This is a genomic window from Kocuria sp. CPCC 205258, assembly GCF_040981005.1.
GTDB classification, from domain to species: domain Bacteria; phylum Actinomycetota; class Actinomycetes; order Actinomycetales; family Micrococcaceae; genus Kocuria; species Kocuria rosea.
Map to the genome: position 1 here is coordinate 57,672 of NZ_JAVKPS010000005.1, position 55,860 is coordinate 113,531.

Annotated in this window: 54 protein-coding genes (2 of these 54 running past the window's edge); 29 read left to right on the forward strand and 25 right to left on the reverse strand. The window is 74.0% G+C overall.

The genetic code is table 11. The features are described 5' to 3' along the window. Positions 1-104: the final stretch of an ABC-F family ATP-binding cassette domain-containing protein gene (locus tag RF644_RS10285; RefSeq protein ID WP_368796445.1), read on the forward strand. Its footprint begins 1,741 nt before the window's first position; only the last 104 of its 1,845 coding nucleotides appear in the window; the start codon falls outside the window, past its left edge; it ends in the stop codon at positions 102-104. A 4-nt stretch (positions 105-108) separates the two neighbouring features. After that, on the forward strand, positions 109-1,317 hold the full coding sequence (locus RF644_RS10290; RefSeq protein ID WP_368796446.1) for a phosphotransferase: 1,209 nt from the start codon (positions 109-111) through the stop codon (positions 1,315-1,317). 71 nt (positions 1,318-1,388) lie between these two features. Here the strand turns inward: RF644_RS10290 and RF644_RS10295 are convergent, their stop codons facing one another. Together RF644_RS10295 and RF644_RS10300 are read right to left on the reverse strand one after the other, a co-directional pair. Then, complete coding sequence (locus RF644_RS10295) at positions 1,389-1,949, reverse strand: hypothetical protein (RefSeq protein ID WP_368796447.1); 561 nt, start codon at positions 1,947-1,949, stop codon at positions 1,389-1,391. Between the two features lie 78 nt (positions 1,950-2,027). Next, positions 2,028-3,296 (reverse strand): ScyD/ScyE family protein, encoded by a 1,269-nt coding sequence (locus tag RF644_RS10300; RefSeq protein ID WP_368796448.1) that lies wholly within the window; start codon positions 3,294-3,296, stop codon positions 2,028-2,030. Positions 3,297-3,488: 192 nt separating this feature from the next. Between RF644_RS10300 and RF644_RS10305 the strand changes: the two genes are divergently transcribed. After that, on the forward strand, positions 3,489-5,039 hold the full coding sequence (locus RF644_RS10305; RefSeq protein ID WP_368796449.1) for a polymer-forming cytoskeletal protein: 1,551 nt from the start codon (positions 3,489-3,491) through the stop codon (positions 5,037-5,039). A 3-nt stretch (positions 5,040-5,042) separates the two neighbouring features. Here RF644_RS10305 and RF644_RS10310 read toward each other — a convergent pair whose 3' ends face one another. Beyond that, the gene (locus RF644_RS10310) at positions 5,043-5,528 is read right to left on the reverse strand and encodes an adenylyltransferase/cytidyltransferase family protein (protein WP_368796450.1); all 486 of its coding nucleotides are present in this window, start codon (positions 5,526-5,528) and stop codon (positions 5,043-5,045) included. Between the two features lie 381 nt (positions 5,529-5,909). On the opposite strand from RF644_RS10310, the gene RF644_RS10315 reads away from it, so the two are divergent. The 9 genes from RF644_RS10315 to RF644_RS10355 all read left to right on the forward strand — a co-directional run bounded on the left by RF644_RS10315 (position 5,910) and on the right by RF644_RS10355 (position 17,854). Next, a complete protein-coding gene (locus tag RF644_RS10315; RefSeq protein ID WP_368796451.1) occupies positions 5,910-6,602 on the forward strand; it encodes a hypothetical protein in 693 nt (230 codons plus the stop codon). 33 nt (positions 6,603-6,635) lie between these two features. Then, positions 6,636-10,679, forward strand: coding sequence for a fibrinogen-like YCDxxxxGGGW domain-containing protein (locus RF644_RS10320; RefSeq protein ID WP_368796452.1), 4,044 nt, complete (start codon positions 6,636-6,638; stop codon positions 10,677-10,679). Beyond that, positions 10,676-11,461: a CDP-alcohol phosphatidyltransferase family protein gene (locus RF644_RS10325; protein ID WP_368796453.1), complete on the forward strand. Its 786-nt coding sequence runs from the start codon at positions 10,676-10,678 to the stop codon at positions 11,459-11,461. Before RF644_RS10320 ends, RF644_RS10325 begins: the two co-directional genes overlap by 4 nt. Next, positions 11,451-12,413 carry a glycosyltransferase family 2 protein gene (locus RF644_RS10330; protein ID WP_368796454.1) on the forward strand — a complete coding sequence of 321 codons (963 nt, stop codon included), beginning with the start codon at positions 11,451-11,453 and terminating at the stop codon, positions 12,411-12,413. The genes RF644_RS10325 and RF644_RS10330 overlap by 11 nt, the downstream gene beginning before the upstream one ends. 6 nt (positions 12,414-12,419) lie before the next feature. After that, on the forward strand, positions 12,420-13,688 hold the full coding sequence (locus tag RF644_RS10335; protein ID WP_368796455.1) for an O-antigen ligase family protein: 1,269 nt from the start codon (positions 12,420-12,422) through the stop codon (positions 13,686-13,688). Beyond that, positions 13,685-15,244, forward strand: a complete 1,560-nt coding sequence (locus RF644_RS10340) for a polysaccharide biosynthesis C-terminal domain-containing protein (protein ID WP_368796456.1) — start codon at positions 13,685-13,687, stop codon at positions 15,242-15,244. Before RF644_RS10335 ends, RF644_RS10340 begins: the two co-directional genes overlap by 4 nt. A gap of 271 nt (positions 15,245-15,515) precedes the next feature. Further along, positions 15,516-16,727: a hypothetical protein gene (locus tag RF644_RS10345; protein WP_368796457.1), complete on the forward strand. Its 1,212-nt coding sequence runs from the start codon at positions 15,516-15,518 to the stop codon at positions 16,725-16,727. Between the two features lie 2 nt (positions 16,728-16,729). After that, a complete protein-coding gene (pssD, locus tag RF644_RS10350) occupies positions 16,730-17,179 on the forward strand; it encodes a PssD/Cps14F family polysaccharide biosynthesis glycosyltransferase (RefSeq protein ID WP_368796458.1) in 450 nt (149 codons plus the stop codon). A gap of 45 nt (positions 17,180-17,224) precedes the next feature. Beyond that, the gene (locus tag RF644_RS10355) at positions 17,225-17,854 is read left to right on the forward strand and encodes a glycosyltransferase (RefSeq protein WP_368796459.1); all 630 of its coding nucleotides are present in this window, start codon (positions 17,225-17,227) and stop codon (positions 17,852-17,854) included. A gap of 49 nt (positions 17,855-17,903) precedes the next feature. Here RF644_RS10355 and RF644_RS10360 read toward each other — a convergent pair whose 3' ends face one another. The 4 genes from RF644_RS10360 to RF644_RS10375 form a co-directional block, all read right to left on the reverse strand. After that, complete coding sequence (locus RF644_RS10360) at positions 17,904-18,851, reverse strand: 4-(cytidine 5'-diphospho)-2-C-methyl-D-erythritol kinase (protein WP_368796460.1); 948 nt, start codon at positions 18,849-18,851, stop codon at positions 17,904-17,906. After that, positions 18,848-19,750: a 16S rRNA (adenine(1518)-N(6)/adenine(1519)-N(6))-dimethyltransferase RsmA gene (rsmA, locus tag RF644_RS10365; RefSeq protein WP_368796461.1), complete on the reverse strand. Its 903-nt coding sequence runs from the start codon at positions 19,748-19,750 to the stop codon at positions 18,848-18,850. Before rsmA ends, RF644_RS10360 begins: the two co-directional genes overlap by 4 nt. 144 nt (positions 19,751-19,894) lie before the next feature. Then, on the reverse strand, positions 19,895-20,797 hold the full coding sequence (locus tag RF644_RS10370; RefSeq protein ID WP_368796462.1) for a DUF559 domain-containing protein: 903 nt from the start codon (positions 20,795-20,797) through the stop codon (positions 19,895-19,897). Positions 20,798-21,013: 216 nt separating this feature from the next. Further along, positions 21,014-22,027, reverse strand: a complete 1,014-nt coding sequence (locus tag RF644_RS10375) for a TatD family hydrolase (protein ID WP_368796463.1) — start codon at positions 22,025-22,027, stop codon at positions 21,014-21,016. A gap of 159 nt (positions 22,028-22,186) precedes the next feature. Between RF644_RS10375 and RF644_RS10380 the strand changes: the two genes are divergently transcribed. From RF644_RS10380 to RF644_RS10390, 3 genes are read left to right on the forward strand one after another with little or no spacing between them, the layout of a single operon-like run. Continuing rightward, complete coding sequence (locus RF644_RS10380) at positions 22,187-23,137, forward strand: MoxR family ATPase (RefSeq protein WP_133411494.1); 951 nt, start codon at positions 22,187-22,189, stop codon at positions 23,135-23,137. After that, the gene (locus RF644_RS10385) at positions 23,134-24,504 is read left to right on the forward strand and encodes a DUF58 domain-containing protein (RefSeq protein ID WP_368796464.1); all 1,371 of its coding nucleotides are present in this window, start codon (positions 23,134-23,136) and stop codon (positions 24,502-24,504) included. The genes RF644_RS10380 and RF644_RS10385 overlap by 4 nt, the downstream gene beginning before the upstream one ends. Then, positions 24,501-26,918, forward strand: a complete 2,418-nt coding sequence (locus tag RF644_RS10390; RefSeq protein WP_368796465.1) for a transglutaminaseTgpA domain-containing protein — start codon at positions 24,501-24,503, stop codon at positions 26,916-26,918. Before RF644_RS10385 ends, RF644_RS10390 begins: the two co-directional genes overlap by 4 nt. 172 nt (positions 26,919-27,090) lie before the next feature. On the opposite strand, the gene cynS is transcribed toward RF644_RS10390, so the two are convergent. The 3 genes from cynS to rsmI form a co-directional block, all read right to left on the reverse strand. After that, on the reverse strand, positions 27,091-27,540 hold the full coding sequence (gene cynS / locus RF644_RS10395; protein WP_272027282.1) for a cyanase: 450 nt from the start codon (positions 27,538-27,540) through the stop codon (positions 27,091-27,093). A 55-nt stretch (positions 27,541-27,595) separates the two neighbouring features. Further along, on the reverse strand, positions 27,596-28,438 hold the full coding sequence (locus RF644_RS10400) for a formate/nitrite transporter family protein (RefSeq protein WP_017832389.1): 843 nt from the start codon (positions 28,436-28,438) through the stop codon (positions 27,596-27,598). A 185-nt stretch (positions 28,439-28,623) separates the two neighbouring features. Then, complete coding sequence (gene rsmI, locus RF644_RS10405) at positions 28,624-29,520, reverse strand: 16S rRNA (cytidine(1402)-2'-O)-methyltransferase (RefSeq protein WP_368796466.1); 897 nt, start codon at positions 29,518-29,520, stop codon at positions 28,624-28,626. Between the two features lie 78 nt (positions 29,521-29,598). Here rsmI and RF644_RS10410 point away from each other — a divergent pair, with 78 nt between their 5' ends. Then, positions 29,599-31,242, forward strand: coding sequence for a dolichyl-phosphate-mannose--protein mannosyltransferase (locus tag RF644_RS10410; RefSeq protein ID WP_368796467.1), 1,644 nt, complete (start codon positions 29,599-29,601; stop codon positions 31,240-31,242). 9 nt (positions 31,243-31,251) lie between these two features. On the opposite strand, the gene RF644_RS10415 is transcribed toward RF644_RS10410, so the two are convergent. The 5 genes from RF644_RS10415 to RF644_RS10435 form a co-directional block, all read right to left on the reverse strand. Next, the gene (locus tag RF644_RS10415; RefSeq protein WP_368796468.1) at positions 31,252-32,274 is read right to left on the reverse strand and encodes a TIGR01906 family membrane protein; all 1,023 of its coding nucleotides are present in this window, start codon (positions 32,272-32,274) and stop codon (positions 31,252-31,254) included. 120 nt (positions 32,275-32,394) lie between these two features. After that, positions 32,395-33,672, reverse strand: a complete 1,278-nt coding sequence (locus tag RF644_RS10420) for an Ig-like domain-containing protein (protein WP_368796469.1) — start codon at positions 33,670-33,672, stop codon at positions 32,395-32,397. A 152-nt stretch (positions 33,673-33,824) separates the two neighbouring features. Continuing rightward, entirely contained in the window at positions 33,825-34,169 is a 345-nt protein-coding gene (locus tag RF644_RS10425; RefSeq protein WP_368796470.1) for a hypothetical protein, read from the reverse strand. A gap of 116 nt (positions 34,170-34,285) precedes the next feature. Then, a complete protein-coding gene (locus tag RF644_RS10430; RefSeq protein WP_368796471.1) occupies positions 34,286-34,888 on the reverse strand; it encodes a DUF3499 family protein in 603 nt (200 codons plus the stop codon). A gap of 14 nt (positions 34,889-34,902) precedes the next feature. Next, a complete protein-coding gene (locus tag RF644_RS10435) occupies positions 34,903-35,433 on the reverse strand; it encodes a WhiB family transcriptional regulator (protein WP_368796472.1) in 531 nt (176 codons plus the stop codon). Positions 35,434-35,744: 311 nt separating this feature from the next. Here RF644_RS10435 and RF644_RS10440 point away from each other — a divergent pair, with 311 nt between their 5' ends. Next, positions 35,745-36,536 carry a TIGR03089 family protein gene (locus RF644_RS10440; RefSeq protein ID WP_368796473.1) on the forward strand — a complete coding sequence of 264 codons (792 nt, stop codon included), beginning with the start codon at positions 35,745-35,747 and terminating at the stop codon, positions 36,534-36,536. A 10-nt stretch (positions 36,537-36,546) separates the two neighbouring features. Here RF644_RS10440 and RF644_RS10445 read toward each other — a convergent pair whose 3' ends face one another. Further along, positions 36,547-37,194, reverse strand: coding sequence for a GtrA family protein (locus RF644_RS10445; RefSeq protein ID WP_052132946.1), 648 nt, complete (start codon positions 37,192-37,194; stop codon positions 36,547-36,549). A gap of 296 nt (positions 37,195-37,490) precedes the next feature. Here RF644_RS10445 and RF644_RS10450 point away from each other — a divergent pair, with 296 nt between their 5' ends. From RF644_RS10450 to RF644_RS10465, 4 genes are all read left to right on the forward strand, one after another. After that, a complete protein-coding gene (locus tag RF644_RS10450) occupies positions 37,491-38,654 on the forward strand; it encodes a 5-(carboxyamino)imidazole ribonucleotide synthase (RefSeq protein ID WP_368796474.1) in 1,164 nt (387 codons plus the stop codon). Between the two features lie 136 nt (positions 38,655-38,790). Further along, positions 38,791-39,276: a 5-(carboxyamino)imidazole ribonucleotide mutase gene (gene purE / locus RF644_RS10455; protein WP_052132949.1), complete on the forward strand. Its 486-nt coding sequence runs from the start codon at positions 38,791-38,793 to the stop codon at positions 39,274-39,276. 68 nt (positions 39,277-39,344) lie between these two features. Further along, a complete protein-coding gene (locus RF644_RS10460; protein WP_368796475.1) occupies positions 39,345-40,961 on the forward strand; it encodes an LCP family protein in 1,617 nt (538 codons plus the stop codon). A gap of 55 nt (positions 40,962-41,016) precedes the next feature. Beyond that, complete coding sequence (locus RF644_RS10465; protein WP_035927139.1) at positions 41,017-42,036, forward strand: peptidoglycan bridge formation glycyltransferase FemA/FemB family protein; 1,020 nt, start codon at positions 41,017-41,019, stop codon at positions 42,034-42,036. Positions 42,037-42,046: 10 nt separating this feature from the next. On the opposite strand, the gene RF644_RS10470 is transcribed toward RF644_RS10465, so the two are convergent. After that, positions 42,047-43,222, reverse strand: coding sequence for a hypothetical protein (locus RF644_RS10470; RefSeq protein ID WP_368796476.1), 1,176 nt, complete (start codon positions 43,220-43,222; stop codon positions 42,047-42,049). Positions 43,223-43,433: 211 nt separating this feature from the next. Beyond that, positions 43,434-44,381, reverse strand: coding sequence for a class II fructose-bisphosphatase (gene glpX / locus RF644_RS10475; RefSeq protein ID WP_109222828.1), 948 nt, complete (start codon positions 44,379-44,381; stop codon positions 43,434-43,436). A 293-nt stretch (positions 44,382-44,674) separates the two neighbouring features. Here glpX and RF644_RS10480 point away from each other — a divergent pair, with 293 nt between their 5' ends. The 3 genes from RF644_RS10480 to RF644_RS10490 all read left to right on the forward strand — a co-directional run bounded on the left by RF644_RS10480 (position 44,675) and on the right by RF644_RS10490 (position 47,531). Next, on the forward strand, positions 44,675-45,385 hold the full coding sequence (locus tag RF644_RS10480) for a DUF4245 domain-containing protein (RefSeq protein WP_368796477.1): 711 nt from the start codon (positions 44,675-44,677) through the stop codon (positions 45,383-45,385). Further along, positions 45,382-46,032, forward strand: a complete 651-nt coding sequence (locus RF644_RS10485) for a carbonic anhydrase (RefSeq protein WP_017832405.1) — start codon at positions 45,382-45,384, stop codon at positions 46,030-46,032. Before RF644_RS10480 ends, RF644_RS10485 begins: the two co-directional genes overlap by 4 nt. A gap of 77 nt (positions 46,033-46,109) precedes the next feature. Beyond that, positions 46,110-47,531 (forward strand): class II fumarate hydratase, encoded by a 1,422-nt coding sequence (locus RF644_RS10490; protein ID WP_368796478.1) that lies wholly within the window; start codon positions 46,110-46,112, stop codon positions 47,529-47,531. 105 nt (positions 47,532-47,636) lie between these two features. Here the strand turns inward: RF644_RS10490 and RF644_RS10495 are convergent, their stop codons facing one another. The 3 genes from RF644_RS10495 to RF644_RS10505 form a co-directional block, all read right to left on the reverse strand. Continuing rightward, entirely contained in the window at positions 47,637-47,882 is a 246-nt protein-coding gene (locus RF644_RS10495; protein WP_368796479.1) for an acyl carrier protein, read from the reverse strand. A gap of 115 nt (positions 47,883-47,997) precedes the next feature. Beyond that, positions 47,998-48,468 (reverse strand): NUDIX domain-containing protein, encoded by a 471-nt coding sequence (locus RF644_RS10500; protein ID WP_368796480.1) that lies wholly within the window; start codon positions 48,466-48,468, stop codon positions 47,998-48,000. Between the two features lie 61 nt (positions 48,469-48,529). Then, on the reverse strand, positions 48,530-49,045 hold the full coding sequence (locus tag RF644_RS10505) for a prepilin peptidase (RefSeq protein WP_126349929.1): 516 nt from the start codon (positions 49,043-49,045) through the stop codon (positions 48,530-48,532). A gap of 75 nt (positions 49,046-49,120) precedes the next feature. On the opposite strand from RF644_RS10505, the gene RF644_RS10510 reads away from it, so the two are divergent. Next, positions 49,121-49,876: a hypothetical protein gene (locus RF644_RS10510; RefSeq protein WP_368796481.1), complete on the forward strand. Its 756-nt coding sequence runs from the start codon at positions 49,121-49,123 to the stop codon at positions 49,874-49,876. Between the two features lie 10 nt (positions 49,877-49,886). On the opposite strand, the gene RF644_RS10515 is transcribed toward RF644_RS10510, so the two are convergent. Further along, positions 49,887-51,236, reverse strand: coding sequence for a PhoH family protein (locus tag RF644_RS10515; RefSeq protein WP_017832410.1), 1,350 nt, complete (start codon positions 51,234-51,236; stop codon positions 49,887-49,889). Positions 51,237-51,426: 190 nt separating this feature from the next. Next, complete coding sequence (locus tag RF644_RS10520; RefSeq protein WP_095650453.1) at positions 51,427-52,188, reverse strand: isoprenyl transferase; 762 nt, start codon at positions 52,186-52,188, stop codon at positions 51,427-51,429. 174 nt (positions 52,189-52,362) lie between these two features. Between RF644_RS10520 and RF644_RS10525 the strand changes: the two genes are divergently transcribed. Then, on the forward strand, positions 52,363-53,070 hold the full coding sequence (locus RF644_RS10525; protein WP_035927115.1) for a hemolysin III family protein: 708 nt from the start codon (positions 52,363-52,365) through the stop codon (positions 53,068-53,070). A gap of 61 nt (positions 53,071-53,131) precedes the next feature. On the opposite strand, the gene RF644_RS10530 is transcribed toward RF644_RS10525, so the two are convergent. Together RF644_RS10530 and mca are read right to left on the reverse strand one after the other, a co-directional pair. Next, on the reverse strand, positions 53,132-53,503 hold the full coding sequence (locus tag RF644_RS10530; RefSeq protein ID WP_368796482.1) for a hypothetical protein: 372 nt from the start codon (positions 53,501-53,503) through the stop codon (positions 53,132-53,134). Between the two features lie 8 nt (positions 53,504-53,511). Continuing rightward, positions 53,512-54,390, reverse strand: coding sequence for a mycothiol conjugate amidase Mca (gene mca / locus RF644_RS10535; RefSeq protein ID WP_031282471.1), 879 nt, complete (start codon positions 54,388-54,390; stop codon positions 53,512-53,514). A gap of 206 nt (positions 54,391-54,596) precedes the next feature. Between mca and RF644_RS10540 the strand changes: the two genes are divergently transcribed. The 3 genes from RF644_RS10540 to RF644_RS10550 form a co-directional block, all read left to right on the forward strand. Beyond that, positions 54,597-55,022 (forward strand): DUF4307 domain-containing protein, encoded by a 426-nt coding sequence (locus RF644_RS10540; protein ID WP_368796483.1) that lies wholly within the window; start codon positions 54,597-54,599, stop codon positions 55,020-55,022. A 269-nt stretch (positions 55,023-55,291) separates the two neighbouring features. Next, complete coding sequence (greA, locus tag RF644_RS10545) at positions 55,292-55,795, forward strand: transcription elongation factor GreA (protein ID WP_017832416.1); 504 nt, start codon at positions 55,292-55,294, stop codon at positions 55,793-55,795. Positions 55,796-55,802: 7 nt separating this feature from the next. Continuing rightward, positions 55,803-55,860: the 5' end (the start) of a hypothetical protein gene (locus RF644_RS10550; protein ID WP_017832417.1), read on the forward strand. The gene runs 152 nt beyond the window's last position; 58 of the gene's 210 nt are visible here — the first part of the coding sequence; the start codon lies at positions 55,803-55,805; its stop codon lies off the right edge, out of view.

Genomic DNA, 55,860 nt, shown 5'->3' on the forward strand with positions numbered 1-55,860 from the left:
ACTACACCGGCCTGGGCGAGATCACCGCCCGGCTGACCGCGGTCCAGGACGAGATCGAGGAGCTCGAGCTGCGCTGGCTCGAGCTGTCCGAGGACCTGGTCTAGCCCCGTGGCGGGCCCGGAGCAGGAGGCCGTGGCCCTGCTCTCGGGCACCGGGATGGGCCCGGTCCTGGCGGCCGCGCTCGCCCCGGCCGGGCTGTCCGTGCAGCGCTGGACCCGGCGGCGCGTCCACCACCGGCCGGGCGCCGGGGTCACCGGGGTCTTCGACGTCGTGGCCCTGGCCGGGGCGCGGCGGACCGCCGAGGTGGTGTGCGTGAGCACCGCCTCCCCGCCCGCCGGCACGTCCACGGCGGCGGTGCGGACCCGGCACGAGGGCGTGGACCTCGTGGCGTGGCGGCACCCGCACGACCCGTGGCTGCCCGGGCTGGCTTGGGCGTCCTCGCCCGAGGCGGTGGGCCGGGAGGTCTTCTGCTCCGCCGAGCCCGCGGAGCTCACCGAGGTCTCCTACCGGCCCACCCGGCGGGCGGTGCTGCGCGCGGCCCACGGGTCCCGGGTGCGCTACCTCAAGGTGCTGCGGCGGGACCGGGCCGCGGCGCTGCACGCCCGGCACCGGATGCTGCTCGCGGCCGGGCTGCCCGTGCCGGCGCCCGTGGAGGACCCGGTGCGGGACGTGGTGGTGCTCCGGCAGCTGCCCGGCACCCCGCTGGCCGCGTCCGTGCGCCAGGACGGCGCCGCCGCGCTGCACCCCGAGCACGTGCTGGCGCTGCTCGACGCCCTGCCCGCCGCCGCGCTGGAGCTCCCCGCCCGCGCCTCCTGGACTGACCGGGTCCTGGACTACGGGCACGCGGCCGCGGTGGCCCTGCCGGAGGAGCGCGGACGGATCGAACGGCTCGCCGCGGCGATCGACGAGGCCCGCCGGGCCACGGACCCCGGCCCGGTCCTGCCCGTGCACGGGGACCTCTACGAGGCGAACCTGCTCGTCGGCCCGGCCGCAGGCGGGACGTTCGGCCCGGTGACCGGGGTGCTCGACGTCGACGCCGTGGGCCCCGGCCACCGGGTGGACGACCTCGCCTGCCTGGTGGCCCACCTGGCGGTCCTGCCCACGGTCCACGACAGCTACGGGCACGCGCCGGCCGCCGCGCGGCGCCTGCTCGCCGGCTTCGACGCGGCCGTGGACCCGGCCGCGCTGCGGGTGCGCTGCGCCGGGGTGGCCCTGTCCCTGGTGGCCGGCGCCCGCCGCTCGGGCGGGCCGCCGGACCGGGCCCGGCGCCGGCTGGAGATCGCCGAACGGCTCCGCATTCGCGCAGTTCGTTGGTGATCGATCCCTGTCGAGCACTTTGTTCCCTGGGCTGGCGGGGCGCCCCGACCGCAAGTCCAGCTCGGAGGGGGTCAACGGGCTGAACTGTTTCCGGCAGCGCCGACCGCCCGCAGGGCTTCAGCCATCTGCCGGGGCAGCTCGGTGTAGGTCTCCGAGATCACCGGATCGAACTCGCCGAGCTTCTTGAGCGCGGACGCGCTCGTACGATCGTCACGCAGACCGACCATCGCCAGGGAGACGCCGACATCAAGTTCGTAGATCCTGGACTCCAGAGGTTGGAGCAAGTCGTAGAGTTTCTCGTCCAGCGCACAGACCACGGCCATGGAACCAAGCAGAGCGGGATATCCTGCATGCATTTGCTGGTGATAGCTGTCGACCATCTCTGCGTCAACTGCTTCCGGGTCACGCACCGCGTGCCATGCCACCCAGGCGATCTCGTGCTGCATGACAAAGATCGCGGTGAAGACGTCCGCCGCTCGTCTCCGGATCTCGATCCAGTGCGCAGCATCCCGTTCCGCTCGTCGGCGGTCTTTCTCGTTGCGGATAGCTACCGCCCCGGCAATGGTAGCTGCGACGAGGGCCGCGAACGCCGCAAGCAGGGCCCCAAGAAGCGTGGCATCCGTGGCACTCATGGCAACTACCTCCGCTGACGGCGGTGGCGGGCCGGCGCCGCGCCACCGCCGTGGTCGTTCCTCCGGCGCCGGGGCCTGTTACCCGGTGCCCTCCAGGCGATAGGCGTCGGAGAAGTCCAGCTCCCAGACCGCTCCGCCGCCGACGGCGCCGAACGGGTTCTGCGGGCCCTCCGCGATCCCCTCGGCCGGAGCAACGCTGTTGACCGAGGCGTAGACCTGTCCGTGCCGCCCGGTCGCCAGCCCGGCCGGCAGCGGCACGTCGATCGCGTACCGCGCCGCGTCCTCGTGGTGCCGGTGCAGGACCACCACCTGACCGGGGACCTGCCCGGGTGTCGGCGGCGCCTCCGCCGCCGGGGTCTCCCCCGGAGGCATGGGCGGCGTGGGCCCGAACAGCTGCGAGACGTACAGGTGGCCGCGGTCCACGGCCACGCCGGTCACCGCGGTGAAGCCGTCCCACCGGCCGAGCTCGGTGCCGTCCGCGGAGAACTGGACGACCGCGCCCTCCCCCGGACGGACCGATCCCAGCCCGCCCACGTAGACGTTGCCGTGCTCGTCGGCGGTGAGGGAGGTGGGCACGAACTCGGCCGGGCCCTCCGGGTCGTCCGTGCCGTCGGGCAGGACGGTGGTCGGCCAGGTGGCCCACGCCGTGATCTCGTACTCCGGCGGCGCGTCCTCCGTGGCGGTGGAGAAGTCCGGCTCCACCTTCCACACGGTGTTCGCGCCGGCGTCGGCCACGAGCGCGTACCCGTCCGGCGAGACCTCGTCGTCCTCGTCCACGTACAGGACCGCGTACGGGTTGGAGTCGATCTGCGCGCCGTCCGGGTTGAGCTCCTCCTCGGCCGCCTGCAGATCGGCGTACGCGAGCAGGTACTCCTCCCCGTTCTCCTCGGTGCCCGCGACGAGCATCGACGCGCCGCGCGCCTCGAACACCGACAGGTCGAGCCACGCGGGGTCGTAGCCCGCGACGATGTACTGACCGTCCACGTCCGTGGCGTCCGCGCCGCCGGGCCCCTCCGCGAAGGACGCGTCCGGCGCCGCCACGGACAGCAGGCCCTCGACCACGGTCGACACCGCGGGCCCGTCCCGGTGCGGATCCTCGATCAGGGTGACGGCGCCGGTCGGCCCCGCGCACCGCTCGCCGACGCAGTCCGGACCGCCGCGGCCGGCCTCGACCACCACCAGGTTCCCGTCCTGGTCCCGATTGAGCTGCCGCGGGTTGTCCAGGCCCTCCGCGACCACGCGCGGCCCGTCCGGCCGGTCGTCCCCGTGCGCGAACGCCGCCGGCACCGGCCCCGCCAGCACCACCACCGCCGTGACCACGCCTGCTCCGAGTCCCTGTCCTGTCATGACCCACCCCCGGTCGGAATCCCTCCGCGCGCCCGCCACGCGACAGCCCCAGGCTAGGACCGCGATCCCGCTCCCACGGTGAACGGTCCGCAACCGTGACCACCTCTTCACCTACGCGCGGGTACATGGCGGACCGCCGTCACACTGGGCCGCGCCTTGACTCCGTCCCGGCCCGGGCGTGGACTCGGGATCATGGAGACCCTGCCGGTGCCCCGCACCTCGCCCGTCCCGTTCCTCCGCCGCCTGCCGATCCTGCTGACCCTCCTGACCCTGCTGGCCACCGCGCTCGCAGGCCTCCTGCTCACCGCCCCCGCCGCCGGGGCCGCCGAGATCCGCGGCGAGGAGAACGTGGTGGTGGCGGCCGACGAGGTCGTGGACGACGACCTCTACGTGACCGGCGGGGACGTGGTGGTCGACGGCACCGTGCGCGGCGATCTGCTGGTGGCCGCCGGGACGGTGACGATCAACGGCACGGTGGAGGGGGACCTGATGGCCGCGGCCCAGACCGTGGTGATCGAGGGCACCGTGGGCGACGACGCCCGCGTGGCCGGCCAGGTGCTCCTCCTCGGCGAGCAGGCCCGGGTGGCCGACGACCTGGTCACGGCCGGCTACAGCCTGGAGGCCCGCCCCGGCGCCGAGATCGGCGGGGACGTCCTGCTCGGCGCGTACCAGGCCCTGCTGGCCGGCACGGTCGAGGGCGAGGTGACCGCAGGGGCCGCCGCGCTCGCCCTGGCCGGGGCGATCGGCGGGGACGTGCAGGCGGACGTGGGCTCCGCGGACGAGGTGGGTGCCGCCTGGGCGCCCACCACCGGGGTGGCCGTGCCGCGGGTGGAGCCCGGGCTGACCCTGACCGACGAGGCCCGCCTGGACGGGAGCCTGTCCTACCGGTCCGGGACGGAGGCCGCGATCGCCCCGGGCGCCGAGATCGCCGGGGAGGTGGTCTACGAGCAGACCGTGGTCGAGGAGGAGCCGGCCGGGCCCGCCGGGCCGCTCGCGCTGCTGCTCGCCGGGCTGCGCCTGTTCGTCACCCTGTTCCTGGTCGGGCTGCTCGCGCTGTGGCTGCTGCCCCGGGCCGTGACCGGGGCGGCGCTCACGCTCCGGTCACGGCCCTGGCTCAGCCTCGGCTGGGGCGCGCTGACGATCGCGGGGACGGCCGTGGCCGTGCTGGCCGTGCTCGTCGTGTCGATCCTGCTGGCCGTCGCGCTGGGCTGGATGACCCTCGCCGGGCTGGCCGCCGCGGTCGTGACCACGGCCGTGGTGCTGGACCTCGTGCTGATCCTGGGCCTGGTGCTCGCCGTGGCCCTGCTGGCCCCGGTCGTGGTCGGGTTCACCGCGGGCGGGCTCCTGCTGCGGGACCGGGCACCGGCGAGCTTCGGAAAGCGGGTGCTCGCCCTGGCCCTCGGCCTGCTGGTCTACGTGCTGCTCCGGGCCGTGCCCTTCCTGGGTCCCGTCGTCGGCCTGCTCGTGGCGCTGCTCGGCCTCGGCGCCCTCGTGGTGTGGGCCTGGGACGCCGCCCGCCGCTCCCGCGCGCGCCGGCGCTCGGACCGGGACCACGGACTCGACCGGGGCCGGAACGGCGACGGCGGGTCGTGGCCCGGCGGCCCCCAGCACGCCGATCCCCGGCAGGACGGCCCGGGCCGCAACGGTTCCGGGCCCTTCCGGCCGGGCCCGCCGGAGGAGCACCGGCCGCCGTGGGCCGGCGAGGGCTCCGGGCGGCAGCTCCCCCCGGAGCCGCCGCGCTGAGCCTCAGCCCACCGGGAGCGAGAGCACCTCGAGGGCGGCCCGCAGCTTCGTGGAGGACGTGTGGACCGTGTACGGGAAGTACACGACCTCCACGCCCACCGCCGCGAACTCACGCTCGAGGCGCTCGCCCTTCGGGGTGCCGCGCCAGTCGTCGCCCTTGAAGAACACGTCGAAGCGCAGCTCCTGCCAGGTGTCCAGCTTGTCCAGCAGCACCTCGGCGTGGACCTGGTCCACGTAGCGGATGTGCTCGACGATCTCCATCCGCTCGCGCAGGGAGACCACGGGCCGGTGGCCCTTGGTGATCTCGATCAGGTCGTCCGAGACGACCCCGGCGATCAGGTGGTCGCAGTGCATCTTGGCCTGGCGCAGGATGTTCAGGTGCCCCACGTGGAACAGGTCGAACGCCCCGGCCGCGTACCCCACGCGCAATCCCGGCCCGCGACCGTCGCTGAGACCGACCCCGACGGCCGTGCTGCTGTTGTTTCCCATTTTCCCATTCCCCCCTGGAACGATCACCGGGACTTATCGGCCGCCCGGTCTGGCACATCGGATGCGGGCCGGGCGCTCCCCCGAGCTATCCCTGTCCCCGCCTCGCCTTCAGGAAATCCTCTTCGCATGAGCGAATTTTCCGACGATCGCCTCACCTTATGTCGAGGCTGTATCGATTCGCATCGGGAATACGGGATCACAAATGGGGACAGGACACGACGTTCCCTATCGTGAACGCCCGGGGTTAGACTCCATGCGATCCAATGAATCCGGACGGGGGGTCGTCCGGGAGGCCGCGGGGGTCCCTCGACCCACAACCTGCGGCGGATCACCGCGGCGCCGGCCATCGGCGCCGGTAGTTCAGATCTGGGGGGAGCTGACATGATCCTTGACCTGTCGTGCACATCGAGCACTCGAGGTCCCACCGTCCGTGCCGGGCACCGGTTGCTGGGCGGGCTCCTGCTCGCCGGCCTGCTCACCGGCTGCGGCGCCGCCGGTGAGCAGGCCGGTCCAGCGGCCGAGGCCGTCGAGACCAACACCGTGGTGGAATTGGAGACGCCGCAGGAGGTCCGCGCCAAAGACCTGCCCTCGGCGGCGCCCGTCGCCGCCAACGCGCCCGAGGTCGAGCAGATCCAGGCGGCGCTCGAGGTCCATGAGACCTTCGTCCCGTCGGACCGGCCGGCCCCCGAGAACCCGAAAGACCCCCCAGGGGAAGAGGCCCCCGAGCTGGACCCGACCGCCGTCGCGGTGGCCGAGGAGTCCGCCGCCGGTGCCGCGCTCCAGGAGATCCTGGCGTCCCTGGCCGAGTTCGAGCACCAGGGCTGGGAGCAGCGCGGGGCACCCGTCGTCGTCGGCGAGCCCGTGTCCGCCCCGCTGCCCACGGACGAGGGCGAGGCCGTACGCGTGACGGTCTGCCTGGACACCTCCGAGGTCACGGTCGTGGACCGCGACGGCAAGGTCGTCAGAGGCAAGCAGAAGGACCGGAAGTCCCTGCACAACTACGACCTGTTCCGCCAACCAGGCGAGTCCTGGCAAGTCGTCCAGCACGGCTTCCCCGACGACCCCAACTGCTGATCCGTCCGCACGAACCTGTTGAGGAACCACACCATGGGAAACACGAACACCCCGCCCCGGGCGGATCAGGGCCGGAGCCGATCGCGCACGGCCCGCACCAAGGCGACCTTCGGCATCGGCACCGTGATGGCCATCGCCGCGACGCTGCTGACCTCCACTCCGGTGGGGGCCGCCGAGGCACCGCCGGTGGACGGCAAGTCCGCCGCCTCGGCCGCGGCCTCCTGCTGGGAGATCAAGCAGAAGGACCCGCAGTCCGCCTCCGGCGTCTACTGGCTGGTCACCCCGGCCATGACCGCACCCGAGCAGTTCTACTGCGACCAGGTGACCGACGGCGGCGGCTGGGTCATGGTGGGCCGCGGCCGCAACGACTGGAAGGAGTACTACCAGGGCGTGGGCACAGCGCGGGACGTCTCCTCCACGGTCACTGGCACCGCGGCCTTCGCACCCAAGCAGCTGTCCTCGGAAACGGTCGACGACCTGTTGAACGGACAGCGGCCCGACTCCCTCGACGACGGCATCCGACTGCGCCGTGCCCGGGACGCCGCAGGCACCACGTGGCAGGAGGGGCGCGTCAAGATCTCCGCCAAGCCGTACTGGAACTGGACCTTCGGGTCCGGCACCCCGGTGACCTCCTTCTCCCTCTCCTCCAGCACGGGCACCGCCTCGGGGACGAGCGGGCTCATCCACGACTTCGGCACGGACTCCGCCTACAGCCGCGTCCGGTTCCAGGACACTACGGAGACCAGCTGGCAGCGCGGCTTCCGCTACGGGGACGCCGTGACCGGCAGCCCCTCCAGCACGTCGTACCTGTGGACACGCACCGAGGGTGGCAGGGGCGCCATGCCCTTCACCCAGATGTACCTGCGGCCCAAGGTGACGCAGAACGCCTTCGCCGGCAAGGCGATCCCCGAGACCGGGACCGCCGCGGCGGCCCAGCGCGCCCTGCCCCAGAACGGTGCCGAGCCCACCCAGTGGGGCGCCGTGGAACGCGCCGACGGCCAGCAGGGAGAGCTCAACACCGAGGTCCAGGTCTTCGAGCAGATCGGGAACACGGTCTTCGCAGGCGGCAACTTCAAGGCGATGCAGCGCACGCAGGCCGGCGGCAGCCGGGTCGGGCAGTCCTACCTCGCGGCCTTCGACGTCAACACCGGTGAGCTGCGCACCGGCTTCCGGCCCGTCTTCGATGGCCAGGTCAAAGCCCTCGCGGAGCTGCCGAACAACCGGCTGGCCGTGGGCGGTCGGTTCTCCACGGTCAATGGGACTCGCTCGCCCGGTTTCGTGGTGCTCGACGCCACCACGGGCCAGATCGACGCCTCTTGGAAGTTGGAGATCGAGAACCGGCTCACGAGCGGCGTTCTGCAGATCCGCTCGATGGACGTTCAAGGCGACTGGCTCTACCTCGGCGGCGCCTTCACGCACCTGAGCGGAGGCGACGCCACGAGCACGATCTACGCCCGCAGCGGCGCCCGGATCAAGATCTCGACGCGTACCCCGGACGCCACCTGGAACCCCGGGTTCAACGGCACCGTCGTCAGCGTCGACGCCTCCGCGAAGGGCGACCGCTCCTACGCCGCGGGGTATTTCAGCCAGTCCAACGGATCCCCGGCGTTCCGCCTGGCCGCCGTGCAGACCTCTGCCGGCGCCGCGCTGGCCACGCCCGCGTGGGAGTGGGAGCCCTCCGTGCCGCCCAACGAGTTCAACCCCGACGACGCCAGTGCGGATGGGTACCAGCAGGCCGTCCGGGAGCAGGGCGGGACGGTCTGGGCCGGCGGCTCCCAGCACAACATGTTCGGCTTCGACCGCGCCACCTTCGAGCGCACGTCCTGGGGCGTCGGATCCAACGGAGGCGACGTCCAGACGATCACCTCCACCGAGGACACGGTCTTCGGCGGGTGCCACTGCTACGAGTGGTTCAACTCGGGCACCACCCACTGGGTACGGAAGAAGTACGCCACCCAGCCCGCTGTGGTCGCCGACCGGCTCAACAACATCGGCGCGTGGGACGCGAAGACCGGGAAGTACCTGCCTGGGTTCAATCCGGACATCATGGGCTTCAACGGCCTCGGCGTCTGGGGCTCCATGGTGGACAGCAAAGGCGTGCTGTGGGTCGGCGGTGACGTCAACCGGGCCGTCTCCACGAGCGGGGCGAACCAGTGGGCCGGCGGCTTCCTGCGCTTCGCCCCGCGGGACGCCCAGGCCCCGGCAGCGCCCACGGGCCTCAAGGTCGCGGCGGACGGGACCTCGGACGCTCTCACCTGGACCGCCGCACCGGAGTCCGGCGTGACCTACCAGGTGCTGCGCAACGACCGGCCGATCGGCACGGCCACGGGCACAAGCCTCAAGGTGCCGCACGTGGACGGCGCCCGCTACGCCGTGCGCGCCGCGGACGGCGCGGGCAACGTCTCCGCCTCCACCCCGGTGGTGCTCGCCGGGACGGCCCCCGCGCCGCAACCGGACCCCTCCGGGATGTCCGCGCTGATCGAAGCGGGCAGCTCGTGGAAGTACCTCCACCAGGACACGGCGGCGCCCGAGGACTGGGCCGGGACCGGCTTCGACGACGCCGCCTGGAAGCAGGGCTCGGCCGTGCTGGGCTGGGGCGACGCCTCGGTGAAGACACCACTCGTGGCCGAGGGCACCCGCCCGCTGACCACGTACTACCGCAAGTCCGTGGACGTGGCCGACGCCTCGAAGGCCGAGAAGCTGACCATCACCACCCGCGCCGACGACGGCATCGTCGTCTACGTCAACGGGGAGGAGGTCGTCCGCTCCAACCTCCCCGAGGGCACGGTGAACCACGGGACCTGGGCGACGGCCGCCCCGCGGACCTCCGCGGCTGTCGCGGCGCCCGTCACGGTGGAGGTGCCCGGATGGGCGCTGCACGACGGCAAGAACGTGATCTCCGCCGAGGTGCACTCCAATTGGCGCAGCACCACCGACGCCACCTTCGACCTCTCCGCGGTCGTCACCGCCGGCACGCAGCCGGCGCCGCCCGCCGAGGATGAGCCCCCGGCCGAGGAAGAGCCGGCCGACCCGGACGCCCTCGTCGCCGAGGGCGCCACCTGGAAGTACCACCACCACGATCCGGCCCCCGGCGAGGACTGGGCCGGGACCGGCTTCGACGACGCCGCCTGGAAGCAGGGCTCGGCCGTGCTGGGCTGGGGCGACGCCTCGGTGAAGACACCACTCGTGGCCGAGGGCACCCGCCCGCTGACCACGTACTACCGCAAGTCCGTGGACGTGGCCGACGCCTCGAAGGTGGAGAAGCTGACCATCACCACCCGCGCGGACGACGCCGTGGCCGTCTACGTCAACGGGGAGGAAGTCGTCCGCTCCAACCTCCCCGAGGGCACGCTCGGCCCCAACACCTACGCGACGGCCGCCCCGCGGACCGCCGCCGCGACGGCCGAACCGGTCGTCGTGGAGGTCCCCGGATGGGCGCTGCAGGACGGCAGGAACGTGATCGCCGCCGAGGTGCACTCCAACTGGCGCAGCACCACCGACGCCACGTTCGACCTCTCCGCGGTCGTCACCGCCGGGGTCTCTCCCGAGCAGCCGGTCGAGCAGCCGGCCGTCCTCGCGGCCGGGTCCGAGTGGTCCTACCGGCACCAGGACTCCGCACCGGAGGCGGACTGGGACCAGCCCGGCACTGTCCTGGACTGGGCCAAGGGCAAGGCACCCCTGGGCTGGGGTGGTGACGTGGCCACCGAGCTCGCCGCAGGCGAGCGCAGGCCGCTGGCCACCCAGTTCCGCAAGCAGTTCACGGTCGCGGACCCCGCCGCCCTGGGCGATCTGAGGCTCACCACCCGTGCCGACGACGGAATCGTGGTCAAGGTCAACGGCCAGGAGGTCGTGCGGTCCAACATGCCGGACGGCGACCTGGACTGGACGAAGTACGCGCTCAGCGCGCCGCGGACCAGCGCCGCCCTGGCCGCGCCGGTGACCACCGTCGTGCCGTCCGCGGCCCTGAAAGCGGGGGTGAACACGGTGACGGTCAGCATGCACGTCAACTACCGCGCCACCCCGGACGCCGGCTTCGACCTCGAGCTGGCGCCGCGGACGAACGAGGACCTTCGATGAGCACGACGGCTGCCGCGCCCCACCGCGGGCACGAATACCGTGAGGCCCTGGCCGGGCTGCGTGCCGCGCAGAAGCCCGGCCAGGGGGTGCCCGCCTACACCCGGTGGGTGAACCGGCCGCTCGCCCGCTACGCCGCGGCAGCCGCGGCGACGGTGGGGCTCACGGCCAACGGGGTCACCGCCGCCAGCGCGCTGTTCTCCGCCGGTGGCCTGCTGCTGCTGCTCGCGGGCCCGCCCACGCCGGTCACGGGCGCAGCGACGGCACTGCTGCTCGCCACCGGCTACGTCCTGGACTCGGCCGACGGCCAGGTCGCACGGCTCACCCGGACCGGTTCACCCGCCGGTGAGTGGCTCGACCACGTGGTCGACTCGGTGCGCACGCCGGCGGTGCACCTGTCCGTCCTCTCCGCCTTCCTGCTGCGGCCGGAGGCGGTGGGGGTGCCGGGTCTCTTCGGCGTCGTGCTCCCGCTGCTGTTCTGCCTCGTGGCCGTGGGCCAGTTCATGAGCCAGATCCTTGCGGAGCAGCTGCGGCGCGGCCGGCCCGCGGCCGCCGAGGCCCCCGTGGGCCCCGTGCGCTCGTTCCTGAACCTGCCCATGGACGCGGGCGTCACCTGCTGGATCTTCGTCCTCTGGGGGTGGCCCACCGTGTTCTTCTCCGCCTACGGCGCGCTGCTGGTGGTCACCGTGGTGATCACCGCCGCATCCATGCGCCGCAAATACCTGGGGCTGCGACCGCAGCCCTCCGTCCCCACCACCGATCGGAGCTCCTGCCATGACCACTGACACCAGCACCCGGACAGACCCCGACGTCCACGACCAGCAGATCCTGCCATCCGTCTCGGTGGTGATCGCCACGGCCGGCCGGCCGGCGATGCTGCGGGACGCCGTCCGCGGCGTCATCGCCCAGGACTACGCCGGTCCCGTGGAACTGATCGTCGTCTACGACAACATCGACATCGATCCCCTGGACGACCTCGACGTCCCGGAGACCCTGCCGCTGCGCACGCTGGCCAACACCCGTACGCGCGGGCTGGCAGGAGGCCGGAACACCGGCATCCTCGCCGCGGAGGGCGACCTGATCGCCTTCTGCGACGACGACGACGTGTGGAGTCCCGAGAAGCTGCGTCTCCAGACCGACCTCTGGCGGAAGCACCCGGAGGCCGTGGCGATCGCGGGCGGCATCCGCATCGTCTCCGACGCCCGCACGGTCGAGCGCGTTCCGCCGGCGGTGGCGGACTTCGACGACTTCCTCGTCTCCCGCATCACCGAGATCCACCCGTCCGCCCTGGTCTGCCGGCGCGCGGACCTCCTCGGACCCGTGGGCCTGGTGGACGAGGTCCTGCCGGCCTCCTACGGCGAGGACTACGACCTGCTCCTGAGGGCGGCCCGGCTCGGCCCCGTCCGTTCGGTGCCCGAGACCGTGTTGACGGTGCACTGGGACCGCCCCTCGTTCTTCGCCGACGAGTGGAACAACATCGCGGAAGGCCTGACGTACATCCTGCGCAAGTACCCGGAGTTCGAGGCCACGGCGCGGGGCACCGCCCGCATCACCGGCCAGGTGGCCTTCGCGCACGCCGCCGAGGGGCAGCGTCACGAGGCCGCGCGGTGGGCCCGCGCCACGCTGCGGCGGGACCCCCGGCAGCTGCGGGCGTGGGGGGCGCTGGCCGTTGCCACCGGCGGCGTCAGTCCTGACCGGCTGCTGCAGGCGGTCCACAACACGGGCCGGGGACTCTGAGCCGCCATGTCCGTGCTGACATCCCCGTCCGAGGCGCAGACCCCGACCCGGCTGGCGCCGCTGCCCGGCTGGCCGCTCCTGGTCCTGCTGTACGGCTTCCCCGTCATATGGGCCGCCGGCGCCCTGCAATTCGCGCCGTCGGTGCTGGCCGCCGTCATGGTGGTGCTGCTGCTGGTCAGGCGGAACGTGGTGGTCCCGGGTCCGCTGTGGGTCTTCGCCGCGTTCCTCCTGTGGGCGGCGGCCACCTCCGTCATGGTGCCGGACCTCGGCGCGGGGATCGGCTTCCTGCTGCGCTGGGCCAACCTCTTCTCGGCGTTCGTGTTCATGGTCTACTACTTCAACGCCAGGGAGGCCATCGGGCACCGGAGCGTGCTGCGCGGGGCCATCGTCGTCTGGGTCACGCTCGTGGTCCTCGGGCACCTGGCGCTGGTCCTGCCCGATGCCCGGCTCACCACACCCATCGGCCTCCTGCTGCCTGACGCCGTGACCTCGAACCAGCTCGTGCAGAACCTCGTGTTCCCACCGCTGGCCGAGGTGCAGCAGCCCTGGGGCGCGCCCGAACGCTACATCCGTCCCGCTGCTCCCTTCCCGTACACCAACGGCTGGGGGTCCGCGTTCGTCGTCCTGACCCCCTTGGTCCTGGCCTACTTGACGTCAACACGGTTCGGGTTCCGGTCGGTGCTACTGCTGGTCGGACTGGGGGCTTCGTTGGTGCCTGCCGTGGCCACGAGCAACCGGGGGATGTTCATCGGGATCACGGTCGCCGCGATGTACGTCATCGTCCGCTGGTTCCTGCAGGGCCGGCTGCTGCCCGGGGCCGCTGCCCTCGTGGTCGTGTCCGGCACCGCCGCCTACCTCGTGGCGAACGGATCGGTCGCTGCGATCCTCGGCCGCCAGGAGTACAGCGACAGCACCGGAGGTCGGGCGTCGCTGTACCAGGCGACCTTCGAGGCCGCTCTGAAGTCCCCGTTCCTGGGCTACGGGGCACCCCGGATGGAGGAGAGCGTCGGGGTGAGCATGGGCACCCAGGGATACCTGTGGACGCTGCTGTTCTGCTTCGGGTTCGTGGGTCTGGGCCTGTTCATGGCCTTCCTCCACGGCACCACCCTCCTCACGGCCCGTGTGCGCACCTCACCTGCCCTGTTCGTGCACTCCGTGCCGGTCGCCGCCTGCGTCTTCTTCGCCTACTACGGGATCGACGTGGTGCAGTTCATCGTCATCTGTCTCTGCCTGGCGATGATCATGCGGGCCCGGACCTACGGGGAGGACTGGTGAGCGGGAAGGGCCTCGCGCGGTCGGCAGTCCTGACGTCGCTGTTCGTGGGCGCGGGCGCCGCGCTGGCGTTCGCGGCCACGCTGGCGGTCTCCAACGCCTGGGGACCGAGCGCAGCAGGTCAGTTCTTCCAGGTCGTGGCGCTGTTCACCATTGCCACCACCCTGGCGACCTTCGGCGCGGACACGGGCCTCGTCCGGACCCTCCCGGCGCTGACAGCGCGGGGTGAGGTCTCGGGCATGGCATCCGTGCTCCGCATCGCGGTCCAGCCCGCCCTCGCGCTCGCCGCAGCGATCGCCGCCGTCGGCGTCCTGCTGGTCTGTCTGCCGGGGCTCCTCGAGCTCCCGGGGGACGTGCGCAGTGCCGTGCTTCTCGCCGCACCCCTGATGGTGCTCGGCACCGGCATGAATCTGGCTTTCGGGGCGTTGCGCGGTCTGCACCGCGTCCCGACCTTCTCCTTCCTGCAGAACGTCCTCCTGCCCAGCCTGCGGCTCGCCGGTGTGCTCCTGGTGGTGGTCGTGGGCGGAGGAGTACTCTCCCTCGCCGCGGCCTGGACGGTTCCCGTCGCGGTCGTGGTGGTGCTCGCCCTGCTGCTGGTCCGCCGCGCGCTGCCGGTGCCGGCTCCCGGTTTGGAGCTGTCGCCCCTCGCCGCGACAGGGCAGGCCGCCCCGGTGTCTCCACGGCAGTTCTGGTCCTTCGCCTCCGCACGCGGGGTCACCGCCGTGGTCGAGACCCTTCTGGAGTGGATCGACGTGCTGCTCGTGGCGCTGTTCCTCGGACCGGCCGCGGCGGGCGTCTACGGCGTGGTCAACCGGTGCATCCGCATGGGCGCCATGCTCGACCACACGGCGCGCATGGTCACGGGACCCTCGATCAGCGCCGCGCTCGCCGTGGGGAACGTCGAGGCCGCCCGCTCCGTGTTCACCCGGACGACCACTGTGCTCGTCGCGGCCGCGGCACCGTTCTACCTGACGCTCATGGTCTTCGGGCCGGCGGTGCTGTCCCTGTTCGGCGACGGCTTCGCGGGCGGCTACCCGGCGCTACTGGTCATCTCCGCCGCCATGCTCATCGCGGTCTCCGCAGGAGGGGTCCAGTCGCTGCTCCTCATGGCGGGGCGCAGCCGGTGGCAGCTGATGAACAAATCCGCGGCACTGCTGGTGGCGCTCGGGCTGAATCTCTGGCTGATTCCCCAGTGGGGCCTCGTCGGAGCGGCGACCGCCTGGGCGGCCTCCGTGCTCACGGACGTGGGCCTGGCCCTCTTCCAGTCCGTACGCCTCCTGGGCATCGCGCCGCGATGGCGGGTCGTCGGGGGCGTCCTCTTACTGGCCGTCCTTATCTCCGGCGGTGCCGGGCTGCTGATCCGCGTCCTCGTGGGCGCCGGCGTCTCAGGACTGCTGGTGCACGCGACGCTGCTCACCGTCGTCGGGATCGTCGGCGCCGCCGTGCTCCGGCGTCGAGTGCGGCGCGCCTCCGCCCGGGCGGATGCCGGTCCGCTGTCACCCGAAGAGGCCACGGCGGAAGCCGGTGCCTCCCTGGCGGGCACGAATTTGCGAAGGTAATCTATAAATCATTATTCATCTTTCTTCGACGTGCTGGACCCGTGTCGCCGACAGGCGCAGCGGGGCCGGCCACGGACCGGGGAACCGCGCCGGGGGGCGCGGCCGGATGGCACATCATCGACCAGGGGGAAATTCCGTGGGGGAGAACGTGGGCACCATCGGTGTCGAACGACGGCAGGAAGCAGTGCAGAACCATCGGCGGAGGACACGTCCGTCCGTCCCGGTAGACGTGGGAGCGCAGTGGCGGCGGGTGCTGAGGCGCTGGCCCACCGTGCTCGTGACATGGCTCCTCGTCCTGGCCACCGCCGTGACGATCGGCCTGATGTGGCCGTCGGCCTACCAGGCGACCGCCTCGTTGACGGTCACGCCCGCCGCGGTCAACCCGCTGGCCGGGGGATCGAGCGTCGAGGAGGTCCAGATCCACACCGAGGAGGCCACCCTCTCCTCGCGCCGGGTCGCGGCCCGCGCCGCAGCGCTGCTGCAGGACGTGGAGCCCGATCAGGCGGACCCGGTGCTGGTCCAGGAGCTGCTCGACAGCACCGAGACCGCCACTCCGTCCCAGACGGACGTCATCCGGGTCACCGCCACGGCGGACAACGCCGACGAGGCCGCGGCTCGGGCCAACGCCCTCGCCCAGGCCTACCTCGACGACCGTGCCGAGTCCGTCACGGCCGCCGCGGAGGAGGCGAAGGAACGTCTCGACGACTCCATCGCCGCGCTCCAGGAGGACGATTCGGAGAGTTTCGCGCTGCGGGAGCTGCGAGCCCAGCGCGCCGGCCTCTCGCTGGTCGCGCCGACGCCGGGACAGGTCATCAGTCCCGCGGTCGCTCCGGACAGTTCCTTCTCCGCCGGGCTGCTGGTCTTCACGACCGGCGGGCTGGTCGGCGGCCTCCTGCTCGGCCTGGTCGCCGGGGGTCTGCGGGAACGCCTCGACCGGCGCGTGCGCTCCGCGGAGCGCCTCGCCCAGGCGACCTCCCATCCCGTAGCGGTGCTGCGGTCGGAGGAGGACGAGGACGGCGCGCTGGAGGTCCTGCGGATGCTGGTGGAGGACGGGGAGGACTCAGTGCCGGTCTCGGGTGCACGCATCGCCGTCCACTCGCTCGAGGAGGGACACGCGGACGTCGTCGTCGACGCCCTGCGGACCGTGCTGTCGTCCTGGGGCATCACCGTGCGTCTCGTGGACCTGGAGAACTTCATCAGCGGGACGGACCCCATGCAGGACAGCTCCGAGTGGTTCGACCTGGCGACCGGCACCTCGCCCACCGTGCTCGTGAGCGTGGTGCCGGCACAGTCGAGCGTCTCCCAGCTCGCGGCGCTCGCCGACCGGACCGACGGTCTGGTGCTCGTCGTGGAGGCGAAGAGCCACCTCGCACGGTGCCGGCGCCTGGTCGGCCGGGTGACCGGTCGCAGCGCGGTGGTCGTCCCGACGTTCGTGCCCCGGTACCACACCTCGGCAGAGCTCGCTCCGGCGACGGGCGCCTGACCATGCGCATGCTCATGGTCGCCTCGGCCGGAGGCCATCTGGCCCAGCTGCTGAGCCTCGAGGAGCTGTGGCGCCGGAACGACCGTTCCTGGGTGACCTTCGACCTTCCGGAGGTGCGCGCGAGCCTCGAGGGCGAAAGCGTCCACTGGGCGCACTTCCCGACCACGCGCAACATCCCCAACGCGATCCGCAACACGGGGGTGGCCTGGCGGGTGCTCCGCTCCGAACGGCCCGACGTCGTCGTGACGACCGGCGCGGCGGTGTCGGTGTCCTTCTTCCTGGTGGCGCGGCTGCTGGGCATCCGGACGGTGTTCATCGAGTGCTTCGACCGGATCACGATGCCGACACTCAGCGGCCGCATGTGCTATCCGCTGTCCGACGTGTTCGTGGTCCAGTGGCCGGAGCAGCAGAAGCACTTCCCGGAGGCCGTCAACATCGGCGCGCTGCTGTGACCCGCAGGCGCCCGCTCCACTGATCCGTCCAGGAAAGGACTCCCCATGGCACAGTCACACCCGGCGGCCCAGGGCCACGACGGCGGCTACGACATCGTCGTCTCCCTGGGCACCGACCACCACCGCTTCGACCGGCTGGTCGACTGGATCGACGACTACCTGCTCGACCACCCGGGGGTAAGCTGCCTGCTCCAGCACGGCGCCAGCCGTCCCTCGGCCCGCGCGACGTCGGTGCCGCGCATGCCCCGCCCGGAACTGTTGGAGCTGTACCAGAACTCCCAGGTCGCGGTCGTGCAGGGCGGTCCGGGCTCGATCATCGACGCCCGCGGTCTGGGGCTGGTCCCCATCGCGGTCCCCCGCCTGTCCCGGCTGCACGAGGTGGTGGACGACCACCAGGTGCTCTTCACGGACCACATGGTCGCGGAGGGCGAGGCTCTGCGAGCTCGGGACGCCACGGAGCTGGCCGAGCTGATCGACGCGGCCCTGGCTCGTCCGTCGGAGTTCCGCACGGCGCCACGGCAGGCGCACCCGGAGCAGGCGGGACGGCTGCTCAGCGCCTCCATGGAACGGGCCCGGCTCGATCCGTGGCGGACCACGGACATGGTGCGCCGTCTGCTGTGGACTGCGCGGGACTCCTTGCCGGTCCCGCACCGAACGTCCGCCGGCGCCGCCTGAACCCGGGAGGTCAGGTCAGATCCAGGCGCCGGCGGCCGGAGGCCAGGGGTCAGGGAGCCCGCACCGCGAGAGCGGGCGCTCCCTGGCCCCTGAGCACGTCCGCGAGGTCCTCGGCCGCGGCGGCGTCCGCCACCAGGTGCGCCACCGTGGGCCCGGACCCGGACACGAAGCTCGCCAGGGCGCCGGCGGCCGCGCCCGCGGCGAGCACCGGCCCCAGCTGCGGCGCGAGGGACAAGGCCGCGGCCTGCAGGTCGTTGGCCAGCAGCGGGGCCAGCTCGCCGGCCGCCCCGGCGCCCAGGACCCCCTCGAGGTCGCCCGGCAGCCGCGGCGCGGGGACGTCCTCGTCCGCGCGCAGCCGGTCCAGCTCCGCGTAGACGGCGGGCGTCGACAGGCCCGCCTCGGCCGCCACGAGGACCAGGTGCAGCGTCGCCCCGACCGCCACCGGGCGCAGCCGGGATCCCGTCCCGGTGCCGACCGCGGCCCCGCCCGTCAGTGCGAACGGCACGTCGGCGCCGAGACCGGCCGCGAGCTCCAGCAGCGCGTCGTCGTCGAGCGCGGGCTCCCCCGAGACGCGGGCGGCGAGCCGGTTCACGGCGACCAGGGCCGCCGCGGCGTCCGCGGAGCCCCCGCCCATGCCGCCGGCCACGGGCACGGCCTTCTCGAGCTGCAGGTGCAGCCCGCCCGCCAGGGGCGGGAAGCGGGCGAGCACGGCCTCGGCGGCCCGGACGGCCAGGTTGGACCCGTCGGTGGGCACCGCGTCCAGGGAGAACGTCCCGCGGTCGAGCTGCTGGGCCACGAGCGAGCCGGGGACCGCCGCCACGCCCACGGTGGTGCCGGTGCCCCGGGTCAGCGTGGCCGTCACGGTCTCCCCCGTGCTCACCGCGCAGTACAGGCTCGCGACGTCGTGGTAGCCGTCCGGGCGCGGCGGGCCCGCGGCGAAGAACAGGTTGACCTTGCCGGGCGCGCCGGCGCGCTCCGTGAGCAGCACCGTGGTCATGCCCCGCGCACCCCGGCGGTCAGGCCCGCGGCGGCGCCGGCCTGCGCGATCCGGGCGAACTCGTGGACGTCCAGCCTCTCCCCGCGCTCCCCGGGGTCGATCCCGGCGGCCTCGAGGATCTCGCCGGCCGCCGCGGCGGAGCCCGCCCAGCCGGCGAGGGCGGCCCGCAGGGTCTTGCGCCGCTGGGCGAAGGCGGCGTCCACCGCGGCGAAGACCAGCTCCCGGTCCACGTCCGCCACCGGCTGCTCGCGGCGGACGAAGCGCACCAGCCCCGAGGCGATCTTCGGCGCCGGCCAGAACACGTTCTTCCCGATCGTCCCGGCCTTGGTGACCTCGGCGTACCAGGAGGCCTTGACCGACGGCACCCCGTACACCTTGGAGCCCGGCGCCGCGGCCAGCCGGTCCGCGACCTCCTCCTGCACCATGACCAGACCGCGGCGGATCGAGGGGAAGCGGGCCAGCAGGTGCAGCAGCACCGGGACGGCCACGTTGTAGGGCAGATTCGCCACCAGGGCGGTCGGCTCGGCGGGCAGCTCCTGCACGCGCATGGCGTCCTGCTCGAGCACGGTCAGCCGCCCGGCCCGCTCGGGGCGCAGGCGCTCCACCGTGTGCGGCAGCTGCGCCGCCAGCGGGGGGTCGATCTCCACCGCCACGACCTGCTCGGCGGCGTCCAGCAGCCCCAGGGTCAGCGAGCCGAGGCCCGGTCCCACCTCGAGCACCGTCTCGTGCTCCCCCAGCCGCGCGGCGGCGACAATCCGCCGGATCGTGTTGGGGTCGATCACGAAGTTCTGCCCGAGCGTCTTGGTCGGCCGGATCCCGAGCTGCTCGGCGAGCGCCCGGATCTCCGCGGGCCCCAGCAGGGCGCGGGCGGCGGGCTCTGGCGCGGTGGATTCTGTCACCGCCCCATCGTATCGGCCCGGTGCCCTGGCCCCCCTCGCCCCCTCCTGACGCCGAGTCCCCCATGGGGTCGCAGATCCCCCCGTTCGATCCAGGGGATTTGCGACCCCATGGGGGACTCGGCGCTCATGTGGGCCGGCTTGGGGTCAGTGTGCACTCGCCGCGCGCAGGAGAGCGGCCTCGATCCGTGCCAGAGTCGCCGCCGGACGGTGCACCACGTCGTTCCACCCCACGCGGATCACCGTCCACCCCAGCTCCTGGATCTCCACCTCGCGCCGGCGCTCGTCGCGCAGCACGGCCCGGAGCGTGGAGGCCCCGGCGTACTTGGTCTCGCCGTCGAACTCGAGCACCAGCCGGTGCTCGGGCCAGGCGAAGTCGGCCCGGTAGGACCCGCTGCGGCCGTCGATGACCCACTGCAGCCGTGGCATGGGCAACGACGAGTCCGCCAGCAGCAGTCTGGTCAGCGTCTCGCCGACGGACTCCGAGCGCGGATCCATGGAGGCGAGCACGGACCGAGCCCGCCTGACCCCGCGCCGGCCGGCCCACTGCGGGAGGCGCTTCTCCAGGCGGGACCGGGACACGCCCACCTGGTGGGCCTGATCCGCGATGACCACGGCGTCGGTGAACGGCAGCAGCCTCGCGCAGTCCAGCAAGGTCCGCTCCGCCGAGGTGACCCGCAGTCCGTCCACCGCCACGACGTCCGCGGCAGCCAGGACGGCCTCGTGGCGGACGACCGACGTGTAGCCGTGGTGGGTGCCGCGCTCCGGCGGCGAGACCGTGTGGATCCGGGACGGGACCCGTCGCAGCCCCAGCCCGTGCACCACGGCCGCCGAGGCCAGGCAGAACACCGGGGTCACGTGTGCCGCCCGCGCGAAGGCCCGGTGCTTCAGGAGCACCTGCTGCTCGGGGGACAGCTCGCGGTACCGGTGCGTGTCCACGAAGTAGCCGGGGTGAATGCGCTGCAGCCGTCCGTCCCGCACCCGGCGGCGGATCTCGTGGTTGCTGAGGCCGTGGTCGAGGAGGTCGGCGGTGCTCTGGAGCTCGATCATGCCTCGTGCATAGCAGCGCCTGGCTCACACCGGGACGACGAGACCGGCCGGTGTGGACACGGGCACCGGCCCACGCTGGGTGGGGAGAAGGAGTCGAGCTGCGCCGAGTCCCCCGTGTGCTCGCCGTTCCCCCCGATCGATCGGGGGGAACTGCGAGCACACGGGGGACTCGGCGGGGGCGGGAGCGCGAGTGAGGGGAAACCGGGGTGCTGCGGGTCAGAAGGGGCCGTACACCTCGAGGGTGTTCGCCCAGAGGCGCTCGCACAGCGGCTCGAGCTCCTGCTCAAGGATGCCCGCCATGCCGCGCACCGTGTAGTTGACCACGTAGCTGGCGTTGGGCCGGCCCCGGTACGGGTGCGGGGTGAGGAACGGCGCGTCGGTCTCGGTGAGCACCAGTTCGGGGCGGGCGGTGCGCAGCGCGGCCTTGAGGTCGTGGCTGTTCTTGAAGGTGACGGTCCCGGAGAAGGACATGTACCAGCCGTGCTCGTTGCAGGTGCGCGCGAGCTCCTCGTCCCCGGAGAAGCAGTGGAACACGGTGCGCTCGGGGGCGCCCTCCTCCAGCAGGACGGCGACGACGTCGGCGTGGGCGTCCCGGTCGTGGATCTGCAGCGCCTTGCCGGTCTCCTGGGCGAAGCGGATGTGCTCCCGGAAGGACCGCTTCTGGTGCTCCCGCCCCTCTCCCTCGGTGCGGTAGTAGTCGAGACCGGTCTCACCGAAGGCCCGGACCCGCTCGTGCTCCCCCAGCGCGCGGATCGCGGCGAGCGCCTCGTCGAGGGTCCCGGCGGCCGCGAGCTTCGGCGCCTCGTTGGGATGCAGCGCCACGGCGGCCAGCACCCGGGGGTCGGCCTCGGCGGCGGCCACGGCGAAGCGGGAGGAGGGGACGTCGCAGCCGACCTGGACGAGCCCGCCCACCCCGGCGAGGGCGGCGGCGTCCGCGGCGTCCCGGACCGAGACCTGGACCCGGCCGTCCTGCAGGTCGAGGTGGGTGTGGTTGTCGGCCACCGGGTGCGGCAGCGGCTCCGGGGCGGGCGGGTAGGAGAGGTTGCGGCGGCGCCCGTCGTCGGCCTGGGCGGAGCGGCGCCGGGTGCCCTCCCCCGCGGGGACGTCCTCGGGCACGGCGTAGTGCTCGGGCTCGTAGGCGGCGGGGGCCGCGCCGGGGGCGGGAGCGGGCCGGGCGGCGGGGTCGAGCCACAGGGAGGCGGCGAGGAGGGTGGCGTTGGGATCGGTCACGGGCGGCACCTCAGGAGGTCTCGGGGAGCGGATCGGGAAAGGGGACGGAACAGCGGACAGGACAGCGGGCGGGAAACACGCGGGCACCGACCAATCTACGAGCTGGGCCCGGGCAGACATACTGGGAGCTGCAGACGCGAGCAGGAAGCCGAGGAGCCCATGGAGTCCTTCCCCCAGTACACGCAGGCGATCCTGGACCGGATCAACGCGGTCATCGACGGCAAGCCGGAGGCGGCGCGCACGGCCCTGAGCGTGCTGCTGGCCGGCGGGCACCTGCTGGTCGAGGACGTGCCGGGCGTGGGCAAGACGATGCTGGCGCGCACGCTGGCCACCGCGATCGGCGGGACGGTCTCGCGCGTGCAGTTCACCCCGGACCTGCTGCCCACGGACATCACGGGCGTCTCGGTCTACGACCAGGCCCGGCGCGAGTTCGAGTTCAAGCCCGGCCCGGTGTTCGCCAACGTGGTGATCGGGGACGAGATCAACCGGGCCTCGGCCAAGACGCAGTCCGCGCTGCTCGAGTGCATGGCGGAGGGACAGGTCACGGCGGACGGCACGACCTACCGGCTGTCGACCCCGTTCATGGTGGTGGCCACGCAGAACCCCGTGGAGATGGACGGCACGTTCCCGCTGCCGGAGGCGCAGCGGGACCGGTTCACGGCCCGGATCTCGATGGGCTACCCGGACACCGCGGCGGAGATGACGATGCTCGTCGACCACGGCGGCGGCTCCCCGCTGGAGGGCCTGCAGCCGGTGGTCTCCCTCGAGGACGCGGCCCGCCTGGTGGCGCACGTGCGCGGCATCCACGTCTCGGACGCGGTGCGCGCCTACATCGTGGCACTGGGTCAGGCCACGCGCTCGCACCCGCAGATCCGGCTGGGTGCCAGCCCCCGGGCGCTGCTCCAGCTGCAGGCCGCGGCCCGCGCGGAGGCCGCCCTGAGCGGGCGCGAGTACGTGCTGCCCGACGACGTGCGGGCGGTCGCGGTGCCGGTGCTCGCCCACCGCCTGATCCTGGACCGGCGCGCCGGCACCGACTCCGCGGAGGAGCTGGTGCGGGCGGTGCTGGACGAGGTGCGGGTCCCGGCCGAGCACACCCCCCGGACCCGATGAGGCGCCGGCCGGCGCCGGGGCGCATGGCGGAGGGCGAGCGGGCGGAGCAGCCCGTGGACTCCCGCGCCCGGTTCACGGGGCGCGGCTGGGCCTTCCTGGGGGCGGGCGCCCTGTGCCTGCTGCTGGCCACCTGGCTGGGCCGCAAGGACGTGCTGGCGCTGGCCCTGTTCCTGGGCGGGGCCCCGCTGTTCGCGGCCCTGTCCCTGTACGTGGTGAAGCCCAGGGTGCTGCTCAAGCGCGGCGTGGACCCGGCGCTGGTGACGGCCGGGGACTCCGCGGTGGTCCGGCTGCGCGTGCGGCACCGGACCCGGCGCGGCGGGACGGTCACCGGGGCGGTCGCCGTGCACGAGACGGTCCCGGAGCCGCTGGGCGGGGACCGCGAGCTGGTCGTGGAGGCCGGCGGGGAGCCCGCCGCCTACACCGTGCGCCCCCGCCGCCGGGGCGTGTACGCCCTGGGACCGGCCACCGTGCGGGTGGCCGACCCGTTCGGCCTCGCCGCCGAGCTGCTCGACGCCTCCGAGCGCACGTCCCTGCACGTGGCCCCGGACCCCGTGGAGCTGCCGGAGATCAGCGCCGACCGGCTGCGGGAGTCCGGCACCGACCCGTCCCGGACCGCGCAGCCGCAGCCGGGCCCGGACAACGTCACCACCCGCGAGTACCGGCACGGCGACCCGATGCGCCGGGTGCACTGGGCCGCCTCCGCGAAGCACGGCCGGCTGATGGTCCGCCAGGAGGACCCCCGCAGCACCCGCCGCCTCACCCTGGTCCTGGACCGCGACGAGACCTCCTGGCCCGGGGAGCGCCTGTGGGCCGGCGTGCTCCCCAGCACCGCCGAGTTCGAGTGGGCCGTGTCCTTCACCGCCGCCGTGCTCGAGCACCTCACCCAGCGCGAGACCGCCCTGCACGCCCTCGACACCTTCGGCCGCCCGCTCCCCCGCGGCGGCGAGGACGACGACGACGCTCCCGCCCGCACCCGCGCCACCGCCGTCACCGACGACGGCGCCGAGGACGCCCGGCACGGGCTCGCGCGGGTCCGCCCCGAGCCCGCGCCCCGGGAGACGGGGACCGGCGGGACCGCGGAGGACGCGCTGGCCGAGCGGTTCGACCGCGACGGCCTGGTCCACCCCGTGCTGCTGGTCTCGGGGGACCTCTCCGCGGCGACCGCCGAGCGGGTCCTGGGCGGCACGCAGCGGGCGGCCGCCGGCAGCGCGGTGCTGGTGACCTCCTCCGCCGGCCACGTCCCGGACGGGGCGGGGGTGCTCGAGGCGGCGGGCTGGTCCGTCGTCGTCGTGCCGGCGTCCGCCGCGCCCGAGGACGCGTGGGCGCAGCTGGGCTCCGGGGCCCGCGCGGCCGGGGCCGTCCGGTGAGCGCCGCCGTCCGCGCCCCTGCGCCCGCCCGCCCGCCGGAGACCACCGGGCCGCCGGAGGCTCCCGGCACGGACCGCCGCCCGCTGCGCGCCGTGCTGGGCCTGGCCGGCACGGTCCTCGTGGCGGTCGGGCTGTCCCTCGTGGCGCTGACCGGGGTCCTCGACGGCGCGGGCTGGGTCCCCGGCGCGCTGCTCGCGGCCCTCGCCGTGGTCGTGGCGACCACGACGTCCCGGGCGCTGCGGCTGCCGGGCCTGCTGGCGCCCCTGTTCGGCGCCGGCGCCCTGACGCTCGTGCTCACGCTGCTGTTCCTGCGCGAGCCCGCGCTGCTCGGCCTCGTGCCCACCCCCGGGAGCCTGTCCCTCGGCGCGGAGCTGTGGCGGGAGGCGGCCGGGATCGTCGCGGAGCGGCCGGCCCCGTACCCGGGGGGCGCGGCGCTCGCGTTCGTCGCCGCCCTCGCCACGGGTCTCGTGACCCTGTTCGTGGACACGGTGCTCGTGGCGCTGCGGCTGCCGGGGGTCAGCGCGCTCGGCGTGCTGGCGCTGCTGGTGGTGCCCGCCCTGGTGCTGCCCGAAAGCGTGGGCGCGGCCGGGACGGCGGCCACGGTGCTCGCGGCCCTGGTCCTGCTCGGCGGCGGACGGCGCTTCGGCGCGGTCCGCGAGCCCCGCACCGCCGCGGCGCCGGGCAGCTGGCCGCGGGCCCTCGTGGTGGGCGCCGGTGTGCTCGCGGTGACCCTGCTGGTCCCGGGCCTGGTCCCCGGCTTCGTCAACGGCGCGTTCCCCCAGGGCAGCGGTCTCGCCGGCGAGCGCGCCTCCGGGGTGGGCCCGCTGCGGGCCGTGGGACAGGACCTGCGCTCCGCGCAGCAGCTGCCGCGCCTCGAGTACACGACGAGCACGGACGAGCCCGAGCTGCTCCGGGTCCTCACCCTCGCCGACTTCTCCGGGGCGGAGTGGTTCCCGGACACCACCGGGCTGGACCCCGAGCTCGGCGATCTCGGGCCCACCCCGCTGCACCCGGTGGGCGAGGGCCCCGAGCGCAGCACCTCCGTGGAGCTGCGGGACTGGTCCGAGCGCTGGCTGCCGCTGCCGTGGGCGCCCGTGGACGTGGCGGGGCTCGAGGACGGCGACTGGGCCTGGAGCCCGCTCGACCTCACCGTGCACGGGGAGCAGGTCCCGCCCGAGGGCACCGCCTACGAGGTCCGCTCGATCGTGCCCGAGCCCACGTCAGCGCGGCTGCGCGAGGCCCCCGCCGCGCCGGACTCCCCGGAGCTCGCCCCGTTCCGCGAGCTGCCGGGCGAGACCCCGGCCGCCCTCCGGGACGCGGCCCGGGAGCGGGCCGGGGACGCCCCCACCGCCTTCGACCAGGCCCTGGCCCTGCAGGAGTGGCTGCGCTCGGAGGAGTTCCGCTACGACGTGGACGCCCCGCTCGCGCAGGGCTACGACGCCGGCGGCATGGCCGCCCTCGAGGAGTTCCTGGCCGTGCGCACGGGCTACGCCGGGCACTTCGCCCCGGCAATGGCCGTCATGGCCCGGGAGCTCGGCATCCCCGCCCGCGTGGCGGTCGGCTACCTCCCGGCCACCGGCGCCGCCCCGGACGGGTCGGCGGACGCCGACGAGCCGTTCGGGGACGCGGCGGAGGCGGGCGCCTTCACGGTCCTGCCCCGCGACGCGCACGCGTGGCCGGAGCTGTGGTTCGAGGGCTCCGGGTGGGTGCGCTTCGAGCCGACCCCCGGCACCGGCGACCTCCCCGGCTACGCCGCCGAGGGGCCGCAGGACGGGGACGGGCAGTCGCAGGAGGGCGAAGGCACCGCGGAGCCCACCGGCGCGCCGACCGACGCCCCCACCCCGGCGAGCACGGCGGACAGCCCCGACGAGGACGCCCCCTCCGCCGAGCCGACCGCCGTGCCCACCCCGGAGGCCCCCGCCGCGCCGGAGGCCGACGACGACGCCGGACCGGCCGGGTGGCTGCCCTGGCTGGCCGGGATCCTGACCGCCGCGCTGCTCGGCCTGCTGGCCGCCCTCCCCCGGCTCCTCCGGTCCCGCCGGCGACGGCGCCGGATGCGGGTGCTGGGCGACGCGCAGGCGCCGGCGGCCGGCCGGGCCCTGGCGGGGTGGGCGGAGGTCGAGGACCTGGGGGTCGACCACGGGCTGGGCCGCGCCGCCGCGGAGACGCCCCGGGCCTACGTGGACCGGCTCGGCGCCGTGGTCCCGTCCGCCGCGCCGGCGCTGGGGCGGCTCGGCCGGGACGTGGAGCGGGCCCTCTACGCGCCGGGCACCGCGGCGTGGACCCCGGAGGGCGGCCCCGAGGACGTCGCGGCGCTGCGGTCGGCTCTGGCCGGGCGCGGCGGCCCCGGCGCACGGCGCGCCCGGTGGCTCCCCCGCTCGGTGACGCTCCGCTCGGCGACGCCCCGCCGCTGAGCGGCCCGACCGCCGAGCGGCCCGACCGCCGAGCGGCCCGACCGCCGAGCGGCCCGACCGCCGAGCGGCCCGACCGCCGAGTCCCCCCGGTGCTCGCAGTTCCCCCCGATCCATCCGGGGGAACTGCGAGCACCGGGGGGACTCGGCGGGCCAGAGGGTCAGGGGCGGGGCGTCACCACTTGTAGTCGAGGAACTTCCCGTCGAAGGTGACCACCACGCGGTCGCCGTCCGGGTCAGGCCGGCGGGAGACGTCGACCCGGAAGTTGATGGCGCTCATGATCCCGTCGCCGAACTCCTCGTGGATGAGCTCCTTCAGGGCCGGCCCGTACACGGAGAGCGCCTCGACGAAGCGGTAGACCGTGGGGTCCGTCATCCGCGCCGGGTCGCTGCCGCGGGACGGCTGCTGCTGCAGGCTCTCGGCGACCGTCCCGTCCAGGCCCAGCAGGTCGCAGACCTGCCGGGCCTGCTCCGGGGTCATCGGGTGCTGGCCCAGCAGCGCGGCGGTCGTCCAGACGTGCGGGGCGCGGAGCTCGTCGGCGATCTCGCGCCAGGACAGGCCGCGGCGCACCCGGGCGGCGACCACGAGGTCGGCGGCGTCGGACTTGGTCAGGATCGGGGTCATGCGGGACTCCTCGGGAGTCGGCGAGCTGGTGGGGGCGGGTCGGCGGGTCCGGCGCTCACGCGACCGGGACACGGTCCTCCTGCGCCGCCGGCCGGATGCGGGGCGCCCCGGTGCGGGCGTGGGTGGCGTAGAGGGTGAGGCCCACGAAGGTCAGCCCGCCCACCAGGTTGCCGAGCACGGTGGGGATCTCGTTCCACACGAGGTAGTCCATGACCGAGAAGCCGCCGCCGAGGAGCAGACCGGAGGGGAACAGGAACATGTTGACGATCGAGTGCTCGAACCCCATGTAGAAGAACAGCATGATGGGCATCCACATCGCGATCACCTTGCCGGAGACGCTGGTGGACATCATCGCGGCGACCACCCCGGTGGAGACCATCCAGTTGCACAGGACGGCGCGGACGAACAGCGTCAGCATCCCGGCGGCGCCGAACTCGGCGTAGCCGACGGTCCGGCCCTCGCCGATCTCGCCGATCTGGCGGCCGACCTCGTCCGGGGGCAGGGAGAAGCCGTAGGTGAAGATGATCGCCATCAGCACGGCCACGACGAACGCCCCGGCGAAGTTGCCGGCGAACACCAGGCCCCAGTTGCGCAGCATCGAGCGGACGGTGACGCCGGGGCGCCTGTCGATGAGCGCGAGCGGCACGAGGGTGAACACGCCGGTCAGGAGGTCGAAGCCCAGCAGGTACAGCAGGCAGAACCCGACCGGGAAGAGCACGGCCCCGAGCAGCGGCTCGCCCGTCCGCACGGTGACGGTGACGGCGAAGGCCGCGGCGAGCGCGAGGATCGCACCGGCCATGAACGCACGGATCAGGGTGTCGCGGGTGGACATGGCGACCTTCGCCGCTCCGGCGTCGATCATCTTCGTGACGAAGTCGGCGGGCATCACATAGGACATGGCATGGCTCCGTTGCTGGACGGACAGGAGGATGCCGGGTCCCGCGCGGCACGTGCCCCGCTCCCGGCACGTCCCAGTCTGGACGGGCCGTGTTTCCGCACCGTGTCCCCGTCCGCTCCCGGGGGTCAACTCGGCCTCACCGGGGCGCGGCGCGCCTGTGAGGCGACGCCCGGGCCGGACCGCCCCTAGGGCTTGCGGGCGGCCAGCACCGTCTCGTAGAGCTCCCGCTTGCCCACGCCCGTGCGCTCGGCCACGCGGCCGGCGGCGTCCTTGAGCCGGGTCCCGGCGGCCACGAGCGCCTCGACCTCGGCCACGAGGTCCTCGGGACGCGCGGCCTCGGGGGCGGGGGCACCGGCGACGACGACGGCGATCTCCCCGCGCACCTGCCCCTGCCCGCACCAGTCCACGAGCTCGGTGAGCGAGCCCCGCACGACCTCCTCGTGCAGCTTGGTGAGCTCCCGGGCGACGACCGCCCGGCGGTCCGGGCCGAACGCGTCCCGCAGCGCGGCGAGCATGACCTCGAGCCGGTGCGGGGCCTCGTAGAAGACCATGGTGCGCCGCTCGCCGTCGAGCTCCGCCAGCCGGGCGGCACGCTCCGAGGACTTCCGCGGGAGGAAGCCCTCGAACGTGAACCGGTCCGTGGGCAGGCCGGACACGGCCAGTGCCATGAGCACCGCCGAGGGGCCGGGGATCGCCGTCACGGTCAGGCCCTCGGCGGCCGCGGCCTCCGCGAGCCGGTAGCCGGGGTCGGAGACGGTGGGCATCCCGGCGTCGGAGAGGACCAGCACGGTGCTTCCCGACCGGACGGCGTCGAGCAGCTCGGCGACCCGTCCGGCCTCGTTGTGCTCGTGGTGGGTGAGCACCCGGCCGCGCGTGGTGACCCCGAGGCCGGCGGTGAGCCGGCGCAGCCGCCGGGTGTCCTCCACGGCGAGCACGTCCGCGGTCTCGAGGGCCGCCCGCAGCCGGGGCGGCGCGTCCCCGAGGTTGCCGATCGGGGTGCCCGCCAGGACCACCTGCCCGGGCCCCGCCGCGGCGCCGGTGGGGGCGTCGGCAGGAGTGTCGTCGTGGGGTTCCGTGTGCACGGGTCCACTCTACGGCGCGCCCCGCGGGCTCTCCCCGCGGCTCAGCGGGCGCCCGGACGCGTCCCCTACGATGACACCGTGAGTTCCTCGGTGCGCGCCCCAGTCCTGGCGCCGGAGCCTCGGCCGGCGGCACCGGTGGGCACCCTGCGCCGGTCCCTGGCCCCCGCCGCCCTGCGGGAGCGGCTGCTGCCGGCCCCCGCCGCGGTGGCCCGGCTCGCGTGGCTGGGGCCGCTGCTGGTGGTCCTGCTCGGCGGGCTGCTGCGCTTCCACCGGCTCTCCCACCCGGACGCGATCGTCTTCGACGAGACCTACTACGTGAAGGACTCCTACTCGCTGCTGCTGCACGGCTACGAGCGGCAGTGGCCGGAGGGCGCGGACGAGCTGTTCGTGGCGGGCACCCCGCCGGAGGCCCTGGCCACCCCCTCCTACGTGGTGCACCCGCCGGCCGGGAAGTGGCTCATCGCGTTCGGCATGTGGCTCTTCGGCGCCGAGGACCCGCTGGGCTGGCGCTTCTCCGCGGCCCTGGTCGGGACGCTGTCCATCGCCCTGGTGTGCGCCGCCGGGTGGCTGCTCTTCCGCTCGGTCACGGTGGCCACGCTCGCGGGGCTGTTCACCGCGGTGGACGGGCTGCACCTGGTGCAGTCCCGGCTCGCGATGCTGGACGTGTTCCTGATGTTCTTCGTGCTGCTCGCGTTCGTCCTGCTCCTGCTGGACCGCGAGCACGGGCGCCGCCGCCTGGTCGCCCGGCTGGGGGTGGTCCCGGGCCGCGACGTCCCGGAGGCGGAGCTGCGGCGCCGCCTGGAGTGGGGGCCGTGGCTGGGCGTGCGCTGGTGGCGGATCGCGGCGGGCGCGGCCTGCGGGCTCGCGGTGGGCGTGAAGTGGAGCGCCCTGTTCCTGGTGGCCGGGCTGGGCGTGCTCACGGTGCTGTGGGACCTCAACGCCCGCCGGGTGGCCGGGGTGCGGCGCTGGCTGCCCGCCGGGGTGCTCAAGGACGGCGGGCCCGCGTTCTTCGCGGTCGTCGGGACGGGCCTGGTGGTCTACGTGTCCACCTGGGCGGGCTGGTTCGCCTCGACGGACGCCTACGACCGCACCTGGGCGCAGCAGCACCCGGGCGAGGGCCCCCAGTGGCTGCCCGCGCCCCTGCGCTCGCTGTGGGCCTACCACTCCTCCGCCTACGGCTTCCACAGCGGCCTGGGCACCGAGCACGCCTACGAGGCGCTGCCGTGGCTGTGGCTGACCCTGGGCCGGCCCACCTCCTACTTCTACGAGGACCCGGAGCGGGGCCGGTCCGGGTGCGCGGTGGAGCACTGCTCGCAGGCGATCCTCAACATCGGCAACCCGCTCCTGTGGTGGACGGCGATCGCCGCCGTGCTCGTGGCCGCGTGGCTGTGGGCCGTGCGGCGGGACTGGCGCTTCGGGGCGCTGACCGGTGTGTTCGCCGCCGGGTACCTGCCCTGGTTCCTGTACCCCGAGCGCACCATGTACTACTTCTACGCGCTGCCCGTGCAGCCGGCCCTGATGCTCATGCTCGCCGGCATGCTCGGCCTGGTCCTGGGCCGTCCCGGGGACACCGTGCGGCGCCGGCGCGCGGGTCTCGCGGTGGTGGGGGTGTTCACGGCCGCGGTGCTCCTGCTCAGCGCGCACTTCGCCCCCGTCTGGTACGCGGAGACCGTCGAGTACGCCCAGTGGCGGGAGCGGATGTGGTTCACCGCCTGGATCTGACCCGCCGGCTCAGCGGCCGGCCAGCCGCCGCTTGAGCTCCTGCCGCCGGCGCACCCGCTCGAGGGCCCGGTGCCGGCGGAAGGCCGTGGGCCAGGTGGCGGCCATGACCGCGAGCGCCCCCAGGAGGGCGAGGCCGGCCACGGCGATCGCGGCGTCCATCCAGAACTGGGTGGGGTACAGCCGGATGAGGGTGTCCGAGGCCCGGAAGGTCCAGGACCCGTCCGCGAAGAACAGGGAGTGGAACAGCGCGAAGAACTGCTGCCAGCCGAGCACCGCGGCGACGGCCAGCGCCACCAGCAGCGCCACGGTCAGCCACGAGCCGAAGAACAGGGCGCCGGAGGCGGCCCCCGGGGCCTTCGCCCGCAGGTACAGGCACGAGACGAGGCCGAGCAGCGCGAGGACCGCGACCGCCGCGAGCGCGGACTGCAGCACGATCTTCACGTCGGTCATGTGCGCGACCTCGGAGCCCAGGAACAGCTGGGCGCCGTCCGCGTCCCGCAGCCCGCCGAGGAACCCGGCCGGGGCCCAGTTCATGACGTAGTCCAGCCCGTAGGAGCCGAAGACCATCCGCTCCTCGGTGGAGAAGCCGTAGGAGTCCGCCGGGAAGCCCGGGCGGTGGTACTCCGCCCACAGGAACAGCGGCGTGGCCACCACGCGCACGGCCGCGGCGAGCAGCGCGAGCGGGAGCACGAGCGCCAGGAGGACCTGCTGCAGCCGCGGCAGCCGCGGCTCGTCCGCCAGCGCGTCCCGGCGCAGCGCGGACCGGCGGCGCGCCTCCGCGTCCGGGTCCTCGTCCCCCGCGGCCTCGTCGGCCCCGACGGCGCGGGCGCCGCCCCCCGTGCGGCCCGTCCCGGCGGCCCGGCTCCCGCCGCGCCCACCGGGGCGGTCGTCGTCGTGCGCGTCCTCGGGCGCGCTCTCCGCGGGGACGACGGCGGGGAGCAGGCCCGTCCACACGGGCTCCTCGCGCTGCCGGTCGTCCGCGGGCGGGTCTGCCTGCTGCCAGGGGGCCTTGTCGTTGCTGGGGGTGGCCACGGGCGGGTCCTTCGGTCGGAGGGGGTCGGTGGTCCGGGGCGGGCGGGTCCGCTCCGGCCGGTCCCGATCCTACCCACCGCCGGCCCCCTCCCTCACCTGCGGGGGCTCACCGGCGGGGGCTCACCAGTCGCCCTTCCACTCCTCGTCCGCGTAGTGCTCGAGCGGGATGTTCCAGTCGCCGTACCCGTCGTCGGGATCGGCCTGCGGGTAGCCGGTGCCCACGACCTCCACGACGTCCCCGGGACGGAACACGTCGTGGATGAACTTCGCGCCCTCGGGCGGCATGCCCACGCACCCGTGGGAGACGTTGGCGATCCCCAGGACGGGCAGCGCGGAGGGCAGCGCCTGGTGCACGAACTCGCCGCTGGCGGTCAGCCGGGACACGTTGGAGGCCCAGAACGTGTCGTACCAGTGCGGGTCCCCGGGCTCCAGGTCCAGCGAGGCGGCCTTGAACAGGTACGTCGGGGCCTGCTCCATGATGACCTTCTGCCCGGTGGTCGAGGGCCAGTCCGGATTGCCCAGGGTCACGGGGAACGTCCCCGCGACCTCGCCGTCCACCCAGGCGGTCAGCGTCTTGGTCTCGTTGTCCACCCGGGCGTAGTGCTCGGCGCCGGTCGAGAAGCTCCGGCGCAGGTCGTGGTTGCCCACCATGCCGTGGCCCACGTCGAGTCCGAGGAGGTCCAGGGAGACCGTGATCTCCGAGCGCGGCGCCCACTTCTCGGCGGGGCGGTAGCGCAGCGTCGTGTCCGAGTACCACCGGAAGGCGCCCGCCCGGTCCCCGCCGCCGTCCACGGTGACGGCCTCCTCGACCTGGTCCTTGTGCACGACGGGCTCGGAGAAGGTGAACTCCAGGACCTGACCGGTGCCGTAGACCCCGCCCTCGGCCACGTTGAGGCGCGCGTCGACCTCGTTCGCCGCGAGGACGGTCGTGAACGTGCTGGTGCCCGTGGTCGGCCCCGTCCCGGAGGCGGCGCTCCAGTGCAGGACGTAGGGGGTGTCGAAGGCCAGGACCGCGGTGCTGGCCCAGGTACGGCCGTCGGCGGAGAGCTCCCCGGGCACCGGATCCCCGCCGGCGGCGGGCACCAGTACGACGTCGGTCAGCTCGCCCCCGTCGGCGCGCACCACGACAGGTTCCACGGGGTTGTGCTCGACCGCCGCGTCCGCGGGGGCGACGGTGACCTCGGCCGGTGCAGCCGTGGCCGGCCCGCTCAGGGACGGCGTGGCCTGGGCGGTGGCGGCCGGGGCGGTGGCGGCCGGCTCTGCCGCGGGGGCCCCGGAGGCCTGGGCGCAGCCGGTGGCGAGCAGGACCGTCACGGCCCCCAGCGCGACCAGGCGCCGGGGGGACGGCAGCGCTCGCGGGGCGGGGGGCGCGGGAACCGGGCAGGAGGACAGGGGCATGGGAAGCGGCACCTCGGGCGTCTGGGGGGTGGGGGGAACGCTGGGGAACTGCTCCCACGATAGGTCCGCCGGCCGCGCAGGACCTCACCCGCCGCCCATCGGTCACGAATGTTAACGCCTTCGTGACCCCCTGCGACGTGTCCGGTGCCTCATCACCCGGGCGTCAGGCAGGCGATGCCGTGGGAGATCGGATAGACCGGGTGCACGCCGTCGCGGAACGGGCGGTCGCTCATCAGCCGGTCGGCGTCCACGGGGATCAGCGTCCCGCCCGTGAGGGGGCACCGCAGGAGCTCGAGCAGACCGGGCGCCAGGGCGACCGCCACGGGGGGCACCGGCTCGGGCTCGGGCACCGGCAGCGCCCAGGGGGCGGGGCGGCGGTCAGCCGGTGCCTCGTGGTGCCGCGCCGGCCTGCTCTCGTGGCGGGTCTCGGTGCGGAGACCGGTGTGGAACTCGGTGTGGAGTTCGTGGGCCGGCTGCGTCGTTGCAGGGACAGTCATGGGGGGACTCCTGGTGCTCCGGGGGGAAGAGCCTTCCGCACCGGACAGGTGCGGTCTGCGGCTCATCCTAGGGGCGGAGCACGGGCACGGTGCGGAACCGGCCGGGGACGCGCGGTTCAGGCCTCGGGCCGGGCGGAGCCACCGGGCACGGCGGGCCGGCGCAGGTGCGCCCGGTGCAGGGCCGCGGGCACCGGGACGTCGTTCCACGGCACCTCGGGGACCGGCTCCGGGGCCGGCACGCGGGGGCGCTGCGGGGCCGCCGTCGGGCCGCCCGGTGCGGCACGCTCCGGGGCACCCGCCCGGCCGCCGGTCCGGGGGCTCGTGCGGGGGCTCTCAGGACGCGGCGCGTGCGGTGCCGGGGATGCCGGGGATGCCGGGGAGGAGGGTCGCGGCAGGGAGACGTCGCGCAGCACTGTCCGCGGGCGGTCGCGGACGGGCGCCGGGGGCTCGCTCTCCCGGACCGCCTCCGCCACGGCGCCGATGTCCTCGCGCCGGGCCCGCGCCTCCGGCGGCTCCAGCCGGACCACGCGCCAGCCCCGGGGCACCGTGAGCCGGTCGGCGTGCACGGCGCACAGGTCGTAGGCGTGGGGCTCCGCGTGTCCGGCGAGCGGGCCGACCACGGCGGTCGAGTCCGAGTACACGTAGGTCAGGGTCGTGACGGCGTCCCGCCTGCAGGTCTGGCGGGAGCAGAGGCGGGTGGGACTGCCGGAGGAGCTCATGGCCCGAAACTACCTCAGCGGGCGAGACGGCGCAGGCGGCGGCGCTCGCGCTCGGAGAGCCCGCCCCAGATGCCGAACTTCTCGTCCTTGCTCATCGCGTAGTCGAGGCACTCCGCCTGCACGGGGCAGGCCTCGCACACGCGCTTGGCGTCACGCGTGGACCCGCCCTTCTCGGGGAAGAAGGCCTCCGGGTCGGTCTGGGCGCACAGCGCGTCGGTCTGCCACGCGAGCTCGCCCTCGTCCTCGTCCACGGCGTACAGCCCGGCCACGGCGCTCCAGTCGGAACCCTCGTCGGCGGCCGGCGCCTCGAGCAGGTCGAGAGCGGGGGCCGCTCCGGCGCCGGAGAGGTTCTGGACGGCCTCGTGGGCCCGGAGGTAGGCCGTGGCCTGGTCCTCCATGCCCCCGGCCGCCCGGCGGACGTGCCGCTCGGCGGCCCGGGGGTCGACGGGATCGACGAACCAGTCCTCGGGCACCGAGCGCATGCTCCGCCGACGGGCCTCGAGGGGGCTGGATTCCACGACCTGCTGTCGTGCGGCCTCTCCCATGACTTTCCTTCCATCCGACACGATTGCTCGGGTGCGGCGCAGTACGGGGGTCGCCGACCCTGTGCATCCCGGAGAACGTATCCTTGCTGATCGTCTGCCGGACTTCCCAATTACACGTGTGTAACTAGTACGGAGTCAACCCGTCCCGGGTGACCGCCCATGCCACGATATCCGGGAAGAATGTCTTTGGGAGTAGACGTTTTTCCACGTCACGGCCCGATTTTCGACAGGGACGCCGCAGAGGGCGAAAAATGCGGCCCTACGCATATGCCGAACCGCCGCCGCGGGCACGGCAGCCACGAGGAGGAACCATGGACACCCCGACCCCCCGATCTGTCCCCCGCTTGGTGGACAAGCTGCGCAGCAGCAGCCGCCCGGCCCTGGTCTGGTACGGCCGGGACGGCGAGCGCGTGGAGCTCTCGGGGCGGGTCCTCGACAACTGGGTGGCCAAGACCGCGAACCTGTGGGTGGACGAGCTCGACCTCGAGGCGGGCGACGTCGTGGCCGTCGGCGACGAGGTGCACTGGCGCAGTCTCGCGGCCGTCCTCGGCTCGTGGACCATGGGCGCCGCGATCCGGGTGGTCGATCCCCGCGAGGACGCGGCGGAGCCCGGGGACCGGGCCGTGGTGGGCCTCGTCGACCTGCAGGGGGCGACGCCCCCGCTGCTGGACCGGGTGCCCGCCGGGGCGCGGGCCGTGGTGCTGGACCGGCCGGCGCTCTCGCTCGGCCACCGCGGCGAGCTGCCGGACGGGGACGTCCTCGACTACTGCGCCGAGGTCCGCTCCCACGCGGACGTCTACGACGGCTTCGAGGAGCCGGCGCCGGACGGTGCCGCGCTCCGGGCCGCGGGCACCGACGACGGCTTCCTGCCGCACGACCGGCTGATGCCGGCCGCGGGCGAGCTCGCGGCCGGGCGGGAGGACTCCTGGGGGACGGCGTCGGCCGTGCACGTGCCGGGCCGGCGGATGGACGCCGAGTTCCTGCTGCGCGTGCTGGCCGTGCTGGCCGGGGGCCGGGCCGCGGTCGTCACGGACCGTCCGGCGGACGCGGCCGACGACGGATGGCGGTCCGTGCTGGCGGCCGAGAACGCCGTCGCGTTCTGAGCGGAACGGCTCAGCGCCCCTCCGCCGGCTCCGTGCTCCCGTGGCTCTCGTGGGTGTCCGAGCCGGGGGCCGCCGCACTCCCCGCGCGGTGCCGGGCGCCCTCCCGGTGGGGGTGCTGGTGCGCGCGGTGGGGGTGCTCGGCGCCCTCCGCGGGCTGGTGGCCCGTGATCAGGGCGATCTCGAGGGCCGCGGTGTCCGCGAAGTTGGGGTCCTCGTCGAGCTCCTCGGTGAACACCCAGAAGCGGTAGGCGAAGTACCGGAAGACGGTGCCGAGGATGGTCCCGATGATCGTGCCGGACACGAAGGACGCGTAGGCGCTGGTGAGACCCAGCACGTAGTAGCTGAAGCCGAGGCAGCCGAGCTCGATGGCCATGCCGATGCCGTTGGCCACGAGGAACTGGACCAGCTCGCGGCGCTTGTCCGACTGGCGCTTGTGCCGGAAGGTCCACAGCCGGTTGGCGACCCACGCGAAGACGATGGCCACGGCCGTCGCCACGAACTTCGCCTTGAGGTGGCCGTCCTCGAACACCGTGTGCATCAGGATCCAGGTGAGCGACGCGTTGATCACGAACGCGAGGGCGCCCACGACGCCGAACTTCATGAGTTCCTTGACGAAGAGGTGCCACAGGGCATCGAAACGGTCGACGAGACGGTTCACGCGGCTTCAGGTCTCCCAGGTGGTGAGGCGGTGGGCGCCGGCCGGCGCGGCGGTCGACGCGCACGGGAGAGCACCCGCGGCGGACCTCGGCACATCCTACCCCGCTCCTCCTGCACGGCACCGGAGAGTTGCAGCACAGTCCCCTGGCCGTCGCCGGGCCCGCGCCGGGCAGGTGCCGGGGGCGAGGCGGGAGCACGACGCCGGAGACCGGGCGGCGGGCGGCCCCGGAGGCAGGGCATCCCGGCCCGCCGAGCGGGTCCGGCGGACCGGGATACCCTGGTCGGGTGAATTCTTCTGTGACCGCCCCTGTCGTCGGCGTCGTCGGAGGCGGGCAGCTCGCCCGCATGATGGCGCCCTCCGCCACCGCCCTGGGGATCGAGCTGCGCGTGCTCGCCGAGGGCCCCGACGTCTCGGCGGTCGCCGCCGTGCCCACCGCACCCGTGGGCGACTACACCGACCTCGACGTGCTGCGCCGGTTCGCCGCGGGCGTCGACGTGCTGACGTTCGACCACGAGCACGTGCCCACCGAGCACCTGCAGACCCTGCTCGCCGAGGGCGTGGACGTCCGCCCGGGGCCGGACGCGCTGGTCCACGCCCAGGACAAGCTGTGGATGCGCGCGGCCGTGGAGCGCCTCGGGCTGCCGAACCCGCGGTGGGCGGCGGTCGCCGACGTCGAGGAGCTGGTCGCCTTCGGGGAGCGCACGGGCTGGCCGGTGGTGCTCAAGACGCCGCGCGGCGGCTACGACGGCAAGGGCGTCATGGTCCTCGGCACCGCCGAGGACGCCCGCGGCGCCGAGCCGGCGCAGTGGTTCGCCCGCACGGACGGGCCCCTGCTGGCCGAGGAGAAGGTCGCCTTCTCCCGCGAGCTCTCCGCGCTCGTGGCCCGGACCCCCTCCGGCGAGGTCCGGGCGTGGCCGGTGGTGGAGTCGATCCAGGTGGACGGCGTCTGCGACGAGGTGCTCGCGCCCGCCCCGCAGCTGCGGCCCCAGGTCGCGGCCGCGGCCGCGGACGCCGCCCGGACGCTGGCCACCGAGCTGGGCGTGACCGGCGTGATGGCCGTGGAGCTTTTCGAGACCCCCGGCCGCGGCACCGGGTTCCTGGTGAACGAGCTGGCCATGCGCCCGCACAACTCCGGGCACTGGACCATGGACGGGTCCGTGACGAGCCAGTTCGAGCAGCACCTGCGCGCCGTGCTGGACCTCCCGCTCGGGGACACCGGGCTGATCGGCGGGTCCGCGGTGATGAAGAACTACCTGGGCGGGGCGAACCAGGACCTCTTCGGCGCCTACCGGGCGGCCATGGGCGCGGAGCCCCGCGCCAAGATCCACAACTACGGCAAGGCGGTGCGGCCCGGGCGCAAGATCGGCCACGTCAACCTCACCGGCGCCGCGGACGAGATCCCGGAGCTGCGCCGGCGGGCCACCCGCGTGGCGGCCGTGCTGCGCGACGGGCAGGCCTGACCCGCGTGGCTCCCACGGCCCGTCCAGCCGGGACGGATAGCGTAGCCCCAGACCGGACCGCGATGGCGGCCCCCACCCGCCGAGCAGCCCAGGAGCACCAGTGAACGAGAAGCAGCAGCCCGTCGTCGGCGTCGTGATGGGCTCGGACTCCGACTGGCCCGTGATGGAGGCCGCCGCCACCGCCCTCGAGGAGTTCGGGATCGCGTACGAGGCCGACGTCGTCTCTGCGCACCGGATGCCCACCGAGATGATCGAGTACGGTCGGCGGGCGCACGAGCGCGGGCTGCGGGTGATCATCGCCGGGGCCGGCGGCGCCGCCCACCTGCCGGGGATGCTCGCCTCGGTGACGCCCCTGCCCGTGATCGGCGTCCCCGTCCCCCTCAAGACCCTCGACGGCATGGACTCACTGCTGTCGATCGTGCAGATGCCCGCCGGCGTCCCGGTGGCCACCGTGTCCATCGGCGGGGCGCGCAACGCCGGGCTGCTGGCCGCCCGGATCCTCGCCGCCGGCGCGGACCCGCAGGCCGAGGCCCTGCGCGGGCAGCTCCTGCGCTTCGCCGACGAGCTCCGGGCGACCGCCCACGCCAAGGGCGCTGCCCTGCGCACCCGCCTCGACGGCTGACCCGGGCGCCCGCGCTCGCGCCGCTCCCGTCCTTCCCCCCTGCCCGCCCTTCCCCGCCGGAGCTGCCCGTGAACGGCCACACCCCCCGCGCTGAGCACGATCCCCGCCCGCCCCACGACCCGTCCGCCGAGGGTTCCCGGTCCCGGGACCTCCGGCCCGACGCCGTGACGGCCGTGCGGGGCGTCGACGACGACGCGGCGAGCCCGCCCCGGCTCACGGATCCGCTGCGCCACCCGCAGCACGCCGGGGACGGCACCCGGGCCCGGCGCGCGTGGACGCTGCTGCTGTCCACGCTCGTGGTCCCCGGCAGCGCGCAGCTCGTCGCGGGCCGGCGGGCCGTCGGCCGGGCGGCCCTCAAGGTCGACGTGGTGGTCTGGGCCGCGGCGGCGCTGGCGCTCCTGTCCCTGGTGCTGTGGCGCACTCCCCTGGTCTGGTTCCTGACGAACTCGTTCACGTCCCTGCTGCTGATCGCCGGGCTCGTGGCCCTGGCGGTGGGCTGGGCGCTGCTCTTCTTCGACACGCTCCGGCTCATCCGGCCCGGCCTGCTCGTGCAGCGGACCCGCCGCGCGGTGGCCGCGGCCACCGTGGCGCTCATGCTCGTGACCTCCGGCGGACTGGCCTGGTCCGCCTACCTGCTGTCCGTGACGCGCGGCGCGGTCTCGGACGTCTTCGGGGGCGGGCTGCCCTTCCGGCCCGCGGACGGGCGGTACAACATCCTGCTCATGGGCACCGACTCCGGGGAGGACCGCTCGGGCCGCCGCCCCGACTCCATGACGGTGCTCAGCGTGGACGCCGACTCCGGGCGGACCGTGACCGTCTCCCTGCCGCGCAACCTGCAGAACGCGCCCTTCCCTTCGGACTCGCCGCTGGCGGACGTCTATCCCGAGGGCTTCAACTGCGGCGACGAGTGCATCCTCAACGCCCTCTACACCGACGTCACGAACAACCATGCCGAGCTCTACCCCGACGCCGCGGACCCCGGCGCCGAGGCCATGAAGGACGCCGCCTCGGGCGTCCTCGGCATCGAGGTCCAGGCCTACGCGATCGTCGAGATGAACGGTTTCGAGCAGCTCGTCGACGCCCTGGGCGGGATCACCATCGACGTCGGCGGGCGCGTCCCGATCGGCGGCGGCACCGACCTGGTGACGGGCCTGCCGAACGAGATCTTCGGGTACATCGAGCCTGGCGTCCAGCGCCTGGACGGCTACCACGCCCTCTGGTACGCCCGGTCCCGCGAGGGGGCCACGGACTACGACCGCCAGGCGCGCCAGCGCTGCGTGCAGGCTGCGATGCTCAAGCAGCTCAACCCCGTCAACGTGCTGACCCGGTTCGAGGACCTCGCCAACTCGGGCACACAGGTCGTCGAGACCGACATCCCGCAGAGCCAGATCGGCTCGTTCGTGGACGTGGCGCTCAAGGCCAAGGAGCACGAGCTCGTGCAGTACGCCGCCGGCCCGCCGTACTACGACCCGTCCTTCCCCACCTACCCGGACTTCGACCTGCTGCACGAGGACCTCGACCGGGTGCTCGAGGAGGCCACGGACCGCGGCGCGCGGGACGCGGAGGCGCTGCCGGCCGGCACCCCGGTGGGCTCCGGGATCGCGATGGCCGCCCCCCTCGCGGCGGCGAAGCCCCTCGTGGGGACGCAGGAGCTCACGCCCAACGGCACCTGCTCGGTGCCCTGACCGGCCCGGACCGCGGGGCGCCGGCGGCGCCCTGACGCCCCGGTACAGTGGGGGCGTGGCGAACATACTGCAGTCGAATGCATGGGCCGGATTCCAGCGGAACCTGGGGCACAAGGTGTTCCAGGCCTCCGGGGACGGATGGCGCTACCTCGCGATCCTCGAGGGCGGCCGGACGGGCCGCTACCTCTACTGCCCGTACGGTCCCGAGGCGCGGACCCCGCAGGCCTTCGAGGCCGCGCTCGACGACCTCGCCCGCACCGCCCGGTCCGAGCGCTGCTGGTTCGTGCGGGTGGAGCCCGTCGACGCCGCGGTGACGGACGGGCTCGAGACGCCCGAGGCCTCGCTGCGTCGGCGCGGGCTGCGCCCCGCTCCCCGGCAGGTGCAGCCGGGGCACACCCAGGTCATCGACCTCACCCAGGACGAGGACGCGATCCTCAAGGACATGAAGTCCACCAACCGCAACCTGCACCGCAACATCGCCAAGAAGGGCGTGACCTTCACGACCTCGGCCGACCCCGAGGACGTCGACGTGCTGCTGGGCTTCCTCGAGGCCACGGCCGAGCGGAAGGACTTCGCCCGGCAGCAGGACGCCTATCTGCGCGAGGCCGCCCGCAGCCTCATGCCCGTGGGCGCGGCGGCCCTCTACGTGGCCCGGCTGGACGGGGAGCCCATCGGCGCCTCCCTCGTCTACGACTCCGACGACACCCGCACCTATGCCCACGCCGCGATGGACTTCGAGCACCGCAGGCTCTCGGCGGGGATCCCCCTGGTCGTGCGGATGGTCCTGGACGCCAAGCAGAAGGGCCTGAGCCGTTTCGACCTCTTCGGCACCGCGCCCGAGGACGCCGGCCCGGACCACCCGTGGCACGGCTTCACGAAGTTCAAGAAGTCCTTCGGCGGCCGCCCGGAATCCTATCCCGGGACCTGGGACCTGCCGCTGAGCCGCGGGAAGTACGCCGCGTACACCGGTGTGCGCGCCGCCCGGGAGGCCGCCGTCTCGGCCCGCAAGAGCCTTCCGGGCCTGACCGGCCGGCTCCGGGAGTCCGTCGCCGGGATGCGCCGCCGGGAGTCCTGAGCGCCCGGCCTCAGCGCCCCGCCGCGTCCCGGAGGGCGGAGATGCTCTCGCCGACCACGCGGCGGGTGAGGTCACGGGCCCGCCGGGCACGCCCCCGGGCGGGACGGGACGCGCCGTCGTCGTCCTCGGGCACGTCGTCCGGCTCCCCGAGGTCGGGGGACCACGCCGGGGCCGGCTCGCCCAGGCCCAGCTCCGCGGCGACCGCGGTCCCCGAGGCCTCGGCGGCGGCCTCGGCGACGTCCTCCGAGAACTCCCCCGCCGGGCCACGGCCCAGGGCCTTCTCCCAGGGGCCCAGCACCGGGCGCTCCGTCGCCGCCAGCTCGCGGACCACGAGCGGCACCTCCGTCTCGTCCGGGTCGCCGCCGTCGAGGCGCTGCACGCGCCGCTTCTGCAGCTCGACGATCCCGGTCAGCAGCAGGGCGTCGTCCACGCCCAGGTCCCGGCCCCGGCGGGTGAAGCCGAGCCGGTAGATCATCGCCAGACCGCGCGTGTGCACGAACCACAGGTAGCCCAGGGCGGCCTCGCGGCCGTCCTCGGCGGCCTCGGTGGCCACGAGCAGCAGCGAGTCCTCGCCCAGGTCCTCCAGCAGCTGGGTGATGAGCCGGGTCCGCAGCCCGATGTTCGCGAGGACCCGGCTGCCCGCCGTGACCTCCCGCACCGTCACGCCCGGGGTGCGCAGTGCCGTGCGGCAGCGGTCCAGGGTGGCCTCCGAGAGCCGCCGCGAGAGGTCCCGCTCGGTCTCCCCCAGCACCACCTCCAGCCGCCGGGGCTCCTCCGGCCCGGCGTCCGCGGCGGGCCTGGTGAACCCGGCGGCCTCCAGCGCCTCCGGGGTGCCGGGCGCGCGCAGGGTGTCGGCCTGGAAGCGCAGCAGGACGGCCGAGTGCTCCTCCCGGGCCCAGTCGGCGAGGGCGGCGGCGACCACGGGCAGGTCCTCGGGCCGGTGGACGTGGCAGTGCACGGTCCCGGCGACCACGCGCTCGGCCTCGGAGCGCAGGTAGAGCTGCGCGTAGCCCACGGTGCGCTCCTCGGCGTCGTGGACCATGACGCGGTCGACCCGGAGACCGGGGCCCTCGGCGGAGACCTGGGCCTCGCCGATGCCCCACAGCTGCTGCGGGTGCCCGCCGGTCACCCGGACGGTGGCGTCCCAGGTCTTGCGGTTGGGACAGGGGCTGACCGTGGTGCTCACGTGGGGATCCTCCTCGTCACCCGGGCGCTCCGCCCCGGCTGGGGGACCGCGGTCGGCGCCCGCAGTTCGGCCTCCAGTCTAGGGCCGGGAGGGGCTGGGAGACGGGCCGGACACGGTGCGACGGGGACGGGAGGACCCCCGCACCGGAGGTCGGTGCGGGGGTCCTGTCACGGCCGTGCCGGCCGGGCCCGGCGACGGCCCGGTGTCAGGCTCAGTGGCGCGCGTACTTCTCCCACTTGGAGGCCAGGTGCTCGGCCTCGACCATCCGCACGGTCCCGGAGCGGGAGCGCATCACGATGGACTGGGTGGTGATGCGGCGGCCGCGGTAGCGCACGCCGCGCAGCAGGTCCCCGTCGGTGATGCCCGTGGCGGAGAAGAAGCAGTTGTCCGAGGTGACGAGGTCGTCGGTGGTCAGCACCGCGTCGAGGTCCAGTCCGGCGTCGAGGGCCTTCTGGCGCTCGTCGTCGTCGACCGGGGCGAGCCGGCCCTGGATGATGCCGCCGGTGGCCTTGACGGCGCACGCGGTGACGATGCCCTCCGGGGTGCCGCCGATGCCCATCATGACGTCCACGCCGGTGCCCTCGCGGCAGGCCGCGATCGCGCCGGCCACGTCCCCGTCGAGGATCATCCGGGTGCGGGCGCCGGTGGCGCGGATCTCGTCGACGAGCTGCTGGTGGCGGGGGCGGTCCAGCACGCACACGGTGAGCTGGTTGATGTTGACGCCCTTGGCCCTGGCCACGAGGTGCAGGTTCTGCTTGACGGGCAGGCGCAGGTCCACGAAGTCCGCGGCCTCCGGGCCCACCACGAGCTTGTCCATGTAGAAGACGGCGGAGGGGTCGAACATCGACCCGCCGTCGGCCACCGCGATGACGGCCAGGGCGTTGTTCATGCCCAGCGCGGTGAGGCGGGTGCCGTCGATCGGGTCCACGGCGACGTCGGAGGCCGGCCCGGAGCCGTCACCCACCTGCTCCCCGTTGAAGAGCATCGGGGCCTCGTCCTTCTCGCCCTCGCCGATGACCACGGTGCCGTTGAAGTGCACGGTGGAGAGCAGGGACCGCATGGCGTCGACCGCCGCCCCGTCCGCGGCGTTCTTGTCGCCGGCGCCGACCCACTGGCCGCCGGCGATCGCCGCCGCCTCGGTGGTCCGCACCAGCTCCATCGCCAGGTTGCGGTCGGCCACGTTGTTGGTGCGCGCGGGGATCGTTCCGGTGGATTCTTCGGCCACGTTGTTCCTCACCTTCGAGTTCACGTTCTTCGGGACCCCCGGGCCGGGCTCGGCCGCGGGCGCGGTCCACGTCCCGCCCAGCATATCGCCCACGCCTCCGCGGACCGCGACCTGGGCCACATTGCGGCCGGGTGCGTCCGGGCGGGTCCGGCGCGGAGGGAGCGGGAGGCGGCGGACGGTGGGCGGGCGCGGCGGACAGGGGCCGGCGAACAGGGCACAATGGACGAGTGAGCTCCTCGACCCCCGACCGTCCCGCAGAGCACCCCTCGGCAGAGCACCCCGCGGCAGCCGGCCCCGGCACCGCGTCCGGCCCCGAGGCCGCCGAGGCCCCGGAGCAGCCGCTCCCGCAGATCACGGAGAAGCAGGCCCGGCGGCTCAACGCCCCGGTGCAGGGGATGATCATCTCCATGGCGGTCCTCCTCCTGCTGGTCCTGCCGTTCGTGTGGCTCCAGCCCCGCCCCGACGCCCAGCCGTACCGTCCCGACGTCGACGTCGCCCAGGAGGCGGACTACGTCGCGGACGAGGCGCCCTTCACCCCGGTCGTGCCGGAGCCGGGCGAGGACTGGACCGCCAACTACGCCCGGTGGAACGGCGGCGCCGCCGAGGGGGTGCCCTTCTGGGAGATCGGCTGGGCCACCCCGCAGGGCAGCTTCATCGGGCTGGTGCAGACGTCCATGGCCAACCCCACGTGGCTGGCCCAGCAGGCCGAGGCCGTCCCCGCCACCGCGACGGTCGACGTGGGCGGCGTGCCGTGGGACGTCCACGTCCGGGAGGAGTCCCGGAACCAGGACCCCCTGACCGTGTACACCGGTGAGGTCAACGGCTCCACCGTGGTGCTCAAGGGCGACGCGCCCGGCGCCGAGCTGGACCAGCTGGCCGCCGCCGTCGCCGAGGACCTCACCGACGCCCCTGCCCCGCGAACCACGGAGATGCCATGACCCCGGACACCCGCCCCGACGACACCTCGCCCCGCACCCCGGCCGCCGCCTGGCAGCGCCTGCGCGAGGGCAACGCCCGCTTCGTGGCGGGCGAGTCCATGCACCCCAACCAGGACGCCTCCCGGCGGCAGTCCGTGGCCGGAGGGCAGAACCCGTTCGCCGTGATCTTCGGCTGCTCGGACTCGCGGCTGGCCGCCGAGATCATCTTCGACCTCGGCCTGGGCGACGCGTTCGTGGTGCGCACCGCCGGGCAGGTCATCGACGACGCCGTGCTCGGCTCGATCGAGTACTCGGTCGCGAACCTCGGCACGCCGCTGATCATGGTCCTCGGCCACGACTCGTGCGGGGCCGTGACCGCCGCGCACAGCGTCGCCGGCTCCGGGCAGATGCCCCGCGGCTTCCAGCGGGACCTCATCGAGCGGATCATGCCCTCCGTGCTCGAGACCCAGCGCCACGGCCACCAGGACGTCAACGCGGCGGTCGTGGAGCACACCAAGCAGACGGCGTCCCGCCTCATGGAGCAGTCCCGGGTGATCGCGGACGCGGTCTCCAACGGCGAGGTCGCCGTGGTCGGCGTCTTCTACCACCTCGAGGACGGCGAGGCGGAGCTCGTCCACGGGCACGGCACCTGGCTTCCGGGCCGCTGAACCGGGCGCCCGGCACGGCGGCCGTCACCCCGGGTCGCCGTGCCGGGCGTCACCCGGCGCTGTCCTAGACTGGCGCCATGGCTGATACCACCGCAGAGACCACCGAGTACCGCATCGAGCACGACACCATGGGCGAGGTCCGCGTTCCCGCGAACGCCCTGTACCGCGCCCAGACCCAGCGTGCGGTCGAGAACTTCCCCATCTCGGGCAAGCCCCTCGAGCCCCAGCACATCGTCGCGCTGGCACAGATCAAGAAGGCCGCCGCCAAGGCGAACGCGGAGCTGGGGGTGCTCGACGACGAGCGCGCCCGCGCCATCGCGGACGCCGCGGACAAGGTCGCCACGGGGCAGTACGACGAGCACTTCCCGATCGACGTCTTCCAGACCGGCTCCGGGACGTCCTCCAACATGAACACCAACGAGGTGCTGGCGACCCTCGCCAACCAGGCGCTCGAGGGCACGGACGTCGAGGTCCACCCCAACGACCACGTCAACGCCTCCCAGTCCTCCAACGACGTCTTCCCGACCTCCGTGCACGTCGCCGTCACGGGCGCGCTGATCAACGACCTGGTCCCGGCCATGACGCAGCTCGCCGAGTCGCTCGAGCGGAAGGCCGCGGAGTTCCGGGACGTCGTGAAGTCCGGGCGCACCCACCTCATGGACGCCACGCCGGTGACCCTGGGCCAGGAGTTCGGCGGCTACGCCGCGCAGGTCCGCTACGGCATCGAGCGGGTCGAGTCCTCGCTGCCGCGGGTGGCCGAGGTCCCGCTGGGCGGCACCGCCGTGGGCACCGGCATCAACACCCCCGCCGGCTTCTCCGCCCGCGTCATCGAGCTGCTCGCCGAGGAGACCGGGCTGCCGATCACCGAGGCCCGCAACCACTTCGAGGCCCAGGCCAACCGGGACGGCCTGGTCGAGGCCTCCGGGCAGCTGCGCAACGTCGCCTACAGCTACATGAAGATCAACAACGACCTGCGCTGGATGGGCTCCGGCCCCAACACCGGCCTCGGCGAGATCCTCATCCCCGACCTCCAGCCCGGCTCCTCGATCATGCCCGGCAAGGTCAACCCGGTGATCTGCGAGTCCACCATCCAGGTCTGCGCGCAGGTGATCGGCAACGACACCACCGTCTCGCTGTCCTCCACCAACGGGGCGTTCGAGCTCAACGTGGGCATCCCGGTCATGGCCTCGGCCCTGCTGGAGTCCATCCGGCTGCTCGCGAACTCCTCGCGCGTGATGGCGGAGAAGATGATCGACGGGCTCGAGGCGAACACGGAGCGCTGCCGCTTCCTCGCCGAGGCGTCCCCGTCCATCGTGACCCCGCTGAACAAGGCCATCGGCTACGAGGCCGCCGCGAAGATCGCCAAGCACTCCGTGGCCAACAAGATGACGGTGCGCGAGGCGACCATCGCCCTCGGCTACGTCGAGAACGGCCAGCTCACCGAGGAGCAGCTGGACCGGGCGCTGGACGTCACCACCATGACGGGCCCCAACGCCTGACCCTGCGCTCCCGGCGCACCGAGGGGTCGCGTCCGGACGGAAATGCTGCGGCATTTCCTCCGGACGCGACCCCTCGCGCCGTGCGGCGGCCGATGGCGGCCCCGGTCAGGAGGTCACGGCCGGGCCGGACTCGTCGGACTTGGAGAGCTCCTTGATGAACTCGTGGCACCTCTTGGCGCGCTCGGCGTCCTGGCTCATCACCTGCTCGAAGAAATCGGCGATGTCGTCCCGGCCGGCGTTGCGGGCATCCCGCACGTACTGGCCGTAGTCGTGGCCTGCCTTGAGCGAGTGGTACTGCACGGAGACCAGGTCGTAGGTCACGTCGTCGAAACCGGTCTGTCCTGCGGGCATGTGGTTCCTCCTTGCTCGTTCGCGCTCGTCGGATGGACGTCTCCGAGTCTAGGAGCGCGTGTCGTCCGTCACAAGTAAGCACGCTGTGTTTCTGCTCGCCGTGCCGCGGCCCGGCTCAGACCACGAAGCGGGGCGGGCCGCTGTGCGCCCGCGCGGCCCGCAGCCGCTCGAGCTGGTGGGGCGGCATCGGCGGGAGCTCGTCCATGGAGTACCAGCCGACCTCGAGCGACTCGTCGTCGTTGACGCGGGCCTCGCCGGAGACCCAGCGGCAGCGGAAGGTGTGGTCCAGGAACTGGCAGCGGTCCCCGTTGGGGTACTGCACGGGCTCCCCCGCCTTGACCGCCACGAGCTCCTCCACGACGGCGACGACGCCGGTCTCCTCCAGGCACTCGCGCACCGCCGTGACCGCCGGCTCCTCGCCGGGCTCCACGATCCCGCTCACCAGTCCCCAGTTGCCGTTGTCGCTGCGCCGGGCCAGCAGCACCCGGCCGTCCTCGCGCAGCACCACGGCGGTGACGGCGGGCAGCCACAGGAGGTCGTGGCCGATCTTCTCCCGCAGGGACAGGACGAACTCGGGGGTGGGCATGCGGGCTCCTCGTGCGGCGTCTCGGGGTGGGGTCCGGCCCATTCTGGCAGGCCGGCGCGGGTCACAGCAGCAGGAGGACCCCGAGGGCCCCGGTGATCATGGCGGGACCGAACGCCACCCGGGAGCGGGCGTCGACCCGGCCGAGCACCACGAGCACCGCCCCGGCCAGACCGCCGAGCACGAACCCGGCCGCCGCCCCCAGCACGGCGTGCCAGACGGAGACGAAGCCCAGGCACATGCCGAGCAGGCCGGAGAGCCGGACGTCGCCCATGCCCATCCCGGCCGGGTGGAGCATGCGGAGCAGGACGTAGAGCCCGCCCACGACCACCAGGCCCCACAGCATCCACAGCAGCCGGACCGGCTCGCCGGCCACCACCGCCGCCCCGCCCAGCAGCACCCCGCACACGGGGTACAGCGGGCGCACCACGCGGCCGGGCAGCCGGTGCTCCCGCACGTCGGTGCGCCACAGCCACGCGCACGCGACCACGAGCACGGCGGTGCCGAGCAGCGCGAGCGCCCCGGCGGCCCACCCGGCGGCGTCCCCGCGGGTGAACTGCTCGGTCAGGAAGGTGCCCACACCGGGCATCGTAGCCCCGGCCCCCGCCGGGACGGGGCGCCTGTGGACGCGAGGGGCCCTCCCTAGACTGGGGTCATGCACCGCTCCCCCGTCCCCGCGCCCACCGACCAGGACGAGTTCTGCGCGCTCAGCCGCTCCTCCCCGTGGCGCTGGGACACCCTGCGGTTCGTGCTGTCCTGGCCGGCCCCCGCGGACGCCGCGCCCCGCCGGCCCGTCCGGGCCTGGGTCCGCCGCCCTGACGGCCTTCGCGTCGAGGCCCTGGACGGCACCCCCCTCTACACGGCCACCACGCGGGAGCAGTCGCGCGACGACTTCTACGTCGCCTCGACCTCGGCCTCGTGGCTGCTCGCCCCGCAGCTGGTGGCCCCGGTGTTCACGGACTCCGGGCTCGTCGAGCGCCGACCCGAGGCGGCCTACGGGGACCCCGTCTTCGGCGGCGGCCGCTGGCAGGCCATCCTCGACCCCGTCGAGCTGGCCGGGGACGCCCCCGTGCCGCCCTACCTGCCGGAGCGGCGGCCCTGCACGGTCGAGGACGTCGGCACCGGCATCCACCACGGGCGCCCCGTGCGCGGCGCCGTGGTGGTCCCCGGCCACGCCTACACCCCGACGACGCCGGGGCACCCCCTCGCCCCGGCCCGCACCCGGGTGCTCCTCGACGAGCGGACGGCCGTCTGCGTCCGCTCCGAGGTGCTCGAGGGCCCGCTGGCCGGCACGGGCCACGACCTGCGGATCGAGGCCGTGGACGAGTACTTCATCGACGACCTCTTCCGCTCGGTGCCCCTGGACCTCACGGACGTGAGCAGGCACCTGCCCTGGCCCGTCGGCCCCTGAGGCCCCCGGTTCAGCTGTCCAGGTCGCCCAGGACCTCCGTGACCAGGGCGGCGATCGGCGAGCGCTCCGAACGGGTCAGCGTGACGTGGCCGAAGAGCGGGTGGCCCTTGAGCGCCTCGACCACGGCGGTCACGCCGTCGTGGCGGCCGACCCGGAGGTTGTCGCGCTGGGCGACGTCGTGGGTCATGACCACCTTGGAGTTCTGCCCGATCCGGGACAGCACGGTGAGCAGCACGTTCTTCTCGAGGGACTGCGCCTCGTCCACGATCACGAAGGCGTCGTGCAGGGACCGGCCGCGGATGTGCGTCAGGGGCAGCACCTCGAGCATGCCCCGGTCGAGCACCTCCTCGACGACCTCCTGCGAGACCAGCGCCCCGAGGGTGTCGAACACCGCCTGGCCCCACGGGTTCATCTTTTCCTCCTCGGAGCCGGGCAGGTAGCCGAGCTCCTGGCCGCCCACCGCGTAGAGGGGACGGAAGACCATGACCTTGCGGTGCTCCCGGCGCTCCATCACCGTCTCCAGGCCCGCGCACAGGGCCAGGGCGGACTTGCCGGTGCCGGCGCGCCCGCCCAGCGACACGATGCCCACCTCGGGGTCCAGCAGGAGGTCGATGGCGAGCCGCTGCTCTGCGGAGCGCCCGTGCACGCCGAAGACGTCCCGGTCCCCGCGCACCACCCGGGCGGAGCCGTCGGCGCGGACCCGGGCCAGGGCGCTGCCGCGCACGGAGTGCAGGGTCAGGCCCGTGTTGGCCGGCAGCCCCTCGGCGCCGGGGACCACGACGGCCTCGCCGCCGTAGAGCCGGTCCACCACGTCGTCGGGGACCTCGAGGGCCGCGGTCCCGGACCACTCGACGTCGGAGCCGACCCACTCGGCCCGGTACTCCTCGGCCTCCAGACCCAGGGCGGAGGCCTTGACCCGCATGGGCAGGTCCTTGGAGACGATGCACACGTCCTTGCCCTCGTTGGCGAGGCTCAGCGCCACCGCCAGGATCAGGGAGTCGTTGTCCTTGAGCCGGAAGCTCACCGGCAGGACGGTGTCCGAGACGTGGTTGAGCTCCACCACCAGGCTCCCGCCCTGGTCCCCGAGGGGCACGGGCCGGTTGAGCCCGCCGTGCTCCACGCGCAGGTCGTCCAGCAGCCGCAGGGCCTGCCGGGCGAAGTAGCCCAGCTCCGGGTCGTGCCGCTTGCCCTCCAGCTCGGTGATGACGATGACGGGCAGCACCACCTGGTGCTCGGCGAAGCGCAGGATCGCCCGGGGGTCGGACAGCAGCACCGAGGTGTCGATCACGTAGGAGCGCACCCCGGCGCCCAGGGGGGCGGAGATGTCGGTGATGCGCTCCTGCTTCTTGGAGATGCTCATGGTGGCCCTTCCTCCTCGGTCCGGCGGGCGGCGTCAGCGCCGTCCACCTGAGGACAACGTATGCGGACCGGACCCGCCGCGCGAGCAGAAACGGTGAACGGCGCGCAAATTGCCAGCGACCGCCCCGGGCGTGCCCGGCGCCGCGCCCGGGGACGGCGTCCGGGACGGCGACGGGCGGGGTCCGGTGGGCTCAGCCGCCGAAGCGCCGCTGCCGCGAGGCGTAGTCGCGCAGCGCCCGCAGGAAGTCGACGCGCCGGAAGTCCGGCCACAGCGCCTCACAGAAGTAGTACTCGCTGTAGGCGGACTGCCACATGAGGAACCCGGACAGCCGCTGCTCGCCAGAGGTGCGGATCAGCAGGTCCGGGTCCGGCTGCCCGCGCGTGTAGAGGTGCTGGGAGATGTCCTCCACGGACAGGCTCTGCGCGAGCTCCCGGACGTCCGCACCGGCGTCGAGGGCATCGGTGAGGACCTCCCGCACGGCGTCCACGATCTCCTGCCGGCCCCCGTAGCCGACCGCGATGTTCAGGTGCGGGCCGGCGTTGCCCGCGGTGCGCTCCGTGAGGTCGGCCAGGCACGCCGCGAGCCGCGGCGGCAGCATCTCGAGGGCGCCGACGGGCTGGACCCGGCAGATGCCCGTCTCGGTGAGCGTGTCCATGAGGTCGGAGATGATCTCGAGCAGGGGTTCCAGCTCCGCGGCCGGGCGCTTGAGGTTCTCGGTCGAGAGGATGTAGAGGGTGACCACCTCGATGTCCAACTCCCGGCACCAGCCGAGGAACTCGACGATCTTCTGCGCGCCCGCCTTGTGCCCGTCCGCGGTCGAGGCGCCGAACTGCTTGGCCCACCGCCGGTTGCCGTCCACGAGGACGCCGACGTGCTTGGGCAGCCGCCGCGGATCGAGCTCGGCGGAGAGCCGGCGCTCGTAGAACCGGTAGAGCGGCCGTGGCTTGGGCATCTGTGCTTCCTCCCGGGTTCTCGCGCACGGTGTCGGGGGTCGGGCCGGACGTGGTGGGGGCCACGGTGCCGGGCGTGGTGGTGGTCACGGACCCGGCCGGCTCTCGGCGACGCCTCCTAAACTACCCGGTGGGAGACCGGACGGACTCACGCACAGCACGCCGGGAGGAACATGATGGAGCACACGCACAGCGCCGCCCGCCGGGCGGCCGGCCGCGTCGAGGAGGCGGTCGAGCACGGGATCGAGGGACTCGTGGAGCGCAAGCCCGCGTGGCGGGGCTGGATCCACGCGAGTTTCACGCCCGTCGTCGTCGCCCTGGGTCTCGTGGCGATCCTGCTGGCGCCCAGCACCGAGCTGCGGATCGCGTGCGCCGTGTACGGCGTGACGGGCATCCTGCTGTTCGGCGTGTCGGCGATCTACCACCGCGCCTACTGGCCCCGGCGGCTGCACATGGTCCTGCGCCGGATGGACCACTCGAACATCGCGCTGCTGATCGCCGGCACCTACACCCCGCTGGCGGTCGCGCTGCTGGACCCGCCGCAGTCCCGGCTGCTGCTGGTCGTGATCTGGTCCTGCGCCGCCGGCCTGGTGCTCTTCCGGCTGCTGTGGACCCTGGCGCCCCGCTGGCTGTACACGCCGCTGTACGTGGTGATGGGCTGCCTGGCGCTGTTCTACCTGCCGCAGTTCTGGCAGACCAGCCCCCCGGCGGCCGCGCTGACCGCCGCCGGCGGCATCGCCTACATCACCGGCGCCGTGGTCTACGGCACCCGGCGGCCGCGCCTGCTCCCCGAGGTGTTCAGCTTCCACGAGGTCTTCCACGCCTTCACGGTGCTGGGCTTCGTGCTGCACTACGTGGCGATCATGCTCGCGATGCTCCGCTGAACGGCCTCGCCCCACCCGACCGCTCCGTGAGTTCCGCGGGTCCCGGACTCGGCACCCGGTCTCAGCCGCGCGGGTCGGGCCCCTCCGGCTCCTCGGCCCGCGCCGCCGGCCCTCCCCCGGCCCGGTCGCCGTCGGCGCCGGTCCTGGCGTCGGCGCTGTCGGTCCCGGCGCTGTCGGTCCCGGTGTGGCCGCCGGCCCGCTCCTCCGCGGCGCGGCGCTCGGCGTACTCCGCGCGGTAGCGCAGCCGCCGGTTGCGGCGGTTGAAGTCGCGCACCAGGAAGATGACGGCCACGGCCAGCAGCAGCGTCATGAGGAACCCCAGCATCCCGGGGGTCACCTGGCTCGGGTCCAGGCCGGGGCGCAGCGTGCCCTCGTCGATCGGGTTGGGCGCCATCGCCGGCAGCAGGGCGAGCACGTTCAGCACGGTGGTCATCCCGGCGCTCAGCCCACGATCCCGGCGAACAGGTCGTGCTCCGGCAGGTCGGTCGGCACCCGGGACTCCGCCAGGACGTAGTCCTCCCACGGCCACACCTGGGACTGCAGCTCGGCGGAGACGGCGAAGAACATCCCGTCCGGCGCCACCTGGGTCCGGTGGCTGCGCAGCGCCTCGTCCCGCAGCGCGAACGTGTCCGGGCAGCGCACCTTGGTGGTGGTCTCGTGCCGGGGGGCCGGCGGGCGGTGGCCCTCCGGGTCGCTCTCCTGCAGCATCGCGATCCGGGCGGCGTACGGGGACTGCAGGCCGCGCTCCTCGAGGGCCTCGTGCAGGGCCACGAAGCGCTCCAGGTTGAAGGCCCGGTCGTAGTAGAGCTTCTGCGGGGTCCACGGCTCGCCGAGGCCGGGGTACCGCTCCGGGTCGCCGGCGGCGCGGAACGCCTCGACGGAGACGTTGTGCGTCTGGATGTGGTCCGGGTGCGGGTAGCCGCCGTTCTCGTCGTAGGTCAGGATCACGTGCGGGCGGAACCGGCGCACGAGCCGGACCAGGGGCGCGGCGGCGCGCTCGAGCGGCTGCAGGGCGAAGCAGCCCCACGGCAGCGGCGGCAACGGGTCCCCCTCGGGCAGCCCCGAGTCCATGAAACCGAGCCAGCGGTGGTCGACGTCCAGCGCGGCGGCCGCCTGCGCCATCTCGTGCCGCCGCAGACCGGTCAGGTCCCGCTCGGCGTGCGGGTGGCCCTCCATCTCGGCGTTGAGGATCGAGCCCCGCTCCCCACCGGTGCACGTGGCCACCATGACCTCGACCCCCTGCCGGACGTAGTGGGCCATGGTCGCGGCGCCCTTGCTCGACTCGTCGTCGGGGTGGGCGTGGACGGCCAGCAGGCGCATCTCTGACAGGGAGGTCACTCGGGAGGTCCTCTCGGGAACGGTCGGGGAGTCGGGGAAGCGGCCGGTGCGGGCACGGGCCGCCGCCCATTTTACGCGTTCGCCGGACGGTCCTGCGCCCGGGGTGCTCCCAGGGGCCTCGGCTACAGTGGTCGGGCGGTCGCCGGGCCCGGCGCCGCCCCCGCCTGCCCCCGAGACCCGAGGCCGCCGTGTCCACCGACTCCCCAGACCTGCTCCGCGACCGCTACGGAGCCCCCCGCCGCGAGCGCCGGATCGGGACGCGCGGCTGGATCGGTCTCGCCCTGGCGGCCACCCTGGTCACCGCCGTCTTCGTCGTCTGGGTGGTCACGGCGCGGCAGAGCGCCCCCACGTTCAAGGACATCGGCTTCGAGGTGGTCTCGGAGGCGCGGGCCACGGCGGACTTCGAGCTCACCAAGCGTCCCGAGGACGTCGTCACGTGCGCGGTGCAGGCCCTCAACCAGGAGTACGCCGTGGTGGGCTGGGCCGAGGTGACCATCGGGGCCGTGCCCGAGGACCGGCTGGGCGACGGCGGGACGAGCTCCCACCGCGCGGCCGTGCGCACCACCAACCTGGCGACCACCGCGGTCGTGGACTCCTGCTGGCTCGAGGACTGAGCCCCCGGCGGTCGTCCCGCCCGTGTGTCGCCGTCGGCGTCGGGCCTTTGGGCTTGTCCGCCCGCCCCGCCTAGACTGGGCAGCAGGACTCCCCGTCCCCGGCAGCCGGACACCGTCCGAAACGGACGACCCGCACCGGGGCGGGGTCTTTGCGTAGCGGACCCCCGCACCGCCGGCGGCCCCCACGCCGTCGTCCCGGTCCGCCGCGGACCCGCCCGGACCCCGGGAGGACTGCCGCGGCCCGACCGCCCGTTCACCGAGGAGAGATTGTGACCACCACGAACAAGACCGGCGCCTGGCTGACCCAGGAGGCCTACGACCGCCTGAAGAAGGAGCTCGACCACATCTCCGGCCCGTACCGGCACGAGATCGTGGAGCGCATCGACCAGGCGCGCTCGGAGGGCGACCTCAAGGAGAACGGCGGCTACCACGCCGCCCGCGAGGAGCAGAGCAAGAACGAGGGGCGCATCGTCCACCTCAAGAACCTGCTCGAGAACGCCCAGGTCGGCGAGGCCCCTGCCGACGACGGGGTCGTGGAGGCCGGCATGGTCGTCACCGCGGAGATCGCCGGCGAGGCGATGACCTTCCTCATCGGCTCCCGCGAGGTGGCCGAGGACCTGGCCGCCGGCAGCGAGCTGGAGGTCTTCTCCGAGAAGTCCCCGATGGGCTCCGCGATCTCCGGCCACCGGGTCGGCGACGAGCTGTCCTACACCGCTCCCAACGGCAAGGAGATCCCGGTCAAGATCCTGGACGCCAAGCCGTTCAAGGTCTGAGGCTCCCGTGACGACCCACTGGTTGCGCAGCCCCGGCCCCGGCACCAAGGCCCTGATGGTCCTGA

Coding starts and splice junctions, on each gene's coding strand:
- RF644_RS10380 (WP_133411494.1), top strand. CDS start 22,187: ATGGAGTCCTTCCCCCAGTACACGCAGGCGATCCTGGACCGGATCAAC.
- RF644_RS10335 (WP_368796455.1), top strand. CDS start 12,420: ATGTCCGTGCTGACATCCCCGTCCGAGGCGCAGACCCCGACCCGGCTG.
- RF644_RS10295 (WP_368796447.1), bottom strand. CDS start 1,949: ATGAGTGCCACGGATGCCACGCTTCTTGGGGCCCTGCTTGCGGCGTTC.
- RF644_RS10320 (WP_368796452.1), top strand. CDS start 6,636: ATGGGAAACACGAACACCCCGCCCCGGGCGGATCAGGGCCGGAGCCGA.
- RF644_RS10515 (WP_017832410.1), bottom strand. CDS start 51,236: ATGAGCATCTCCAAGAAGCAGGAGCGCATCACCGACATCTCCGCCCCC.
- RF644_RS10500 (WP_368796480.1), bottom strand. CDS start 48,468: ATGCCCACCCCCGAGTTCGTCCTGTCCCTGCGGGAGAAGATCGGCCAC.
- RF644_RS10440 (WP_368796473.1), top strand. CDS start 35,745: ATGGACACCCCGACCCCCCGATCTGTCCCCCGCTTGGTGGACAAGCTG.
- mca (WP_031282471.1), bottom strand. CDS start 54,390: ATGCGCCTGCTGGCCGTCCACGCCCACCCCGACGACGAGTCGAGCAAG.
- RF644_RS10400 (WP_017832389.1), bottom strand. CDS start 28,438: ATGTCCTATGTGATGCCCGCCGACTTCGTCACGAAGATGATCGACGCC.
- glpX (WP_109222828.1), bottom strand. CDS start 44,381: ATGGAGCTGGTGCGGACCACCGAGGCGGCGGCGATCGCCGGCGGCCAG.
- RF644_RS10485 (WP_017832405.1), top strand. CDS start 45,382: ATGACCCCGGACACCCGCCCCGACGACACCTCGCCCCGCACCCCGGCC.
- RF644_RS10330 (WP_368796454.1), top strand. CDS start 11,451: ATGACCACTGACACCAGCACCCGGACAGACCCCGACGTCCACGACCAG.
- RF644_RS10315 (WP_368796451.1), top strand. CDS start 5,910: ATGATCCTTGACCTGTCGTGCACATCGAGCACTCGAGGTCCCACCGTC.
- RF644_RS10430 (WP_368796471.1), bottom strand. CDS start 34,888: ATGAGCTCCTCCGGCAGTCCCACCCGCCTCTGCTCCCGCCAGACCTGC.
- RF644_RS10520 (WP_095650453.1), bottom strand. CDS start 52,188: ATGCCCAAGCCACGGCCGCTCTACCGGTTCTACGAGCGCCGGCTCTCC.
- RF644_RS10530 (WP_368796482.1), bottom strand. CDS start 53,503: ATGACCACCGTGCTGAACGTGCTCGCCCTGCTGCCGGCGATGGCGCCC.
- RF644_RS10310 (WP_368796450.1), bottom strand. CDS start 5,528: ATGGGAAACAACAGCAGCACGGCCGTCGGGGTCGGTCTCAGCGACGGT.
- RF644_RS10325 (WP_368796453.1), top strand. CDS start 10,676: ATGAGCACGACGGCTGCCGCGCCCCACCGCGGGCACGAATACCGTGAG.
- RF644_RS10495 (WP_368796479.1), bottom strand. CDS start 47,882: ATGCCCGCAGGACAGACCGGTTTCGACGACGTGACCTACGACCTGGTC.
- RF644_RS10370 (WP_368796462.1), bottom strand. CDS start 20,797: ATGATCGAGCTCCAGAGCACCGCCGACCTCCTCGACCACGGCCTCAGC.
- RF644_RS10425 (WP_368796470.1), bottom strand. CDS start 34,169: ATGACTGTCCCTGCAACGACGCAGCCGGCCCACGAACTCCACACCGAG.
- RF644_RS10300 (WP_368796448.1), bottom strand. CDS start 3,296: ATGACAGGACAGGGACTCGGAGCAGGCGTGGTCACGGCGGTGGTGGTG.
- purE (WP_052132949.1), top strand. CDS start 38,791: ATGGGCTCGGACTCCGACTGGCCCGTGATGGAGGCCGCCGCCACCGCC.
- RF644_RS10420 (WP_368796469.1), bottom strand. CDS start 33,672: ATGCCCCTGTCCTCCTGCCCGGTTCCCGCGCCCCCCGCCCCGCGAGCG.
- RF644_RS10385 (WP_368796464.1), top strand. CDS start 23,134: ATGAGGCGCCGGCCGGCGCCGGGGCGCATGGCGGAGGGCGAGCGGGCG.
- RF644_RS10360 (WP_368796460.1), bottom strand. CDS start 18,851: ATGACCACGGTGCTGCTCACGGAGCGCGCCGGCGCGCCCGGCAAGGTC.
- RF644_RS10490 (WP_368796478.1), top strand. CDS start 46,110: ATGGCTGATACCACCGCAGAGACCACCGAGTACCGCATCGAGCACGAC.
- RF644_RS10525 (WP_035927115.1), top strand. CDS start 52,363: ATGGAGCACACGCACAGCGCCGCCCGCCGGGCGGCCGGCCGCGTCGAG.
- cynS (WP_272027282.1), bottom strand. CDS start 27,540: ATGACCCCGATCCTGACCAAGTCCGACGCCGCCGACCTCGTGGTCGCC.
- RF644_RS10305 (WP_368796449.1), top strand. CDS start 3,489: ATGGAGACCCTGCCGGTGCCCCGCACCTCGCCCGTCCCGTTCCTCCGC.
- pssD (WP_368796458.1), top strand. CDS start 16,730: ATGCGCATGCTCATGGTCGCCTCGGCCGGAGGCCATCTGGCCCAGCTG.
- RF644_RS10510 (WP_368796481.1), top strand. CDS start 49,121: ATGCACCGCTCCCCCGTCCCCGCGCCCACCGACCAGGACGAGTTCTGC.
- RF644_RS10435 (WP_368796472.1), bottom strand. CDS start 35,433: ATGGGAGAGGCCGCACGACAGCAGGTCGTGGAATCCAGCCCCCTCGAG.
- RF644_RS10355 (WP_368796459.1), top strand. CDS start 17,225: ATGGCACAGTCACACCCGGCGGCCCAGGGCCACGACGGCGGCTACGAC.